Source organism: Streptomyces sp. ActVer, from assembly GCF_027270795.1.
Classification (GTDB): domain Bacteria; phylum Actinomycetota; class Actinomycetes; order Streptomycetales; family Streptomycetaceae; genus Streptomyces; species Streptomyces umbrinus_A.
On sequence record NZ_JAPWHT010000020.1, the window covers coordinates 1 to 49,239 of the forward strand.

Annotated in this window: 43 protein-coding genes; 34 read left to right on the forward strand and 9 right to left on the reverse strand. The window is 69.9% G+C overall.

The features are described 5' to 3' along the window. The coding region (locus O3Q52_RS05550; protein ID WP_269647664.1) for an APC family permease at positions 1-1,264 on the reverse strand (1,264 nt) is incomplete at its 3' end. 115 nt (positions 1,265-1,379) lie between these two features. Between O3Q52_RS05550 and O3Q52_RS05555 the strand changes: the two genes are divergently transcribed. Then, positions 1,380-2,396: a 4-hydroxy-3-methylbut-2-enyl diphosphate reductase gene (locus O3Q52_RS05555; RefSeq protein WP_269647665.1), complete on the forward strand. Its 1,017-nt coding sequence runs from the start codon at positions 1,380-1,382 to the stop codon at positions 2,394-2,396. 29 nt (positions 2,397-2,425) lie between these two features. Continuing rightward, the gene (ppgK, locus tag O3Q52_RS05560) at positions 2,426-3,172 is read left to right on the forward strand and encodes a polyphosphate--glucose phosphotransferase (protein WP_269647666.1); all 747 of its coding nucleotides are present in this window, start codon (positions 2,426-2,428) and stop codon (positions 3,170-3,172) included. 109 nt (positions 3,173-3,281) lie between these two features. Here the strand turns inward: ppgK and O3Q52_RS05565 are convergent, their stop codons facing one another. Continuing rightward, complete coding sequence (locus O3Q52_RS05565) at positions 3,282-3,704, reverse strand: DUF6542 domain-containing protein (protein WP_332112868.1); 423 nt, start codon at positions 3,702-3,704, stop codon at positions 3,282-3,284. Positions 3,705-3,998: 294 nt separating this feature from the next. On the opposite strand from O3Q52_RS05565, the gene ychF reads away from it, so the two are divergent. From ychF to O3Q52_RS05595, 6 genes are all read left to right on the forward strand, one after another. Then, positions 3,999-5,087, forward strand: a complete 1,089-nt coding sequence (gene ychF, locus O3Q52_RS05570; RefSeq protein WP_269647668.1) for a redox-regulated ATPase YchF — start codon at positions 3,999-4,001, stop codon at positions 5,085-5,087. A gap of 448 nt (positions 5,088-5,535) precedes the next feature. Next, entirely contained in the window at positions 5,536-5,856 is a 321-nt protein-coding gene (locus O3Q52_RS05575; protein ID WP_332112869.1) for a hypothetical protein, read from the forward strand. Continuing rightward, on the forward strand, positions 5,853-8,123 hold the full coding sequence (locus O3Q52_RS05580; protein ID WP_269647669.1) for a cation-translocating P-type ATPase: 2,271 nt from the start codon (positions 5,853-5,855) through the stop codon (positions 8,121-8,123). The genes O3Q52_RS05575 and O3Q52_RS05580 overlap by 4 nt, the downstream gene beginning before the upstream one ends. Beyond that, positions 8,120-8,638 carry a copper chaperone PCu(A)C gene (locus tag O3Q52_RS05585; protein WP_269647670.1) on the forward strand — a complete coding sequence of 173 codons (519 nt, stop codon included), beginning with the start codon at positions 8,120-8,122 and terminating at the stop codon, positions 8,636-8,638. Before O3Q52_RS05580 ends, O3Q52_RS05585 begins: the two co-directional genes overlap by 4 nt. 151 nt (positions 8,639-8,789) lie before the next feature. Beyond that, positions 8,790-9,482 (forward strand): hypothetical protein, encoded by a 693-nt coding sequence (locus tag O3Q52_RS05590; protein WP_269647671.1) that lies wholly within the window; start codon positions 8,790-8,792, stop codon positions 9,480-9,482. Positions 9,483-9,766: 284 nt separating this feature from the next. Continuing rightward, positions 9,767-10,393, forward strand: coding sequence for a sigma-70 family RNA polymerase sigma factor (locus O3Q52_RS05595; RefSeq protein ID WP_269647700.1), 627 nt, complete (start codon positions 9,767-9,769; stop codon positions 10,391-10,393). Between the two features lie 78 nt (positions 10,394-10,471). Here the strand turns inward: O3Q52_RS05595 and O3Q52_RS05600 are convergent, their stop codons facing one another. Continuing rightward, complete coding sequence (locus O3Q52_RS05600) at positions 10,472-10,993, reverse strand: copper chaperone PCu(A)C (protein ID WP_269647672.1); 522 nt, start codon at positions 10,991-10,993, stop codon at positions 10,472-10,474. Positions 10,994-11,250: 257 nt separating this feature from the next. Here O3Q52_RS05600 and O3Q52_RS05605 point away from each other — a divergent pair, with 257 nt between their 5' ends. The 13 genes from O3Q52_RS05605 to O3Q52_RS05665 all read left to right on the forward strand — a co-directional run bounded on the left by O3Q52_RS05605 (position 11,251) and on the right by O3Q52_RS05665 (position 26,722). After that, positions 11,251-11,469 (forward strand): hypothetical protein, encoded by a 219-nt coding sequence (locus O3Q52_RS05605; protein WP_269647673.1) that lies wholly within the window; start codon positions 11,251-11,253, stop codon positions 11,467-11,469. A 672-nt stretch (positions 11,470-12,141) separates the two neighbouring features. Then, on the forward strand, positions 12,142-12,894 hold the full coding sequence (locus O3Q52_RS05610) for an aspartyl/asparaginyl beta-hydroxylase domain-containing protein (protein WP_269647674.1): 753 nt from the start codon (positions 12,142-12,144) through the stop codon (positions 12,892-12,894). Between the two features lie 224 nt (positions 12,895-13,118). Then, a complete protein-coding gene (locus O3Q52_RS05615; RefSeq protein WP_269647701.1) occupies positions 13,119-14,531 on the forward strand; it encodes an MFS transporter in 1,413 nt (470 codons plus the stop codon). Between the two features lie 84 nt (positions 14,532-14,615). After that, positions 14,616-15,707, forward strand: coding sequence for a beta-ketoacyl-ACP synthase III (locus O3Q52_RS05620; RefSeq protein ID WP_269647675.1), 1,092 nt, complete (start codon positions 14,616-14,618; stop codon positions 15,705-15,707). After that, positions 15,704-15,943: an acyl carrier protein gene (locus O3Q52_RS05625; RefSeq protein ID WP_269647676.1), complete on the forward strand. Its 240-nt coding sequence runs from the start codon at positions 15,704-15,706 to the stop codon at positions 15,941-15,943. The genes O3Q52_RS05620 and O3Q52_RS05625 overlap by 4 nt, the downstream gene beginning before the upstream one ends. A gap of 62 nt (positions 15,944-16,005) precedes the next feature. Further along, positions 16,006-16,896 carry a TauD/TfdA family dioxygenase gene (locus tag O3Q52_RS05630; protein WP_269647677.1) on the forward strand — a complete coding sequence of 297 codons (891 nt, stop codon included), beginning with the start codon at positions 16,006-16,008 and terminating at the stop codon, positions 16,894-16,896. Then, on the forward strand, positions 16,893-17,390 hold the full coding sequence (locus O3Q52_RS05635) for an FcoT family thioesterase (protein ID WP_269647678.1): 498 nt from the start codon (positions 16,893-16,895) through the stop codon (positions 17,388-17,390). Before O3Q52_RS05630 ends, O3Q52_RS05635 begins: the two co-directional genes overlap by 4 nt. A 23-nt stretch (positions 17,391-17,413) precedes the next feature. After that, positions 17,414-18,973 (forward strand): fatty acid--CoA ligase, encoded by a 1,560-nt coding sequence (locus O3Q52_RS05640; protein ID WP_269647679.1) that lies wholly within the window; start codon positions 17,414-17,416, stop codon positions 18,971-18,973. Positions 18,974-19,041: 68 nt separating this feature from the next. Continuing rightward, positions 19,042-19,299 carry a phosphopantetheine-binding protein gene (locus O3Q52_RS05645; protein ID WP_269647680.1) on the forward strand — a complete coding sequence of 86 codons (258 nt, stop codon included), beginning with the start codon at positions 19,042-19,044 and terminating at the stop codon, positions 19,297-19,299. 7 nt (positions 19,300-19,306) lie between these two features. Next, positions 19,307-23,710, forward strand: coding sequence for an amino acid adenylation domain-containing protein (locus O3Q52_RS05650; RefSeq protein ID WP_269647702.1), 4,404 nt, complete (start codon positions 19,307-19,309; stop codon positions 23,708-23,710). A gap of 90 nt (positions 23,711-23,800) precedes the next feature. Then, on the forward strand, positions 23,801-24,844 hold the full coding sequence (locus O3Q52_RS05655) for an ABC transporter substrate-binding protein (protein WP_269647681.1): 1,044 nt from the start codon (positions 23,801-23,803) through the stop codon (positions 24,842-24,844). A gap of 68 nt (positions 24,845-24,912) precedes the next feature. Then, entirely contained in the window at positions 24,913-25,887 is a 975-nt protein-coding gene (locus O3Q52_RS05660; RefSeq protein ID WP_269647703.1) for an iron ABC transporter permease, read from the forward strand. A 34-nt stretch (positions 25,888-25,921) separates the two neighbouring features. Continuing rightward, positions 25,922-26,722 (forward strand): ABC transporter ATP-binding protein, encoded by an 801-nt coding sequence (locus O3Q52_RS05665; RefSeq protein WP_269647682.1) that lies wholly within the window; start codon positions 25,922-25,924, stop codon positions 26,720-26,722. Positions 26,723-26,751: 29 nt separating this feature from the next. Here the strand turns inward: O3Q52_RS05665 and O3Q52_RS05670 are convergent, their stop codons facing one another. From O3Q52_RS05670 to O3Q52_RS05680, 3 genes are all read right to left on the reverse strand, one after another. After that, positions 26,752-27,351: a DJ-1/PfpI family protein gene (locus O3Q52_RS05670; RefSeq protein WP_269647683.1), complete on the reverse strand. Its 600-nt coding sequence runs from the start codon at positions 27,349-27,351 to the stop codon at positions 26,752-26,754. A 16-nt stretch (positions 27,352-27,367) separates the two neighbouring features. Continuing rightward, entirely contained in the window at positions 27,368-27,586 is a 219-nt protein-coding gene (locus O3Q52_RS05675) for a hypothetical protein (protein WP_269647684.1), read from the reverse strand. 192 nt (positions 27,587-27,778) lie between these two features. Continuing rightward, positions 27,779-28,186 (reverse strand): hypothetical protein, encoded by a 408-nt coding sequence (locus tag O3Q52_RS05680; RefSeq protein WP_269647685.1) that lies wholly within the window; start codon positions 28,184-28,186, stop codon positions 27,779-27,781. Positions 28,187-29,092: 906 nt separating this feature from the next. On the opposite strand from O3Q52_RS05680, the gene O3Q52_RS05685 reads away from it, so the two are divergent. The 6 genes from O3Q52_RS05685 to O3Q52_RS05710 all read left to right on the forward strand — a co-directional run bounded on the left by O3Q52_RS05685 (position 29,093) and on the right by O3Q52_RS05710 (position 35,472). Beyond that, positions 29,093-29,377, forward strand: a complete 285-nt coding sequence (locus O3Q52_RS05685) for a hypothetical protein (RefSeq protein WP_093721254.1) — start codon at positions 29,093-29,095, stop codon at positions 29,375-29,377. Further along, complete coding sequence (locus tag O3Q52_RS05690) at positions 29,359-29,772, forward strand: DNA-binding protein (protein WP_269647686.1); 414 nt, start codon at positions 29,359-29,361, stop codon at positions 29,770-29,772. Before O3Q52_RS05685 ends, O3Q52_RS05690 begins: the two co-directional genes overlap by 19 nt. Positions 29,773-30,059: 287 nt before the next feature. Next, entirely contained in the window at positions 30,060-31,355 is a 1,296-nt protein-coding gene (locus O3Q52_RS05695; RefSeq protein ID WP_269647687.1) for a hypothetical protein, read from the forward strand. Beyond that, on the forward strand, positions 31,342-32,592 hold the full coding sequence (locus O3Q52_RS05700) for a DNA adenine methylase (protein ID WP_269647688.1): 1,251 nt from the start codon (positions 31,342-31,344) through the stop codon (positions 32,590-32,592). The genes O3Q52_RS05695 and O3Q52_RS05700 overlap by 14 nt, the downstream gene beginning before the upstream one ends. A gap of 57 nt (positions 32,593-32,649) precedes the next feature. Next, positions 32,650-34,068 (forward strand): DUF234 domain-containing protein, encoded by a 1,419-nt coding sequence (locus O3Q52_RS05705; protein WP_269647689.1) that lies wholly within the window; start codon positions 32,650-32,652, stop codon positions 34,066-34,068. Between the two features lie 147 nt (positions 34,069-34,215). Then, positions 34,216-35,472, forward strand: a complete 1,257-nt coding sequence (locus O3Q52_RS05710; RefSeq protein ID WP_269647690.1) for a DUF234 domain-containing protein — start codon at positions 34,216-34,218, stop codon at positions 35,470-35,472. A gap of 22 nt (positions 35,473-35,494) precedes the next feature. On the opposite strand, the gene O3Q52_RS05715 is transcribed toward O3Q52_RS05710, so the two are convergent. Both O3Q52_RS05715 and O3Q52_RS05720 read right to left on the reverse strand, forming a co-directional pair. Continuing rightward, positions 35,495-36,784, reverse strand: coding sequence for a serine hydrolase (locus tag O3Q52_RS05715; protein ID WP_269647691.1), 1,290 nt, complete (start codon positions 36,782-36,784; stop codon positions 35,495-35,497). A gap of 214 nt (positions 36,785-36,998) precedes the next feature. Continuing rightward, the gene (locus O3Q52_RS05720) at positions 36,999-39,386 is read right to left on the reverse strand and encodes a hypothetical protein (RefSeq protein ID WP_269647692.1); all 2,388 of its coding nucleotides are present in this window, start codon (positions 39,384-39,386) and stop codon (positions 36,999-37,001) included. Between the two features lie 158 nt (positions 39,387-39,544). On the opposite strand from O3Q52_RS05720, the gene O3Q52_RS05725 reads away from it, so the two are divergent. Further along, positions 39,545-40,153 (forward strand): rhomboid family intramembrane serine protease, encoded by a 609-nt coding sequence (locus tag O3Q52_RS05725; protein ID WP_269647693.1) that lies wholly within the window; start codon positions 39,545-39,547, stop codon positions 40,151-40,153. A gap of 115 nt (positions 40,154-40,268) precedes the next feature. Continuing rightward, entirely contained in the window at positions 40,269-42,488 is a 2,220-nt protein-coding gene (locus tag O3Q52_RS05730; RefSeq protein WP_269647704.1) for a DEAD/DEAH box helicase, read from the forward strand. Positions 42,489-42,657: 169 nt separating this feature from the next. On the opposite strand, the gene O3Q52_RS05735 is transcribed toward O3Q52_RS05730, so the two are convergent. After that, positions 42,658-43,764: a threonine synthase gene (locus O3Q52_RS05735; protein ID WP_269647694.1), complete on the reverse strand. Its 1,107-nt coding sequence runs from the start codon at positions 43,762-43,764 to the stop codon at positions 42,658-42,660. A gap of 226 nt (positions 43,765-43,990) precedes the next feature. Here O3Q52_RS05735 and O3Q52_RS05740 point away from each other — a divergent pair, with 226 nt between their 5' ends. From O3Q52_RS05740 to O3Q52_RS05760, 5 genes are all read left to right on the forward strand, one after another. Further along, positions 43,991-45,604, forward strand: coding sequence for a S8 family peptidase (locus O3Q52_RS05740; RefSeq protein WP_269647695.1), 1,614 nt, complete (start codon positions 43,991-43,993; stop codon positions 45,602-45,604). Positions 45,605-46,095: 491 nt separating this feature from the next. Further along, on the forward strand, positions 46,096-47,361 hold the full coding sequence (locus O3Q52_RS05745) for a DUF4190 domain-containing protein (RefSeq protein ID WP_269647696.1): 1,266 nt from the start codon (positions 46,096-46,098) through the stop codon (positions 47,359-47,361). Positions 47,362-47,508: 147 nt separating this feature from the next. Then, positions 47,509-48,261 carry a GntR family transcriptional regulator gene (locus tag O3Q52_RS05750; protein ID WP_055618616.1) on the forward strand — a complete coding sequence of 251 codons (753 nt, stop codon included), beginning with the start codon at positions 47,509-47,511 and terminating at the stop codon, positions 48,259-48,261. 372 nt (positions 48,262-48,633) lie between these two features. After that, positions 48,634-48,816, forward strand: coding sequence for an SPOR domain-containing protein (locus tag O3Q52_RS05755; protein WP_269647697.1), 183 nt, complete (start codon positions 48,634-48,636; stop codon positions 48,814-48,816). Positions 48,817-48,858: 42 nt separating this feature from the next. Continuing rightward, on the forward strand, positions 48,859-49,239 hold a 381-nt coding region (locus O3Q52_RS05760; protein ID WP_269647698.1), incomplete at its 3' end, for a (deoxy)nucleoside triphosphate pyrophosphohydrolase.

A 49,239-nucleotide genomic window follows, 5' to 3' on the forward strand; every position in this document is an offset into this window, starting at 1 on the left:
CGGCCACAGTGATCCCCGCCCCCACAACAGGCATCAGCACATGCCGCCACCACACCACCGCCCCACCCCGCCGCCGCACGGCGAACCAGCCCACCACACTCGCGTGCAACAGCGTGAACGCGGTCAACGCCCCGATGTCGACCACCGACACCAGATGGTCCATCCCGTCGTCACGCCGAGCGGCCCACACCGCGGCCACCATCGTGATGACGGCCGCGCAGAGCAGAGCCACCCGCGGCACCCCGGAGTCCGTCCGGGACAGAACCCGCGGCAGCCGCCGGTCCCGGGACATCGCGAACAGCAGCCGCCCCGCCGCCGCCTGCCCGGCCAGCGCCGCGAAGGCCGCCCCGATCGCCTTGCTCACCGCCACCAGATCGTGCAGCCACGTCCCGACGGAGACGTCCACGGCGTCGTAGAACGCCGACCCCTGCTTGACCGGATCGGCGGCGAGCTCCGCGGACGACAGCGGTTCGAGCAGGGCGATGAGATACGTCTGCGCGATGAACAGCACACCGGCGAGGGCGAGACAGAACAGCACCGCCCTGGCCACCTTCTCCGAACTCCCGGTCACCTCCTCGGCGAAGGAGGCGATCGCGTCGAAGCCGAGATAGGAGAGCACGGCGACCGACACGGCCCCGACGACGGCGGACAGCGCGAACGCCCCCTGGGAGCCGTCACCCGACAGCGGGGACAGCCACCCCCGCTCGGCCCCGTCGCGCGCGAGGACGACGACCGCCGACACGACGAAGACAAGGAGGACCACGATCTCCATCGCGAGCACCAGGAAACCGACGCGCGCGGCGGCCCGTACGCCCCACAGGTTGAGCAGTGTCGTGACGACGACGGCGAGTGCCGTCCACACCCACCGCGAGATCTCCGGGACCAGGGCGTTCATCGCGATCCCGGAGAAGAGGTACGCCACTGCCGGGATGAGGAGGTAGTCCAGCATCGCCATCCAGCCGGCGACGAACCCCGCCTCTTTTCCGAGTGCCGCGCGCGCGTAGGCGAACACCGAACCCGCCTGGGGGACCACGCGCACCATCTGGGCGTAGCTGAAAGCGGTGAACGCCATCGCGACCGTGGCGACGACGTAGACCAGCGCGACCGCCCCGTGCGACTTGGCGTCGAGGGTCCCGAAGATGCCGACCGGCGCCATGGGGGCGATGAACAGCAGCCCGTAGACGACCAGATCGCGGAAGCCGAGATTGCGCCGCAGACCCTGTTCGTCGTCGGCCGCGCGGGCCGAGGTCTCCGTGCCGGACATCCGTACCTCCCGAGAGTCGCGCCTGGCCCCACCCCTCCCAGCCTCCCCAGCTGCCCGACCAGTCTCCCCATCTCCCCAAGGCGGCGATCTTTGACGCGCCGGGCGCGGCCTTACGATGGGATGCATGACTGCTTCGACTGGCCGCCGTGTCCTCCTCGCCGCCCCTCGTGGCTACTGCGCGGGAGTCGACCGTGCCGTGATCGCCGTCGAGAAGGCCCTGGAGCAGTACGGGGCCCCGATCTATGTCCGCCACGAAATCGTCCACAACAAGTACGTCGTGCAGACCCTGGAGAAGAAGGGTGCGATCTTCGTCGAGCAGACGGCGGAGGTCCCCGAGGGGTCCATCGTCATGTTCTCGGCGCACGGCGTCGCCCCGGTCGTCCACGACGAGGCCGCGGCGGGCAGGCTCGCCACGATCGACGCGACCTGCCCGCTGGTAACCAAGGTCCACAAGGAAGCCGTCCGCTTCGCCAAGGAGGACTACGACATCCTCCTGATCGGGCACGAGGGCCACGAGGAAGTCATCGGCACGTCCGGCGAGGCGCCCGAGCACATCACGCTGGTCGACGGTCCCGAGGACGTGGCCAAGGTCGAGGTGCGAGACCCCTCCAAGGTGGTCTGGCTCTCCCAGACGACGCTCTCGGTCGACGAGACCATGGAGACGGTCGACGCGCTGAAGGACAAGTTCCCGCAGCTCATCTCGCCGCCCAGCGACGACATCTGCTACGCCACGCAGAACCGCCAGATCGCGGTGAAGAAGCTCGCCGAGGACGCTCAGCTGGTGATCGTGGTGGGCTCGAAGAACTCCTCGAACTCGATCCGGATGGTCGAGGTCGCCCTGGACGCGGGCGCCTCCGCCGCACACCTGGTGGACTTCGCCGCCGAGATCGACGAGGCCTGGCTGGAGGGCGTCACCACGGTCGGCCTGACCTCCGGCGCCTCGGTCCCGGACGTACTGGTGGACGGCGTGCTGGAGTGGCTGGCCGAGCGCGGCTACGGGGACGTGGAGACGGTGAAGACGGCCGAGGAGTCCATCACGTTCTCGCTCCCCAAGGAACTGCGCCGTGACCTGCGCGCGGAGGCGGCGGCCCTGGTGGCGGACCGCACCGGTGGCACCCCCTCGGCGGAGTGACTGTCCGTCGTACGACGTAACGTAGAGCCATGCAGATCTTCGGTGTGGACATCGGCGGCTCAGGGATCAAGGGTGCGCCCGTGGACCTGGACCGCGGCGACCTGGCGGAGGAGCGCTACAAAGTGCTCACGCCGCATCCCTCGACGCCCGACGCGGTGGCGGACGGCGTGAAGGAGGTCGTCGGCCACTTCGGCTGGACGGGCCCGGTCGGGATCACCTTCCCGGGGGTGGTCACCGGCGGCGCCACCATCCGTACGGCCGCCAACGTGGACAAGGACTGGATCGACACGGACGCCCGTGCCCTCCTCGGCGACCGGCTGGGCGGACTGCCGGTGACGGTGCTGAACGACGCGGACGCGGCGGGCGTCGCCGAGATGCAGTTCGGCGCGGGCCGCGACCGCCAGGGCACGGTCATCCTGCTCACGTTCGGTACGGGGATCGGCAGCGCCGTCTTCGTGGACGGCGTCCTGGTGCCGAACACGGAGCTGGGTCACCTGGAGCTGAACGGCCACGACGCGGAGAAGCACGCGTCGACCAAGGCCAAGGAGGACCACGACCTCACGTGGGAGCACTGGGCCCGGCGCGTCCAGAAGTACCTCGCCCATGTGGAGATGCTCTTCTCGCCCGAGCTGTTCATCATCGGCGGCGGCGTCAGCCGCAAGTCCCAGAAGTTCCTGCCCCTGATCGAGGGCATCAAGGCGGAGATCGTCCCGGCCCAGCTGCAGAACAACGCGGGGATCGTGGGCGCGGCGATGCGGGCGGCGAAGGCGGGCTAGCGGCGCCGGCGACGCCCGGGCGTCGACAACCCCGGGCGGCACTCGGGCCGAGCCGCCCGGACATGGCTCCGAGGCCCGGGCGGCCATGGGGAGAGCAGGGACGCGAACCTCAGCCGACCCGGCGTCGCTGCGCCGCACGACGGCTCATCATCCGCACCTTGCGCACGGTGACGATGAGCCCGGCGACGAGCGTGCCCCCGTACAGCCATCCCGCGTGCAGTGCGAGAGCGGTGACCAGCCCCATCACCCGCCCGAAGAGTCCCCCACTGCTGTCGGCGATCGGCAGGAGTCCGACGGCGAAGGCGATCGGCACGGCGACGACCGCCGTGACGAGGTCGGCCCGCCGCACCCACACCGCCGTCAACGCGCACACCGGCAGGAACAGCACCCCGTAGACGACGAGCGAGGACCCGAACAGCAGCGCGTCCAGACAGGCCAGCGCGAACATCGACGCGGCACAGAACAGCCCGCTGCCCAGCCCGGTGAGCCGGGGGTTGGGGAACCGGCGTACGGCCTGCACGAGCGGTGACACGGGCGGCGCGCTCCGCGGAACACCGGCCCCGGCCTGCCGGGTCGTACGGGCTCCACCCCGTCCGGCCTGCGGGGGAAGGGGCGCGCCGCGCTGCGGCGGTGACTGAGGGGGACGAGTTCTGTGTTGCTCCACAGGTCCAACTTAGGTCGGGTTATGTGTGGAATAGGCCCTGGGACACGCGCTTTGGCCGACCTTGGCCAAGCGTTCGATACGTCGCCGGTACGGGGCGCGGAACGCCGTAGACTGGTGGATCGTCTGGATCGTCCTCCACCCTTACGTACGGGAAGTCGCAACGTGTCGCTCACGATCGGAATCGTCGGTCTGCCGAATGTCGGCAAGTCGACCCTGTTCAACGCCCTGACCAAGAACGACGTGCTGGCGGCCAACTACCCGTTCGCCACGATCGAGCCGAACGTAGGCGTGGTCGGCGTCCCCGACGCCAGGCTGACCAAGCTGGCAGAGATCTTCAGCTCTCAGAAGATCCTCCCGGCCACGGTCGACTTCGTGGACATCGCGGGCATCGTGCGCGGAGCGAGCGAGGGCGAGGGCCTCGGCAACAAGTTCCTCGCGAACATCCGTGAGTCGGACGCGATCTGCCAGGTCATCCGTGCCTTCAAGGACGAGAACGTCGTGCACGTGGACGGCAAGGTCTCGCCGAAGGACGACATCGAGACGATCAACACCGAGCTGATCCTCGCCGACCTGCAGACCATCGAGAAGGTCCTGCCGCGCCTCCAGAAGGAGTCGCGGATCAAGAAGGACGTCGTGGCGAAGGTGGCGGCGGTCGAGGCGGCCAAGGAGATCCTGGACGGCGGCCAGACCCTCTTCGCCGCGGGCATCAAGCAGGACTCGGACCAGGAGGCGCTCCTCCACGACCTGCACCTGCTCACCGTCAAGCCGTTCCTCTACGTCTTCAACGTCGACGAGGACGAGCTGACCGACGACGCCTTCAAGGCCGAGCAGAGCGCACTGGTCGCCCCCGCCGAGGCGATCTTCCTCAACGCCAAGCTGGAGGCGGACCTCGCCGAGCTGGACGACGAGGAGGCCCTGGAGCTCCTCCAGTCCGTCGGAGTCGAGGAGCCGGGCCTCGCCACGCTGGCCCACGTCGGCTTCAACACCCTCGGCCTGCAGACCTACCTCACCGCCGGCCCCAAGGAATCCCGAGCCTGGACGATCAAGAAGGGCGCCACCGCCCCCGAGGCCGCCGGAGTCATCCACACCGACTTCCAGAAGGGCTTCATCAAGGCGGAGGTCATCTCCTTCGAAGACCTCGTCGAAACAGGCTCAGTGGCCGAGGCCCGAGCCAAGGGCAAGGCCCGCATGGAGGGCAAGGAGTATGTGATGCAGGACGGGGATGTGGTGGAGTTCAGGTTCAATGTGTAGCGGGTGACATACCACCACGTGACTGATCTGGCAAATGTCCAGGTCGGAAGGGGTCCGGCTCTCCAGGGTTGGGCCCCTAGTTTTTTCCCGTGCTGGGATGGTGCTGGGAAAGCTGACCCCTCGTCACCTGTCATCACCCCTGCTCGTCCCTACCGTGCTGGGATCGTGCTGGGATGGGATGAGGGCGCCCGTGCTGGGTCGTGTGCGGTCCAGCTCCTGACGGCGGGAGTGCGCGGGGAATGGTCTCCCAGCCTTCTTCGCGACTCCGAGGTGGAAGCGGATCTGCGCCGGCGCCTCGGGTGCTACGGCCTCATCACTTTCGGGCGCTCCAGGTGCCCTGCCGACGGCAACCCGTTGGCAGGGCAAGCTGTCTGTCTGCCTGATGTGGCGCACGGTACGGATGCCTCACGCGTGACGCGCGCCACAGATCTGCTCCGGAACTCGGGCCGTGCTCAGTCCGACTACTGCTTCGGTACGGCGCGATCCGAGCGACGCCGTACGACGTGACCTGGAGACGCGGTTGATGGACGAGTCCCGGCAATCCTCCTTCCTGGGCGTGAGTGCGGTGCTGCGGAAAGTGGCGCCCCCGCCCGCGCTCTGCGGCTTCCTTCTGTTGCTGGCCCTGATTTTCACGGCGTCCTACGTCGCAGGGACGGCCAGCGGCCCCGTCGCGCCCGGCATGCACGGCACCAGCGACACCCCCGGCGGCGGGAGCGGGGACATGGGAGACATGGACGAGATGGACATGCGCGGGGGAGGCAACGGATGAGCGCCGAGCCGGTGGCTGCCCTGGTGACGACCGATCTGGCCGTCGGGGGCATGACCTGTGCGGCCTGTGTGAACCGGGTCGAGAAGAAGCTCGCCAAGCTGGAAGGAGTCACTGCGACCGTCAATCTGGCCACGGGGCGGGCCCGGGTGAGCCATCCGTCGCAGGTCAGCCCGGAGGAACTGGTCGCGACGGTCGAGAAGGCCGGTTACACGGCCGCCCTGCCCGAGCCGCCGAAGAAGCAGCAGCGTGAGGACGCGGAAGCGGACGAGGACGCGGAGTCCGACGACGCCCGGCAGGAGCGCGACCGTCTGTTGATCACGGCGCTGCTCGCGGTGCCGGTGCTCGTGTTGTCCATGGTGCCCGCGCTCCAGTTCCGCAACTGGCAGTGGCTGTGCTTCGTCCTCACCGCGCCCGTCGCCGTGTGGGGCTCTTGGCCGTTCCACGTGCGGGCGGTGCGCGGGCTGCGGCACTCGACGGCGACCATGGACACGTTGGTGTCCCTGGGCGTGGTGGCTTCCTTCGCGTGGTCGACGTACGCGCTCTTCCTCGGGGGAGCCGGCGATCCCGGGATGCGGATGCCGTTCACGCTCGTACCCACCGCCTCGGAGGGTGTCGCGCACATCTACCTCGAAGCGGCCGTCGGCGTACCACTGTTCGTGCTGACGGGGCGGTTCCTGGAGGCGCGGGCCCGGCGCGGGACCGGGGCGGCGCTGCGGTCGCTGGCCGAACTCGCCGCCAAGGAGGTCTCGGTACGCGAGGACGGCATCGAACGGCTCATCCCCATCGAGGAGTTGAGGGCCGGGCAGGTCTTCCTCGTGCGGCCCGGGGAGCGGGTGGCCACCGACGGCGAGGTGGTGGAGGGGAGTTCCGCGGTCGATCTGTCCCTGGTCACCGGGGAGAGCGAGCCGGTGGAGGTCGGGCCGGGCTCGGCCGTGGTCGGCGGGGCCGTCAACGCCGGCGGGCTGTTGCTCGTACGGGCGATGGCCGTCGGCGCCGACACACAGCTTGCCCGCATCACCCGTCTGGTCACCGACGCGCAGGCAGGCAAGGCGCGCGCCCAGCGGCTGGCCGACTCGGTCGCCGGTGTATTCGTGCCCGTCGTGCTGGCGCTGGCCGTCACCGCACTCGGGTTCTGGCTGGGTGCCGGGGCCGATCCGCAGGCGGCGATCACGGCCTGTGTGGCCGTCCTGGTCGTGGCCTGCCCGTGCGCGCTGGGCCTCGCGACCCCGACCGCGCTCATGGCCGCCACCGGACGGGGTGCCCAACTGGGGGTCCTCGTCACCGGCCCGCAGGCGCTGGAGGGGCTTCAGCACATCGACGCCGTCGTCCTCGACAAGACCGGCACGCTCACCTCGGGGCACATGAGCGTCGCCCGGGTCACCGCCGTACCGGACGGGCTCGGTCGCGAGGCGGTGCTGCGGTTGGCCGGTGCCGTGGAGCAGGGCTCGGAACACCCGCTCGGCCGGGCCGTCTCCGCGTACGCCCGGCGGGAGTCGCCCGAGGAACGGCTGCCGGACGTGAGCGGCTTCAGCGCCCTGCCGGGGCTGGGGGTGCGCGGCCGGGTCGAGGGGCGGCTGGTCGAAGTCCTCGCCCCGGACGAGGAGTTGCCCGCCGCCCTCGCGGACGCCCTGCCGGCGGCCGAAGCAGCCGCCCACACGCCCGTACTGGTCCGCGTGGACGGCACGGCAGAAGCCCTGATCGAGATCGGTGATGTCGTGCGGCCCGGCAGCTACCGGGCTGTCGAGCGGCTGCGGCGCCTCGGCGTGCGCCCCGTGCTGGCCACCGGCGACCGCGAGGCGCCCGCCCGGGCCGTCGCGGACGCACTGGGCATCGACGAGGTGCATGCCCGCCGCACGCCTGAGGACAAGGCCGATCTCGTACTGGACCTGCAGGAGCAGGGGTACCGGGTCGCGGTCGTCGGTGACGGCGTGAACGACGCCGCGGCGCTGGCCGGCGCCGACCTGGGCATCGCCATGGGCACCGGCACCGACGTCGCGATCGGAGCCGCCGATGTCACGCTGGTGCGCGGTGACATCGAGGCCCTGGCGGACGCGATCAAGCTCGCCCGGCGCACGCTGGGCACGATCCGCGCCAACCTCGTCTGGGCCTTCGGCTACAACGCCGTCACCGTGCCGCTCGCGATGGTGGGCCTGCTCAATCCGATGGTCGCCGCGGCGGCCATGTCGGCCAGTTCGGTGCTGGTCGTCGCCAACAGCCTGCGGCTGCGCGCCTGGCAGCCCTCACCCGCCCGGAGCCGCACCCGATGACCGGCGACATCTGGAGACCCGACCGCCGTCGGCTCACCGACACCCTGTCCGCCGCACTCGCGCCCGTTGCCGCGTTCGGCCTCGCCCTCGGCGGTCTGAGCATGTGGACCGCCTATGGCAACGCGGGCAGCCCCGCCCGTGTCGCGGTCAGCGACGGCCGGGTGTTCCTGCCCACTGGCGACACCCCTGAGACAGCGGCCTTCTTCCGGATCACCAACAGCGGGGGCTCGGCGGACCGGCTGCTGAAGGTGACTTCCGCCGAGGCCGGCGGTGTCACCAGACTCAGCCGCCACCGTATGGTCACCGCCAACACGGCATCGGACCAGACGGTGACCTCGGTGTCTGTCCCGGCCGGCGGCAGCCTCGCCATGTCCCCGTCCAGCCTCGACGTGATCGTGCCGGCGAAGACGGAGTGGCAGGCCGGTGACCTCATCACGTTCACGCTGCACTTCGAGCGCAGCGGGGCCGTGGAGTACCCCGCGGTCGTGGTCCGCCCTGGCCAGGACGGAACGTGACTTCTCCACTCCCAGAAGTCGGGCGGGACGCCCGTCGGGTTCCGGCATGCCGGTGTGTCCTGTATCACCGATGCGGGGTTGAGTGGCAGGCCCGGGTGTTGTGCGTACCCACCTGTGACGAGCGGGGCTCGGATGCAAGGATGAGGCCGACATGACTGCTGGGTGGTGTGCGCGCACGATACGGGCCGCGGTGTTCGCGGCCGTCTGTGTGTTGCTCGCCGCCCTCGGCCACGTCCTGATGTCGGGTTCCACCGTGCCCTGGTGGACGATGGCCGCCGGGTTCGTCGCCACGAGCGCCTTCGGCTGGTGTCTGGCGGGCCGTGAACGCGGGCTCACGCTGGTGGTGTCTGCCGTGGCCCTCGCCCAGGGCACGCTCCACTGGACCTTCTCGTTGGCCCCGTCGGGGGCATCGGGGTCCGGCACGGACTCCGTGGCGCAGCACATGAGTGGTGACCCGAGCGGCATGCCCATGGGCTCCACGTCCATGGACGCGATCGACATGGCCTCCATGGACATGGGCCACTCGGCGCCTGCAGGGCAGCTCGGCCCCATGGCTCACGACATGGGCGGCACGTCGTCGTTCGGCATGCTCGCCGCCCACACTCTGGCCGCACTGCTCAGCGGCCTGTGGCTGGCCCACGGCGAGCGGGCCGCCTTCCGAGTCCTGCGGGCCGTCACGGGATGGCTGGCCGCTCCGCTGCGGCTGCCGATCGCCCTGCCCGCCGTGCCGCACCACCGGCCGCGCCCGCGGCCCACACGCGAGCGCTCGGAGCGGGTACCAAGGCTGACGCTCGCTCACACGATCATTTCTCGGGGGCCTCCGGCCGGGACCGCTGTCGCCTGAGACAGCCGGTTCCCCGAGGCCGTCCCCCCATTCCGCATCCCCATGAGCGCTGTGTCATCGGCGCCGGGATCAGGGGCAGGGCTTTCGGGCACGGGTCGTTCACGTCGTACGGCCCCATCCCACTTCCCTCCTGTTCCGGGACTTTCCGCAGCGGCGCACCGCGCGCCTCCGCGCACCCCGCGCGCCCGACCCTGGCGTGCCGCTTCGCGATCGCGCGTGCCGCCGTGCTGGATCCCGGACAACCCGAGAAGGACAAACAGGTGATCACTCCTGTCCCTCCCGCTTTGCGCGAAAAGCGCGAGGCGGGGTACGACGTGACGGACGAGTCCGGCGCGGCATCGCGCGACGAGTCGGCCACCGCCTGGGCGCTGGCCGCCCGCGGTGGCGACCCTGACGCCGTCGACCGGTTCGTACGGGCGCTGCATCCCGACGTCGTCCGCTACATCACTCATCTCTCCTCAGATCGCCAGCTCGCCGACGATCTGGCTCAGGACACGTTTCTGCGGGCGCTCGGCAGTCTGCACCGGTTCGAGGGGCGTTCGTCGGCGCGCACGTGGCTGCTGTCCATCGCGCGTCGCACCGTGGTCGACAGCCTGCGGTACGCCGCCACGCGGCCTCGGTTGGTCGACGGGGACGACTGGACGATACGAGCCGAGCGGGCCCAGCCGAGAGGCCTGCCCGGCTTCGAGGAAGGCGTGGCGTTGCTCGACCTGCTGGACGCCCTGCCTCCCGAGCGCCGCCAGGCGTTCGTCCTCACCCAGTTGGCGGGGCTGCCCTACGAGGAGGCCGCCGAGTTCAGCGGCTGCCCCGTAGGGACGATCCGGTCGCGGGTGGCACGGGCCCGGGCGGCCCTCGTCGAACTCCTTGCCGAGGCCGAGGAACTGCCTGTCCCGGCCGCCGTGGCGGCCTGACGAAGGGAGTGCCGGTGTCCTTCGCGGACGCGGGACACCGGCACCCTCCCGCTCTCCGGCCCACCCTGGTGCCGGGGCTCATCGCACGCCCTCGGTCACGGTCGCCCGGACGACGACCCGCCCGCTCTGTCGGAACCACAGGGTGTACGGCAGTGTCTCCCCGGCCCTGAGCTCGGGTGGATCCAGGATCACGACCCCGAGTCCGCCCGGGGCCATGCGTACCGTGCCGCCTGCCGGAACGTCGACAGCCCATACGGGAGCCGTACGCCCTGTCCCGGTCCGGCGCACCGTACGGCGGAGCACGCTGAGGCCCAGTTCTGTCGAGTCCGCGTACAGCAGTGTGTCCTTCGACGAGCCGGCGTTGCGGACCTCGAAGTAGGCGGCGGTGGAGTCGGAGCCCGGGGCTGCCGCGATGATGCGCGCGTCGACGACCGTGATCCTGGGCGGCGCCTCGCCTGCCGCGCCGGTCGCGGTGTAGGCCACCAGCAGGGCAAGCGCACCACAGGAGGCACCCAAAGGTGCGCCGACAGCCCGCAGGACGTTTCCCAAGGGCGAGTTCCGCTTCCGGCGCATCACACGCATCAGGCTTCTCGGCTCCATGTGTCAGTGGTCGTGGCGCGGGTCCGGCTGGTTCCCGGTACTTGCCGAGCTGACCGGTTCCGGCCGGTGGAGGCGGGGAAGGACCCCTCCGAAGCGGGGAACGGACGCGGTCGCGGAACTGCGCTGACCGTGGCGGGGAGGGCGGCATGCCGGGGCGCGAGCGACAGTCGAAGGCGGGGACACCGCGGAGTTGGCCGTGGGAGCAGCAGGCCGTTCGAGCCGAACGCCGTTGGCCACGGATCGATGGTGCCTGGCCCATGAGCGCAGCCACCCCAGCCGTGTTGGCCGGCGGTTACGCCTGGCTGGGTTCCGTGGTGGGCGGCCTTCCCGGGGCTCTGCTGGGCTGCGTCGCGGGACTGGTCCTGAGCGGGCTGCTCTTTCTTCTGGTGGAGTCGGCCGTCTCGGGTCCGCGGCCGCCGCACCGCAGTGGCCGCGGCGCGGTGGAGGCCCGCTCGCACTTCCGCAGGCGCGGCTGAACAGAACGCCGCGCGAACACGGGAACTCCGCGGTCCGCCGGCGCGACTACTTGTTCGTGGGGCCGAGCGGGGGAGCGGACACGCCAGGAGCGTGCCCGCGCCGCCGACCGCGTGACGCCCGTCCGCGTTACGTCAAGTGCCGTCACAGCAAAGGAAATTGGCCCGAAGACGCGGGAACTCGGGACTGCCGGCGACCGACTACTGGTTCGACAGCGCGGTTCGACACCGACTGACCACCATGTGAGGTCGTCGGCGGGTCGGGGCGCGGAACTTCGGGCGAAGGTGGTTCGGCACACGTGAAGCGAAGACGTCTGTTGCAGTCATCCGCGGCGGCGATCGGTGCCCTCTCGACGACCCCACTCGCGGCCGGCGGCGCCGCCAACGCGGCAGCCCCGGGGCGCGCTCGCGGCGACAGCGGTGAAGCACTGCGAGTCCACATCGTCACCTTCGACGGCGTGGAAGAGCTGGACGTCTTCGGCCCGTTCGAGGTCTTCTCAGTGGCTGCCCGGGCCCATCCGGTGACGGTGAAGCCGGTGACCGGCGGGGAGGCGGCCGAGGTGACCCACAGCTTCGGCACGAAGGTGGCCGCAGAGGCCATGGTCCCCGTACGACGCCGATCTGCTCGTCGCGTCACGAATCCCCTGACCCGGCCGCCGAGTTCCGGAGAACCGTATGACACCAGAGATAGAGAACGCCTTCGCCGCGATCAGAGCCGAGTTCGGTGCGGAATCGATCACTCGGGTCGAGCAGATGCTGGAGCCGGGCGGTGGCGAACGGCATCCACTGCAGAAGGGAGCCAAGTGGATCATGCCGGGGCTCTCTCCCACTCCCTGGCACGACCCGTACTCCTACGCCGAACTCGCCCCCGTCGTCCATGAACTGGAAGCCAGTCATCAGGCGATCAAGAAAGAGCTGAGTGCCGCCTGGGCGGCGCGCCGGGAGGCGTTCTCCGACTACGAGCACTATCTGACCCGTCAGGAGAACTGGCAGGCTCTCTACCTCTTCCGTGAAGGAGGTCTCGTCGAGGAGTCCGCCGCAACGGTTCCGACTGCTTATCAGGTACTGAAAGACGTGGCCGTCGACACGGAGAAGATATGCCCTCTCCTGGAATGTCATTTCTCCACCCTGTTGCCGGGCGCCGTAATCGAACCCCACTGCGACCTGTGGAACTTCAGCATCAACCTGCATCTCGCCGTGGACATCCCGGACGGGTGCAGCATCACGGTCGCCGGAGAGGCGCGCTCCTGGGAAGAGGGAAAGTGCCTGCTCTTCGACTACTCCTTCGAGCATGAGGCACGCAACTCGGGGACCCGGCCGCGGACCTGCCTGCTCATCGACCTCTGGCATCCGGAGACCACCGTTCCGGAACGCCGGTCGCTCGTCGCCCTGATGACTGAGATTCGGCGTCTCATGGGGGAGCGGTGACGCGCAGGAAGTAATTCGTTCAACTCCTGGTTTTCCTCTCCCGGTAGTTTTCGACTGCCGGGTAAAAGGGCTGCCCTGATAGTCCGTGAACATGCAATGCGGTTCGAGAAGTTGGCCATTCACAAGCCGGATCAGGGCTGCTACCGTGACTGAAAATGATCGACCTGCTGGAATTCCCTCCACGGGAATTCCGTGTAATGCGATCCCAAGGGGGGTGATCGATGATGTCCGCGACAGGGCCGGTGAAGACTCCGCTGCGAAAGCCACTTGGACTTCCCTTGTTCGTGCTGGCGTTGGGACAGCTCGTCATCTCGCTCGACTACAACATCGTGTATGTCGCGCTGCCGGACATCGGCGCCGGGCTGGGATTCTCCGACCACGACCTGCAGTGGGTGGTGAGCGCCTACGTCGTGGCCACGGGAGGCTTCCTGCTGCTCGGCGGCCGGGCCGCGGATCTGCTCGGCAAGCGCCGGATGTTCGTAGTCGCGGCGCTGCTGTACGCGGGGTCGTCCCTCGTGGGCGGCCTGTCGGATTCACCGGGCGTCCTGGTGGCCGTCAGGGCGGTACAGGGCGTCGGCGGCTCCCTGCTGTTCCCGGCGACGCTGTCCCTGATCAACACCATGTACGACGAAGGGCCCGACCGGAACCGGGCCCTGGCGGTGTGGGGTGCCGCGGGAGCCGGCGGGCTCTGCTTCGGATCCCTCCTCGGCGGGGTCCTGGTGGAGGCGTTCGGCTGGCAGTCGGTGTTCTTCGTCAACGTGCCCGTGGCGGGAGCCCTCGCGGTGGCCGGGTGGTCGCTCTTCCCCGTGGACGGGCCGCGGGACCGCTCGCGGCACTTCGACGTGGCGGGCGCGCTGACCGCGACGGGCGGGATCACGCTCCTGGTGTTCCTGCTGGTGCAGGCCCCCGCGGAGGGCTGGGGCACGCCCGTGGCCCTCGGGAGCGCGGTGCTGTCCGCCGGGCTGCTGTCGCTCTTCGCCGTCGTGGAGAGGCGATCCCGAGATCCGCTCGTACCGGCAAGGCTGTTCGCCCACCGCGGTCTGCTCGCGGCCATGGGGGTGACCGCCCTGTTCAGCGCCACGTTCAGCTCCGTGCCGTACTTCCTGACCCTCTACTTCCAGACCGTCCGCGGCTACAGCGCCGTCGCGACCGGGCTCGCGTTCCTCGTGCCCGCCGTGGTGGTGGCCGTCGGTACGCAGGTCGGCGAACGGGCCGTGTCCGCCTTCGGCATGCGCCGCATGCTGGTGGGCGGCATGGCGCTGGGCGCCGCCGGAGCAGCGGCCCTCGGCCTGGCACTCACCTCGGACGGCTCGTATCCCGCGCTGCTGCCGGGGATCGTGCTGATGGGCCTCGGCCAGGGGGCCGCGTGGACGGGCATGTGGATCGCCGCGTCCGCCGGAGTGGCCCCCGGGGACCAGGGCATCGCCTCGGGACTGGCGTCGACCACCCTGCAGGTCGGCGGCGCGGTGGGCCTCGCCGTACTGGTCGCCCTCGCCGGCGGCGTCGGGCAGAGCGCCTCGGGCCCCGGGCTCCTCGGCGGCATCCGTACCGCCGTCTTCGTGATCGCGGGCGGCATCGGGTGCGGCGCACTCGCACTGCTCGTCCGGCGCAGGACGACCGGGACCGGCGGTCCCTAGGCCCTCCCTTCGCGCCTTCCCTGTCTCACCTCCCTTCCCGTGTCCGGGCTGCCCGGCCGTCCTCCGTCATGCCAGGAGAACCCCATGTCCCCTACCGCCGCCGGTCCTTCCGCCGCTCCGGCCGCCGTCCTGTGCGGGCTGGCCGGATGGGTGCCGTCCCGCGTGGTGACCAACGAGCACCTCGCGCGACGGCTCGACACCGACGACGCGTGGATCCGCACCCGGACCGGGATCCGCCGACGGCATGTCGTCGATCCCGGACAGGCGACGTCCGACCTGGCCGTCGAAGCCGGCCGCCGGGCCCTCGCCTCCGCCGCGACGGACCGGGTCGACGCCGTGGTCGTCGCCACCACGACCCCCGACCGCACCTGCCCGGCCACCGCGCCCGCGGTCGCCGCGCGACTCGGGCTGGCGGGAGTTGCCGCCTTCGACATCAGCGCCGTCTGCACCGGGTTCGTCTACGGGCTCGCCTCGGCCGCCGGTCTCATCGCGGCCGGCGTGACCGAACGGGTGCTGCTCATCGGGGCGGACACCTACTCCACGATCGTGGACCCGCTGGACCGGGCCAACGCGATCATCTTCGGCGACGGCGCCGGAGCCGTTGTCCTGCGCGCCGGGCATCCCGACGAGCCGGGCGCGGTCGGCCACTTCGACCTCGGCAGCGACGGCGCCCAGGAGGACCTGATCATGGTCGCGGCCGGCGGCTCCCGTCAGCGCTCCCTACCGGGCGAACGCAGCCGCCAGGACTGGCACTTCGCCATGCGGGGCAAGGAGGTCTACCGCCACGCGGTGACGCGTATGGCCGAGTCCGCGCGCGCCACGCTGTCCCGGGCCGGCTGGAAGATCGACGACGTCGACCACTTCGTACCCCACCAGGCCAACCTGCGGATCCTGCACTCGGTGGCCGACGACCTCGGTCTCCCCCGGGAGCGCTGCGTGACCCATGTCGAGTCCGTCGGCAACACCGGCGCCGCGTCCATCCCGCTCGCCCTCGCCGACGCGGTCGCCGGTCAAGCGGTCCGCCCGGGCGACCGGCTTCTGCTCACCGCCTTCGGAGGCGGCCTCACGTGGGGCTCCTGCCTCCTGACCTGGCCCGCGCTGCCCGCGCCGGCCCATCCGTACGACCCCTGCGACCCCCACGACCCCTGCGGCCAAGGAGAACGGACGACGTCATGAGCACCACCTACGAACAGTTGGCCGACATCCTCGCGAGGCTGCATGACGCTCCCGCGGACCGGATCCGTCCCGAGGCAACCCTCGGTGAACTGGACGTCGACTCGCTGACGACGGTCGAGATCAGCATCCGCATCGAGCGCGACCTCGGTGTGAAGGTCGGCGACGACGAACTCCAGCCCGACCTCACGCTCGGCGACATCGCCGGACTCGTCGACGCCCGACAAGCGGCGGTCTGACTCCTCTTCTCCACTCTCTGTTCCATTCCTCGAGTTCTCCACTCATCGAAAGGCAGCAGCCCATGCAGATCAAGGAACAGCCCGGCACCGCGATCGGCGCGGCGGTCGAGGGATTCGACCACGCCACCGCCTCGGACGCCGACATCGACGCCCTCAAGAGCACCGTCTACACGAAGAAGATCGCCGTGCTGAAGGGCCAGGATCTCTCTCCCCAGGAGTTCCTTGCACTCGGCAAGCGGCTGGGCCGACCGGAGACCTACTACGAACCGATGTACCAGCACCCGGAGGTTTCCGAGATATTCGTCTCCTCCAATGTGCCGGAGAACGGAAAGCAGATAGGTGTCCCGAAGACCGGTAAGTTCTGGCACGCCGACTACCAGTTCATGCCGGACCCGTTCGGAATCACCCTGATCTACCCCCAGGTCATTCCGGAGAAGAACCGGGGCACATATTTCATCGACATGGGCCGGGCGTACGACAGGCTGCCCGAGGATCTCAAGAAGGAAATCGGCGGGACGTACTGCCGGCACTCCGTCCGCAAGTACTTCAAGATCCGGCCCCACGATGTCTACCGCCCCATCTCCGAGATCATCGAGGAGGTCGAGCGGAAGACCCCGGCTGTCGTCCAGCCGACCACGTTCACGCACCCCATGACCGGCGAGACGGTCCTCTACATCAGTGAGGGCTTCACCGTCGGCATCGAGGACCAGAACGGCGAACCGCTCGACGACGAGCTGCTCAAGCGGCTGTTCGACGCCACCGGCCAGCTCGACGAGTCCTTCGAGCACGACAACATCCACCTGCAGAGCTTCGAGCAGGGTGACCTGCTGGTCTGGGACAACCGCAGCCTCATCCACCGCGCCCGGCACACGACCACGCCGGAGCCGACCGTCTCCTACCGCGTCACCGTGCACGACGAACGCAGGCTGCACGACGGGATCAGGGCGGCATGACGGACGAAGCCCTGCTGACGCAAGTGCTGATGCCGTACAAGGACCACTGCAAGTACCTGCGTTCGGCCGTTGTGACGGAAACCGACGGACACGCCTCCGCCCGCTGCGAGTTCGAGATCCCCGAGTCGTGCTACATCGATGACACCGGACATCTGAATTCCGTCGAGGTGAACATCTGCTACAACCAGATGATGTATTACCTCGTTGCCAAGTCCGTGAAAGAAGGGCTGGGGACGGGGTTCGAATCCTGGACGCTGGAAGACTTCTGGAAGCACCAGCTCCCGGACATTCTCATCGCTCGCTTCTCATCGCATTTCCGACGCCCGGTCAATCCCCGTGTGTTCTCCGGAGAGATGGAGTTCCGGTCCGTCACCCGGCGTGCTCCGGCCGGCGGGAGCACGTTCCTGCACGCCGATACGGCCTTCCGTTACTGGGACGCCGGCTCGGGCCGCTGCGACGGCGAGGCGACCCTGGCGTTCGTCAACGTCCCCTGACACGAGACTGGAGATCCACGACCATGGACCGGCTCCACCACCCGCAGCTCCAGACACTCGTCCAGACCGCGAGCTTCCACGCGGAGCACCAGCCCACCACCCCCGCGATTCTCTGCGAGGGCCGCACGCTGACGTACGGGCAACTGCACCGCGAGAGCAACCGCATCGCACACGCCCTTGAGGCCGCCGGACTCGCGCCGGGCGACCGGGTCGCGTACCTCGGCAAGGAGTCCGAGCACTACTACGAGATCCTCTTCGGCTGTGCCAAGAGCGGCACCGTCCTGGTGCCCGTCAACTGGCGGCTCACCGCGCCCGAGGTCAGCCACATCCTGCAGGACTCCGGCACCCGACTGCTCTTCCTGGAGGACGAGTTCGGGCCGATCGTCGAGAAGATGCCGACCGCGCCCCCCGAAACGAACGTCGCGCTCGGCGAGTCCTTCGCCGCCTGGAAGGCATCGCACCCGGGAACCGACCCGAAGCCGTACGACGTCACCCCCGACACCCCGGTCGCGCAGCTCTACACCAGTGGCACCACCGGACTGCCCAAGGGCGTCGTGCTCGCCCACCGCAGCTTCTTCGCGATCCGTGACGCCCTGGCGAGCGAGGGTCTCGACTGGATCGACTGGCGGGTCGGGGACATCGCACTGATCGGCATCCCCGGGTTCCACATCGGTGGCCTGTGGTGGGCCACGCAGAACTTCAACGCCGGAACCACCGTCGTCGCGATGCGCGCCTTCGCCGCCCGCCAGGCCGTCGACCTGATCCGCGATCTCGGCATCACGACCGCCTGCGTCGTGCCTGCCATGCTCCGCATGATGCTGACCGAACCCGGCGTCGGCGCCAAGGACTTCACCACTCTGCGCAAGACGGTCTACGGCGGCTCCCCGATATCGGAGGCACTGCTGGAGGAGAGCCTCGCCGTCCTCGACTGCGAGTTCGCCCAGATCTACGGCCTCACCGAGACCGGCAACACCGCGGTCTGCCTGCCGCCTGCCGCACACGTCCCCGGCGGTTCCCTGATGCAGGCGGCGGGCCACCCCTATCCGGGCGTACGCAGCAAGGTGATCGACGGCGAGGGACGCGAACTGCCGCCGGGCGCGGTCGGCGAGGTCTGCCTGGCCACGCCCGCCCGCATGGTCGAGTACTGGGGACTGCCCGACAGGACCGCCGAGACCCTCGTCGACGGCTGGATCCACACAGGGGACGCCGGTTTCGTCGACGAGGACGGCTACGTCTTCATCCGCGACCGCATCAAGGACGCGATCCTCGTCGCCGGCGAGAACGTCTACCCGGCCGAGATCGAGAACGTCCTGGAGGGCCACCCCGGAGTCGCCGAGGCCGTCGTCGTCGGCGCCCCCGACGAGCGTTGGGGCGAGTACGTGCACGCCTTCGTCGTCCCCGCACCCGAGCAGCGGCCCAGCCCCCGGGACCTGCACACCTTCCTCGTCCCACAGCTCGCCGGCTTCAAGCTGCCCGCCCGCTACGAGTTCATCGACAGCGTCCCGCGCAACCCCAGCGGCAAGATCCTGCGCCGCGAACTGCGCGACCGCTTCTGGGGCGACTCCGCACGCAAGGTCAACTGACCGCCGCCGACGAGCTACCGAGAGCCGACGCGACACCGAGAGCCGACGAGCTACCGAGAGAGAACGACATGCCTGCTCCCCTCACGCTGGACGGCTTCCGCGCGGACCTGGCGGAGTTCCTGTACCAGCAGCCCGACGAAGTCGACCTCGAAGAGAACCCCCTCTACGCGGGGCTGGACTCCCTGCGCATCGTCACCCTCATCGAACGGTGGCGGGAGACCGGCCTGGACGTGTCCTTCATCGAGCTCGCCGAGTGCACCTCGTTCGACCAGTGGTGGCAGCTGCTCTCCGCACGTCAGGGGGGAGCGGACCATGTCACCGCATGACGACGCCATGAACGACACAGGAGACATAGCCGACCGGCGACGGTTGCTGGCCGCCCAGGAAGGCATCTGGACCGGCCAGCAGCTCGACCCGGACAGCCCCGCCTACAACACGGCCGAGTACGTGCACATCGACGGACCGGTGGACTCGGCCGTCTTCGACACGGCCCTGCACCGTGTGGTCGCGGAAACGGAAGCCCTCAACGTCGCCTTCGTCGTCGACGAGCAGGGGCGGCCCTGGCAGACGGATGCCCCTGCCGGGGCCTGGCACCTGCACACGGCAGACCTCACCTCCGAGCCCGACCCGCACGCGGCGGCCCTGGCCTGGATGGACCGGGACATGGCCCGCCCTGTCGACCTCGCGCACGGGCACGTCTTCGGCCATGCCCTGCTGCGGATCGCACCGGAGCAGTACCTCTGGTACCACCGTGTGCACCACATCGCCCTCGACGGCTTCGGCCTGGCGCTGGTCGCCCGCCGCGTCGCCGAGGTCTACACGGCCCTGACGGCGGGCGCGCCGGTGGCGGACAGCGGCTTCGGCACCCTGGCCTCGGTGCGGGACGAGGAACGCGCCTACCGGGAGTCGGCCCGTTTCGCCAAGGACCGCGACCACTGGGCGGACCGGTTCGCGGACCGGCCGCCCGTGGCGACACCCGCCGGCCGTACGGCCCTGCCCGCGCGCACCTTCCACCGACGGGTGGTGGACCTCGGATCGGCACAGACGGAGACCCTGCGTGCCGTCGCCCGCGACCTCAGGATCACCTGGTCGGAGGTCCTGCTGGCGGTGACCGCGGCCCAGCTGCACCACGCGACCGGAGCTCCGGAGATCGTCCTGAGCCTGCCGGCGATGGGGCGCCTCGGCTCGGTGTCGCTGCGGGTTCCCTGCATGGTGCGCAACATCCTGCCCCTGCGCGTGACGGTCACCGCGTCGGACAGCCTGCGCGACCTCGCGGCCAGGATCTCCCGCGAGCTGCGCGCCTGCCTGCCGCACCAGCGCTACCGCTACGAACAACTGCGGCGCGACCTCAGACTCGTCGGAGGCCAGCGCCGGCTGTCCGGGCCGGGCGTCAACATCATGCCCTTCGAGTACGACCTGCGGTTCGCCGGACACCGCAGTACGGTCCACAACGTCTCCGCGGGCCCTGTCGACGACCTGTCCGTCAACGTCTACGACCGCTCCGAGGGCGCGGGCCTGCGCATCGCCGTGGACGCCAACCCCGACCTCTACGACGAGGCGGACGTCACCGCACTCCAGGAGGGACTGCTCGCCCTGCTCGGGGAGGCCGTCGCCGCCCCCGACCGGGCGCTCGGTGAGCTGCGGGCGCGCGAGGCCGTCCCCGTCCTGGACGGGGGACCGCTGCCCGGCCCCGTGCGCCCGGTCCTCGGCCTGATCGCCGACCACGCCGCCCGGCGCGGCGGATCCGTCGCCGTCGAGCACGACGGACGCAGCATCACGTACGCGCAGCTCTTCGGCTCGGCACGTGACCTCGCCCGCCGGCTGGCGGCCCGTCGGATCGGCCGTGGCGACCTGGTGGCCGTCGCCCTGCCCCGAGGCATCGACGCGATCACCGCCATCCTCGGCGTCCTGCTCTCCGGTGCCGCCTACTGCCCACTTGACCCGACCGCGCCCCGGGCCCGCAGGGCGGAGCTATTGGAAGATGCCCGCCCCGCACTCGTCCTGACGACCAGTGCCCACGCCGACGACTTCGGGGACCGGTCCGTTCTGCGACTCGACCGGCCGGAACCCACGTCCGAGGCGGCGCGGCCGACGCCACCGACACCGGCACCGGACGACCTCGCCTACGTCATCCACACCTCGGGCTCCACGGGGCGCCCCAAGGGCGTCGAGATCGGCCACCGCGCCCTCGCGCACTTCGTCGCCGGGGCCACACACCGCTACGGCCTCCACCACGGGGACCGTGTCATGCAGTTCGCCGCCCTGCACTTCGACACCAGCGTCGAGGAAATCCTCCTCACCCTGTGCGCGGGCGCCACGCTCGTCGTCCGTACCGACGACATGACCGACTCGGTCCCCTGGTTCCTGGACGCCTGCGCACGGCTGCGGATCAGCTTCCTCGACCTGCCCACGGCCTACTGGCACGAACTGTCCTACGCGATCTCGACCGCCGCCGCCGCCCTGCCCGCCGAGGTGCGCACCGTCGTCATCGGCGGCGAGGCGGCCCTCCCCGAGCGGGTCGACCGCTGGCGCAAGGCAGTCGGCACATCCGTCCGGCTGCTGAACACCTACGGCCCGACCGAGGCCACCGTGGTCGCCACCGTCGCCGACCTCCACGACCCCTCCCTCGCCCCGGGAGACGTCCCCATCGGACTGCCCCTTCCCGGCACCCGCGCCGCGGTCGTGGACGGCGAACTCCACCTCCTGGGCGACAACCTGGCCGTCGGCTACCGGGGAGACCGCTCACCGGACGCCGCCCGCTTCGCCCCGCTCGACGTGTTGCCCGAAGCGCCCCGCGCCTACCGCACCGGCGACCTCGTACGGATCGGCGACGACGGGCAGCTGCGCTACCTGGGCCGGTCGGACACCGAGTTCAAGATCAGCGGACATCGCGTGCACCCCGCCGAGGTCGAGAGCGCCCTCCTGGCCCACCCCGGAGTCCGCGACGCCGCCGTCGTGGGACAGGTGCTGGCGGACGGGACGCGACGCCTGGTCGCGCACGTCGTCCCGGACGGGCCCGCCCCGGCCGTGGCCCTGATCAGGGACCACCTCCGGGCGGCACTGCCTGCCGCGATGATCCCGTCGGCCGTCGAGTTCCTGGACCGCCTGCCCCGGACGAGCGCAGGAAAGATCGACAGGAACGCGCTGGCCGTGATGGCCCCCGACATACACGTGCGGGTCCCCGGCGCACAGGTGCCGGACCCCGACGCACAGGTGCCGGATCCCGGTGCCGAGACAGCGGCGCACGACAACACGCTGGAGCGTGCCATCGCCGCCGTCTGGCAACAGGTGCTCGCCGTGGCAGCCGTCTCCGCGCGGGACGACGTGTTCGACCTGGGGGCCCAGTCGCTCCAGGTCATCCAGGTGGCCAACCGCCTGGGCGTCGAACTGCGCCGCGACGTGAAGGTCGCCTGGCTCTTCCAGCACCCGACGCCCGCCGACCTTGCGAGGTTCCTGGAACAGCAGGGGCAGGGGCAGGCTCAGGCCCAAGTCCAGGCGGGACCGGCCGGTCCCGGCCTTCCGCCGGCCCTGCTTGCCGACGCCGTCCTCGATCCCGACATCCACCCCGGCAGCGGTCCTCCCTGGGCGGCCGACACAGCGGAAAGGGTCCTGCTGACGGGCGCCACCGGGTTCGTGGGCGTGCACCTGCTGGCCGAACTCCTCACGAGCACCGACGCGGAGGTCGTCTGCACCGTCAGGGCCCAGAGCGCCGCAGAGGCTGCTGCCCGCATCCAACAGTCCCTGGAAATTCACCGGATCCACCTCTCGGACGTGGCGCGAAAACGCATCACGGCGGTTCCCGCGGACCTCGCCCGCCCCCGCCTCGGCCTGGATGAGGCGCTCTTCGCCGAACTCGCGCGCACCTGCGGCGCGATCGTCCACAACGGCGCGACCGTCAGCATCATGCGGGAGTACGCCACCCTCCGTGCCGCCAACACCGAGTCCACCAGGGACCTCTTGCGCATGGCGGCCGTGCGCCCGACCCCTCTGCACTTCGTCTCGACCCTCTCGGTCGCCCCACCGATCGGCCTTGCTCCTGAGGTGCCGGAAGCTTTCCTCCCGCCCCACACCGGACTGCGGTACGGCTACCAGCAGTCGAAGTGGGCCGCCGAGCGCCTGCTGGAACAGGCTGCCGAGCGGGGCCTGCCGGTCACTGTGCACCGCCTCGGACGAATCGTCGGCCCGCACGCCACCGGCTACGTGAACGAGCGGGACTTCCTCTGGAGCGTGCTGCGCGCGGGTGTGCCCGCGGGCATCGTCCCCGACCTGTTCGAGGAGGAGACCTGGACACCGGTCGACCACGTCGCCCAGGCCCTCGTCCACCTCTGCCTGGGACAACGCCCGCCGACCGCAACAGTCTTCAACCACGCCACCACGCCGGTGCGGCTCAGCGACGTCTACGACTGGCTGGAGGAGTACGGCTACCCGCTGCGCCGCATGCCGCTGGCCCAGTGGCGTGCCGAGCTGCCGCGCTCGCCAAGCACCTCCGGAGCGGCGGCGACCACCCTCGCCTTCTTCGACTCCTGGGACACGGACACCGACGAGACGACCGGGCCCGAACTACGCCTGGGGCGCGTCCGCACCGACAACGTCGTGACCGGACTGCACGGCAGCGGCATCACCTGCCCGCCCGTCGACCGGGACCTCGTCTTCCGCTACCTGGACCACTGCGTCGCCACTGGAACGCTGCCCGCCCCGGCGGGAAAACAGGGCCATCTGGCAATGCCCGCAAAGTAGTTGGATCTCGCCGGGAACTTCCGGGCCCCACCCCCCGACTACTGCAGCAGAACCCGTCGCCTCATGAGCACCCCGCAGCAAGGAGCCAGCATGTCGAAGAAACGGCCGGTCGCCATAGCCCTGGCCGGCGCCCTCTGTCTGGTCACCGCGGCATGCGCCGACTCCTCGACCGACAAGGCCGGCGACACCGGCGACAACGCGTCAGCGGCAGCAGCGAAGTCCGGCTACCCGGTGACCCTCGACAACTGCGGAGTGCCGGAGAAGTTCGCCAAGGCGCCCAGTCGCGTGGTCACCATGAACGGCGCTTCGGTCGCCGAGGTCTCCACGTTGCTCGCCCTGGGCCTCGGCGACCGCATCGTCGCCAACCAGCAGAGCTACGGGATGTCGGAGGTCACCGGCCGCGCCAAGGCCATCAAGGCCCTGCCCAACGGCGACGTCAAGCTCAACGACGCCTACGACATCCCGCGCGAGGCGATGATCGGGCTGCGCCCCGACCTGGTGCTGTCCACGACCTCCTACGGCTTCGACGAGAAGAACGGCTTCGCCACCCGCGAGCAGCTCAAGGACGTGGGTGCGGGCACCTATGTCTCCCCGCAGGGCTGCGACCAGGACACCTCCAAGATGACCATCGCCGACAGCTACACGCTGCTGCGCGACATGGGCAAGGTCTTCAACGTCAGCGACCGCGCCGAGAAGCTGATCACCGCCTCGGAGAAGAACATCGCCGACGTCTCCGCCAAGGTGAAGGGCGAGAAGCAGCCGAAGGTCATGGTCCTGTTCTCCAACATGGCCATGGGAGGCAACGACTTCAGCTCGGTCGTCGCCAAGGGCATCTACAACGACATCCTCGCCAAGGCCGGCGGCAGCAACGCCTTCGAGTCGGCCTCCAAGACCTCCTTCGCCGACCTGAGCAAGGAGAAGGTGGCCGCCACCGACGTCGACGCGCTGGTCGTCATCGGTTACAACGACCCGAACCCGGCGGCCTACGCCAAGAAACTGCTGAAGGAGTTCCCCCAGTGGCCGGCCGCGAAGAACAACAAGTACGTGGCCGTGTCGGACTCGATGTACCTCGGCCCGAGCAACGACCTGGCCGTCGAGAAGATCGCCAAGATGCTGCACCCCGACAAGTTCTGAACCAGATCCCCGGCCGCCTGCGGGTGCCGCTCGCAGTCCTCGGGCTGCTGGTCGTCCTCGTGGCCGTCATGGTGGTGGCGGTGAGCATCGGCGCGGTCAACATCCCGGTGGCCGACGTGTGGAGAATCCTCCTGCACCACCTCACCGGCCGGGGAGCGACCGAGGACCCGGCGCTGGACCAGATCGTGTGGACCTTCCGGGCACCCCGCGTCGCCCTGGCCGCCCTGGTGGGCGCGGGACTGGCCGTTGCCGGGGCGGTGCTCCAGACCCTGGTCTCCAACCCGCTCGCCGACCCGATCGTCCTCGGCTTCTCCTACGGCGCCTCGCTGGGCGCCGTGCTCGTCATCACACTCGGTGGTGCCGCGCTCGGCGGTCTGGCAGGTCTCGGTGTGTCCGGCGCGGCGTTCGTCGGTGCCCTCGCGGCCGGGGCCCTGGTCTTCGCGCTGGGCCAGAGACGGGGCCGGCTGGCCCCGACCCGGCTGGTGCTGGCCGGCGTCGCGGTCGGCTACGTCCTGCTGTCGATGACCAGCTTCGTTCAGCTGCTGGCGACGCCCACCGAACTGCGGACCGTCATGTTCTGGATGCTCGGCAGCGTCGCCGGTGCCCAGTGGGACCAACTGCCCACCGTCACCGTGGTGGTCCTGGCGAGCACCGTCGTGCTGACCCTGTTCGGACGGCGGCTCAACGCCCTGCTGGCCGGCGACGAGTCCGCCACCGCGCTCGGTGTGGACGTCAACCGGCTGCGGGCCGTCCTGCTGGTCATCAGCGCGCTGCTCACCGGCACCGTCATCTCCGTCGCAGGCGGCGTCGGCTTCGTCGGCCTGATGATCCCCCACCTGGTCCGCCTCACCACCGGCGCCGACCACCGCAGACTGCTGCCCCTGACCGCGCTCCTGGGCGCCATCTACCTCGTCCTCGTCGACCTGCTCTCCCGAACCGTCAACCGCCCCAACGAACTGCCGCTGGGCATCCTCACCGCCCTGCTCGGCGCCCCCTTCTTCCTGTGGCTGCTACGCCGCAACAAGGGCCTGGACACCGTATGAAGCCGCTGAAGCCGCGACGAGGGCCGGACACCGTATGAAACTGACCGTCGACCAGCTCCACGTCACCCTGGACCACACGCCGATCCTCCGCGCTGTGAACCTGGAGGCCACCAAGGGGGACATCGTCGGGCTCGTGGGCCCCAACGGCAGCGGCAAGTCCACCCTGCTCCGCACGGTCTACCGCTCTCTGCGCCCGGCCGGCGGCGTGGTCAGGGTGGGAGACGACGACGTGTGGGAGCTGTCCCCGCGCACCGCCGCCCGCCGCACCGCGGCCGTCCTCCAGGACGCCGGCACCACCACCGGCCTGACCGTGACCGAGATCGTCGCTCTGGGACGCACGCCCCACCACGGGCTGATGGGCCGGGACGGCGCCGAGGACCACCAGGCCGTGGCGGAAGCAGTCGACCGCTGCGGCGTCGCACCTTTCACGGACCGGGATTACGCCACCCTGTCCGGCGGCGAACGCCAACGCGTCCTGCTGGCCCGCGCCCTCGCCCAGCGGCCGCAGCTCCTGGTCCTGGACGAAGTCACCAACCACCTGGACATCCGTGCCCGGTTCGAGCTCCTGGACCTGATCCGCAGCACCGGGATCACCACCCTGGCGGTCCTGCACGACCTCGACCTCGCCGCCCGGCTCTGCGACCACCTCGTCGTGCTCCACGAGGGCGCGGTGGTCGCGGCAGGACCCGTACTGGAGGTCCTGACACCGGACCTCCTGCACGATGTCTTCGGCGTACGGGGCGGTACGGAGCGGCATGCCGACGGCATCGTCCGCATCACATACGCGGCCCAGCCACTCGCTGCCGACCGGGAGGCCGAGCCCGCCGACCGGTGACACACCATCACCAGCCGGGTGGCTCGGGCTCAGCGGGTTCCGGGCGCTTCGTACTGGATTCCCTGCCGGGTCTGCTCGCTCGCCTCGATCCCGTCGAGTCGGCAGACCAGGTGCAGCGCCATGTCGATCCCGGCCGACACACCGGCGGAGGTGACGATGTCGCCGTCGTCGACGTACCGCTCCTCGGCGCGTACATCGATTGAGCCGTCGATCTTCGCGAGCTTGTCGAGGTAGCCCCGGTGGGTGGTGGCCGCTCGGCCCGCCAGCAGTCCGGCCGCCGCGAGGACCAGCGACCCTGTGCACACGCTCGCCAGGACGGTTCCCTGCCGGTGCAGTTCCCGCAGGCGGGACAGGTGCGATTCGTCCTTCACCAGGGCGCGGGTGCCGTCCCCTCCGGGATGGATCAGCAGATCGAGCGGCGGTGCCGAGGTCAGGTCATGGTCCGCGACGAGGCCGAGTCCCTTGGCGCACCGCACCACTCCCTTCCGGGGCCCGACGGTCAGGAGCCGGACCGGACGGGACGCGATGTGGGCGGCCCAGAACCCCAGAACCTCCCAGGGACCGGCGACGTCGAGTTCCTCGGCGTCCTCGAAGAGGAGGACGCCGAGTGTCAGGGTGTCGTCGTTCACGGGCGCCGTACCGGCCTCAGACCGCTGCGACGGTCAGCCGGTCCAGGGCGCCGGCCTTGGCCTGGGCGACGAGGTCTGCGAACTGCTCCTCGCTCATCTGCACCTGCTGCCCGAAGTCGTCGGTGATGCGCACCCGCTTGTCCTCGGGCGCACCAGGCTCCAGGAAGAGCTGGGGACAACCGCAGTCGCACTCCCCGCAGAAGGTCGCGATCGGTTCCGGGCTCACGTCAGCCATCTGTGCCACCTCGTCACTTCCGCCGCGCCGGACGGTCCGGTACGTCAACGATGCCCGGGGCTGGACTATCGTGAAACTGGCCCAACACATGAGAAGAACCATGCCAGTTGGCGGGAACTGGCCGCGACTGCCGGACGACTCATGGAGTGGGCGGGGTACGCGATGGAACACCCCCTGCAGGCCGACCGGGAGTCATGACCGTACGGCGGCGAGTATCTCCCTGCAGGCGTCGGCGGCACGTTCGGTCGCGTTCGCGCAGATGCGGCAGTGCTCGTGGTGGTCAGCGTGCTGTGAGCACATGTCGTGGCTGCGACGGCAGGCGACCAGACACGCCTCGACCTGTGCGGTCAGGAGCGCGGCGTCGTGGCTGCTGCCGCGGGTGAGCACCCGACGGGTCGCCATGGTGACGCCGGCGCAGTCCAGGTCCTGGCTGATCGCGGCGCGCAGTTCGTCGGCGTCCTTCTCGGCGAGCATGCCCGCCGCGCATGCGGTGGTGGCCTCCTCGCAGTCGCCGAGCACGTCCACGGCCCGGGCGAGGACTTCGTCGCCGAGGGGGCTTGCGGTGGTGACGCTGCCGAGGAGTTCCCGTGTCTGGAGCATGGCGTCCCCCATGGAACGGTGCGGTGGGCCGGTGCCCCGACGACGCTAGTACCGCTTCCGTGGTGCCGGAAGATGCACGACCGGGGCCGGTGCTGTTGGACCGCGGCGGTGAGAACTCCCGCATGACGGGCGAGTTCATTCGCAAGGGCCTGGGCAGGGTCCTCGCCTTCGTCGCGCACCGCCGAGCCCGGCACCTCTCCCGAAGACCGACTCAAGCTCCTCGCCAGTTGGGCAGCTACACAGCCGTCGGCCACAGAGCCCACCCGACACGAGAGTCACTGAGATTGGTCGGCGATGGCTCCCGTCGGGCTGCTGCGGACGTGTTCCCGATGATCGCCGCGACGGCCTCCCGCTGGGCGAGGCGCTCGTCGTGGAGGTCAGCTCGCCGTACCTCACGGGGCCCTTGCCCGGGTGGACGATGGGCAGCAGCAAACTCTGTCCTTGACGACGGTGTCCGCACCTCCGGGGTAGCCTCGTGCGAGCATTTGAATTTTTCGGCCCCAGTCCCGCGCTACGGTGCTGGGATGTGGGCGCATTTCCGCAGGTGAGCGGCTTGTGGTGGAGTTCAGGTTCAACGTGTAGCGGCAGGCCTATCACCACGTCGCTGATCTGGCGAACATGCAGGTCAGAGAGGGTCCGACTCTTCGGGGTCGGGCCCTTGGTTTTTTCCCGTGCTGGGATGGCTGACCCCTCGTCACCTGTCGTCATCCCTGGTCATCCGTACCGTGCTGGGATCGTGTTGGGATGGGATGAGAAGCCCGTGCTGGGTCTTGGGCAGATCTGTTCGGTGCGCAGGGTGCGCAGGGTGGGCGGGAGAGGTTTCATCCACACGTCTTCTTCACGAGCCTGGGATGCCACGAGGATTCGGGCGTGGCACTTTTCCTACTCGTTTGACACACTCGGGGTATGGGTGAGACGACGTACAGCATCGGGGAAGGCCCGGCGACGCGGGTGAGCCTGTCGCTGCCGGAGGGGACCGCGGAGGCAATCCGGGCGCGGGTGGGCAAGCGGGAGTTCTCCGCGTTCATCGCCGAGGCGGTCGAGCGTGAGCTGCGCGGGCAGGTTCTGGACGAGTACCTTGCGGACTACGAGAGCCGCAAGGGGCCGGTCTCCGAGCCGGCCCGTCAGCGGGCGCGGCAGGTCTTCGACGAGGTGTTCGCCGAGGAGGCCGAGTGGCCCGCCGCAGGCTGAGTCGCGAGGGGACGCTGGTCCTCGACAGCGAGGGACTCTCGAAGCTGCTCGGCGACGACGAGCAGGTGGTGGCTCTGATCGCTGAGGCGCGCTCGCGCGGCATGGAGGTTGCGATCAGTGCGCTCACCATTATCGAGGCCGTCCATGCCCGTACGAACAAGTCCCGCCTGAACTGGGTGCTGTCCGGGCTGCGGGTCGTCCCGGTGGGCGACGAGGAGGCGAGGGCGGCCTCGAAGTTGCTGATGAATGCCGGGTTGCACGGGCATAAATACGCGATCGATGCGGCGGTCGCCGAGGCCGCGCTGCGACAGCACCGACCCGTGGTCATGCTGACTTCTGATATCGACGACATGGCCAAGCTCTGCGGCGAGCGGGTCCGGCTTGTGGCGGTGTGATTTCCCCTGGTTCGCTTTCTGCTTTTCGGCGGTTGGTCAGTGAGTGGCGGTGGAGCTACAAGTATTCGGCCGATCACCGGTTTCGGTAACCGGCGATCCGCCGCTATGTTGCCGCTCTTCCGCCGACGGCTCTGCGAGCCGCAGCCGACCGTGCCGTCTTTCATGTACCGGCAGAGCACATCCGCGACGTCGATTGGCTCGCCTCGCGTGTCGTCCCGCGCAAGCACATCGCACGTTCTGAAGGAGCGGAGCACCTGTCCTCGGTCATCGCCATCGACGGCTCGCAGATGGCCGTCCCGGTGCGCGACGGACTGCCCTCGGTGAGGTACGGATACATACAAGCGGCAGCCGCTTACGTTGATCTCGATGCTGTCGAAGCTCAGCGCCGTGAACGCTTTGTCGATCCTGTGGCGCTGCACGAGGCAGTGAATACCGCTCTGGTCTCCCTCGACCTGCCGACTGCCGGCGCGTACACCCGCGAGGGAATCTCGATCCAGCAGTCCTGGCGCGAGGCAGTCGACCGGCTCTTCGCTGCGAAGCGTGTCGAGGTCAACCGACTCGACCAGAGCCTGCTCGACCTCCTCTTTCTGCTCCATGGAACCCCGGCGCATCCAGCATCGTCAGTCCCGGTCAACTGCCCCCGCAGCAGCTGCCCTTCGCGCAGGATCTCTGTGGGCCGCCGCGGCACCGCCTGCCCTGAGTGCGGCATGCGCCTCTACCCGACCGACGTCCTCCGCCTGCACGACGAGGTGCTCGAAGAAGGAAACAACCAGGCTGCCCTCGGCCGCCTGATGCAGACCGTGGAACTCCTCGTCCTGGTCGGCCTGTCGACCTTGCCGTGGGACCAGGCACGCGCCGATCTCCTGCCCACTACCCTGTTCATCCTCGATGGTCCGCTCGCCATGTACGGGCCGTCCGCGAAGCTGCGCGCCCGCGCACTGGCGTATTTCCAGGCGATGACTGCCACGTCGCCGCACGGAGGCCCGTACGTCTGCGGCGTCGAGAAGACCGGTCCCATGGCTGACTACGCCCGTGCCCTGGCCCGCCACGATGTGCTCACGCCAGGGGATCTGCTGACCGTGGACGAGAAGGTCATCTCGGTTGTGACCCAGGCGGACAACCCTCGCGCCTATGGCGCCGAAACCTACTGGGGGCGCAAGTTCATCTACCGGAGTGTGGACGGACGCGCCTCGTCGTCACTCTGCCGCCGCCCGAGGGCGAACCGTACGACGACCATGGTGGACAGCCTCTGCCGGTTTCCTATCCCACCTTGCCTGTCGTTCTCGACGTCATCGACCGCACCGGCTCGTCCCTGTTCCGGGACGGCCTTGTTCCCGTTGCCCTGGCCCACGGCACCGCGGCCTATCCGATCGGGGTCGGCACCGATGTGCTTCGCCTGGTCGCACGTCGCAAGCTCGGCATCAACGTCTCGGCCACAGCTGAGCGCGTGCGACCTCGAACCCACGAATCATGATGCCCTCGCCGTCGCACGATCAGCGGCTGACTCCGGCGCTGATGCGACCGGCCGCCATGACCGCAGAGGCCGCCCCCGCTCCGCCCCGACGTCTCGTGGAGATCACTGAAGCCCCCACGCACCCCTTGGCTGCTGCCCGCTACCAGTCCCCGCTGCGCTATCCAGGTGCGAAATCCGGGCTGGGACGCCACATCAAGGCCCTCGTCGACGAGGCGAGTAACAGCCTGGGACGTCCAGAGCTACTGGTCGAGCCCTTCGCCGGCGGAGCCTCCACCGCGCTGCGTCTGGTCGGCGCCGGCAGCGTCACCCGTGTCCTGCTCGCCGATGCCGACCCCCTGGTCGCAGCGTTCTGGCAGACGGCCGCCGCCGACACCGAATGGCTCATCGACCGGATGTACGGCGAGCCGGTGACTCTGGATCGCTGGGAGTACTGGCGTCAACAGCCCACCGCGCAATTGACACGCGAGGAAGCGGCAGTGAAGTGTCTTTTCCTCAACCGGACAACCTTCTCAGGCATTCCGCACGGCCGTGCCGGCCCCATCGGCGTTCGGACGCAGAGCGGCCGCTACCGCATCGACTGCCGCTTAAACAAGGAGAGCCTTGCCCAGCGGCTTCGGTATGTCGGCCGACTCTACGATGACGGTCACATCGCCGATGTCTGGTGCAAAGACTGGTCCGCCACGCTGCAGGACGTCGCCGAGTGGTACCCGATGCTGCTGCCTGACCGCGTTGTTGCCTGCCTTGACCCGCCGTACCTGGCCAAGCCTCCACGCCTGTACGCCCTGTCTTTCGACCCGGCCGGAGGCTACGCCGCAAGCTCCGAGGGGATCGTGGGGCAGGCCTGGGAGGAGGGCCTGGCTCACTACCGCCTTGCGCGTCACCTGCGCACTGCCTGCCGATTCCGCTGGATCCTCTCGTACGACCACGATCCAGAGCTCACCGCCAACTGGCTGCTGTACAAGGCTGATCGGATGACACCAAGCCCCGAGGGCAGGCGGCTGCTGGGGATCCGCGCCTGGTACATAAGCAAGCGGCTCGTGACCCTCCAGTACACGGCCTCTGGCTCGGGCAAACGACGGTTGAGCGAAGAGCTTCTGCTCACCACGCTGCCATCACGTCGCGTCCCCACTGACGATGTGCCGCCCGCTGGTTTCCCGGAAGGTAGCGGAAGGGCTGGGAAGTGTCTGATCTTGCATGCCGAGCTTCCCCTGGCCGGTGAGCGTCCTGGTACCTCGCGGGCGTTGTCCCCGCAGGATGGCGCCGGGATGCCGGACGGCCGCTCGGCGGCTGTACGGGCCTGCGTCCCGCTTGGCGGGTGGTTGAGTCGTTACCTTGCGTGGCAATGATGCTAACATTGACGTTACTAACGTTATTGTTAGTCTCGTGTGCGGAGGTCGGCAGGCGTGGTGGAGTTTGTGGGGCGTCGGCAGGAGCTGGCGACGCTGGAGCGAGAGCTGCAGAAGGTGGCGGCAGGGGCCGGCGGGGAGCGGCCCGGTCGGTGCGTGATGTTGCGTGGGCGGCGGCGGGTGGGCAAGTCGCGACTGGTCGAGCGGTTTGCGGAGCGCTCCGGAGCGCCCTTCTTGTTCTATGCGGCGACCGGTGCATCCCCCAGGGATGATCTGGCACGGCTGGCCCGGGACGCCCGGGCATCGACGCTTCCGCTGGCGGGGCTGGTGGCTGCCGCGCGGCCGGAGAGCTGGGACGCCGCGTTCGATGTGCTGGCCGCGGCGCTGCCTGCCGACCGGGTGAGCGTGCTGGTCATCGATGAGGTGCCGTGCTTGATGGATGCCGATGGCGCCTTTGAGGGGATGCTGCAACGGGCCTGGGATCGGGTGCTGGAGACCAAGCCGGTGCTGCTGGTCCTCATTGGTTCCGATCTGTCGATGATGGAGGCCCTGAACAGCTACGGACGCCCGTTCCATCAGCGCGGCCGGGAGATGGTGCTCGGGCCGCTGAACCCCGCCGAGGTGGGGCACATGCTCGGGTTGGAACCGGCGGAAGCCTTCGACGCCGCGCTGGTCACCGGCGGGCTGCCGCTGATCTGTGCGGAGTGGCCGCGAGGCGCAGGGTTGTGGGACTTCCTCGGCGAGGCGCTGAGTGATCCGGTCTCGGCCCTGCTGGTGTCGGCCGAGCGCTCGCTGGCTGCCGAATTCCCTCCGCAGGCTCAGGCGCGTACGGTGCTGGCGGCCATCGGCAGCGGTGAGCGGACCTTCACCAGCATCGCCCGGGCAGCCGGCGGGATCGGGGCCACGCCACTGCAACGAGCTCTGGAGCTGCTTGCAGGCAAACGGATCGTCGCTGGGGAGCTGCCTGTATCGCTGCGTCCGTCGAAGGATCGCCGCTACCGAGTGACAGATCCCTACCTGCGGTTTTGGCTGCACCTGCTCGGCCCGTCCATGGAGGAGATCGAGCGTGGGCGGGGCGACCTGACCTTGGCGCGCATTCGGGAGAACTGGACCAGCTGGCGCGGCCGAGCCGTCGAGCCCCTTGTCCGCGAGGCCCTGGCGCGGATATTGCCCGATGAGACGCTGCCTGCGGCCCCTGCAGTGGGTGGCTACTGGACCCGTACCAACGACGTCGAGATCGATGTCGTCGGGGCGGATCGCGCACCCATTGCCAAGGAACTGCTCTTCGTCGGCTCCATCAAGTGGCTGGAGCAGTCGCCCTTCGACCGGCACGACTTGGCCGCCCTCCATCGACACCGGGCCGCGCTCACCGACGAACCCGTTCCGGTCGTGGCGGTCTCGCGCAGCGGCGTCGACTGCCCGGGCCTCGATGCCACCTACGGCCCCGGCGATTTGCTGACCGCCTGGCCGCTGTGAGTGGTGGCGTTCCACTTCAACAAGTGAGCGGTTGAGGCGGCTCCACGTTGAGGGCCCGGCGAACTCCCAGCTCAGACGGGGCCCGGCTCTTGTGATCGGTCGGCGGCGCCGTATGTGGTGTTTCAGGCGACCCGGGGGCGTAACCCTGTGACGGAGCGTGCGGACTTCGCCGCGACCCTCGCGCAGTCGTTGCTGCCGGGGGCGGAGCTGGTCGCCGGGCTTCAGGCGCAGGACTGGAACCAGGCCCTGCGTTCGCTGGCGGTCGCGGTGCCCGACGACTCGCCCAGCATCGCGGTGATCGACGAGGTGCCCTGGCTGGTCGAGCAGGATCAGGAGTTCGAGGGTGCGCTTCAGACCGTCTGGGACCGGCACCTGTCCGCCAAGCCCGTGCTTCTGGTGCTGGTCGGCAGCGACACGTCGGTGATGGAGGCGTTGCAGTCGTACGGGCGACCGTTCTTCGGGCGGGCGGCGAGGATGACCGTCCAGCCGCTGAACCTCGCCGATGTGCGGGCCATGACCGAGCTCGACGCGGCCGGGGCCGTCGACGCCCAGTTGATCACCGGCGGGTTCCCCGAGATCGTGCAGTCGTGGCGGCCGGGTATGGGACGTACGGACTTTCTGCGGGCCTCGGTCGCCAATCCGCTCTCGCCCCTGCTGGTGGCCGGCGAGCTGTCCCTGCTGGGTGAGTTTCCCGAGGCCTCGCACTCGCGGGCCGTACTGGAAGCGGTCGGCAGCGGTGAGCGTACGTTCAGCGCCATCGCGGCCCAGGCCGGCGGCGCCGGCGCACTGCCGTCCGGCACGCTCTCCCCGCTGCTGGCCACGCTGCAGGCCGAGCGGGCCCTGGCCGCCGACCTCCCCCTGTCCGCCAAGTCGGACAGCAAGAACAAGCGCTACCGGATCGCCGACCCGTATCTACGGTTCTGGCCGGCCTTCCTGGCACGCGCGATCCCGCTCATCGAGCGCGGCCGAGGCGACCTGGCGCTCGAACGCATCGAGCGGTCCTGGACCACTTGGCGCGGGCGGGCGGTCGAGCCGCTCGTCCGCGAGTCCCTGCTGCGTCTGATGCCCAACGACGAGTGGCCCGGGACCGAGGCCATCGGCGGTTGGTGGAACCGCCAGAACAACCCCGAGATCGATCTCGTCGGGGCGGACCGCGCGCCGGTGGCCCGGCAGGTGCACTTCGTCGGGTCGGTGAAGTGGCTGGAGACGCAGCCCTTCGGCCGCCATGACTACGACCCCTGGTACGCGACATGCTCGCCGTCCCCGGAACCACGACGGACACCCCACTGGTCGCGGTCTCCCGCTGTGGGGTGTCCGATGGCCTGCCGCTCACCGCGCACTGGGGGCCCGAGGACCTCGTACGGGCGTGGAGTACGGGTGTGCAGTAATGACGTGCAGTGCTGACGTGCCGTACTGACGTGGAGTGCTAGCGCGGCGGGACCGGGCGGTCGTAGATGTTCTTCGGGGTCACGATTTCGGTGATCTTCTGGGCGAGGACCGAGGACGGCTCCTTGCCCTCGTAGGAGATGTCCGTGTTGAGGAGGACCACCAGGGTGGCCTTCTTCGACGGCAGGTAGACGGTCACGCTCTCGTATCCGGGGATGGAGCCGTTGTGGCCGATCCAGCCGTCGGACTCGAAGATGCCGAGGCCGTAGTTCGTGCCGGGGAAACCGGTCGGCAGGGTCTTGAGCCGCTCCTTCTGGGTCTGCGGGCTGAGCAGCGTCCCGGTGGCGACGATCTTGGCCCAGCGGCGCAGGTCGTGCAGGTTCGAGATCATCGCCCCGGCCGCCCAGCCCCAGCTGGGGTTCCAGTCCGTGGAGTCCTCGACCTCGCCGCTCAGCGTCTGGTTGGTGTAGCCGCGCGGGTGCGGCTCGGGGAACTCGGCGTCCAGGGGGAACAGCGTGTCGCGCAGTCGGGCCGGGCGGAGCACCCGCTTGTCGATGAAGTCGACGAGGTTGTGACCGCTGACCTTCTCGATCACCAGGCCGAGGAGGACGAGGTTGCTGTTGGAGTACTGGAACTGCTTCCCCGGCTTGAAGGTGTTCTTGTGCTTGAAGCCGTACGCGAGCACCTCCCGCGGGGTGAACGAGCGGCCCGGGTCGCTCAGCAGATCGCGCTCGAAATCCGCGTCGGCGCTGTACGGGAACAGGCCGCTGCGCATCTCGGCGAGATGACGCAGCGTGATCCGCTTCCCGCCCGGCACTCCATGGATGTACTTGGAGATCGGGTCGTCCAGGCGGATCCGTCCGTCGTCGACGAGCTGGAGCAGCGCGGTGACCGTGAAGGTCTTGGTCTCGCTGCCGATCCGCATGTACGGGTCGGTGGTCATCGGCCGGCCGGTGGCGGTGTCGGCGACCCCGGTCGCGCGTACGTAGCTTCCCTTGCCCGGCATCCACAGTCCGACGATGACACCGGGGATGTCGGCCTTCCGGCGGACGTCCGCGATGGCCTTGTCCAGCCGGGCGGTCAGCTTGGGACCGAGACCGTTCGACGGGCACTCGTCCTTGTCGTGCCGGTCGCCGCCGCGCCCGTTGACACCGTGCGGGCCGGCGCCGTGCGGGGCGCCGCAGTGCCGGTTGCCGTCGTACGGGCCGCCGCCGTGCCGGTCGACGCCCGCAGCGTTGACCGCCGTGGCCGGAATCGCTGTCATCGGCGCCAGCACCGACGCCACGAGGAGCGCCGCGGTGAACAGCCGGCGGGAGGGGGTACGTCGCATGTGGGGGCGTCTCTTCCAGGTCAGTGGCTCGGACGGCAACGTCACCATCCGGACCCCTGGCGGAGGTCCCCGGTCCGGTAATCGTTCCGGCGAGTCCACTCGTTCGGCGCCACCCGGGATTCCGGGGCGGCGGCCTCGGCACGGGGCCCCGCGGGCCTCAAACGGGGCCGGTCCGGTCAGGGGGCGGCCCCCTTCGCGCCGGCGCGGGTGCCGGTCAGGGTGAGGGCGCGGGTGAGGGCGTGGGCCGGCGTGGAGCAGGTGGCGTCGGGGGAGTGGACGGGGGAGGGGCCGGCTCGGCGAGGGTGTCGAGGATGGCTCTGCGGACCGCCGCGATCCTGGGGTCCCGGCGGTATCCGTTGTGCCGCTCCAGGGGCCAGAAGACGGGCTGGGCGCGGGTGCGGGCATGCGACCGCCCGGTGTCGGGGTCCATCGGCGCCACCCCGTCCTTCCACTCCCGGTCCACGCCGCCGACATGGGTCGGGCCGGCCAGTACGTCGGTCTCGCGGTGGATGTTGACCCATGTCCTGAGCAGGCGAGTCCTGTCCGGGGCGCCGTCGTCCTCGCCGTCGCCGTCGTCCTCGTTGTGGACCAGGGCGTCGAGGGACTCGGCCGTGACATAGCCGGGGTAGTGGCGTGCGAACACGGCGCCGATCGGGCTTCCCGTGGTCAACAGGCCGATCCGTGGACGCAGTTCGGGCGGAATCTGCCACAGCGCGGCCACGGCGATCACCGACCCCATGGACTGCGCGTGCAGCAGTATCCGCGTACGGCTGTCGGAGTCGAGCAGATGCTCGATGCGGTGCACGAGTTCGGGCACGGTCCGTACGGTCCAGGCCGCCGGGGCGAAAGGGTGCGCGGCGCGCGGCCAGAACACGCCGAAGGCCCAGGCGATGCCCGTGTTCCTGCGCATCTCGGGGCGGAGCGCGACGGCCCGTACGGCGAGCACGGCGACCGCCACGAGGGCGATCAGGGCGAGGGCGCCGAGGGTGGTGAGCTGCTTGACCGTGTCGTTCGTGGTCCGGCGGACGCTCGTCGTCAGGGAACCGTCGCCCACCCAGTTCGCCAGGTACAGGGTGAGGACCAGGGCCACGATGAGGGAGGCCAGCGCGGCGAGGCCCTGGTCGTACCAGTTCAGGCCGTCCTCTCCCACGTTCCGGGCCCAGTTGATCTCGCTGCGGTGCCTCCTGTCCTCCTTCTCCTCCGCCGGATGTGCCGCGGCCGCCGGCCTGCGCTTCCACAGTTTCCACAGGGCGTTGGCCCCGGCCGCGAGCCCGCCCAGCACCACCACCAGCGGGAAGGCCGCGGCGATCACCCGCACCGCCCTCGGGAGTTCGGTGGCGTACGGATCGCCGTCCGGGGTGAGCCAGCCCTGTACCCACAGGGAGAACGCCGCCGTATAGAGCCACCCGATGAAGCACGCCATCACCGCGACCACGGGCCCCAACAGCCCGTACAGGGACGTCCGTCCGGCACGGTCGCGGTCCCTGAGGCACATCACCAGACAGGCGACGACCATCAACAGCACGCCGACGCCCTGGGCGATCACGACGTCGTTGGCCTCCTCGCCCATTCCCGGCAGCATCCGGGAACTTCCGCGCGCCGCGCGCCAGTTCCGCTCGGGGAGCGCGCAGTAGAGCATGGCGGAGACCGTCACGCCGAGACACACGCCGAGGGTGGTGCGCCGGTGATTGGGCAGCCACCGCCTCGACCAGGCCACACTTCTGAACCAGGGCCCGTCGGCGACCATCAGCGCCGCCAGCACCAGAATCAGCACGAACAGCACCAGCCCGACGACCGTGCCGTCCCGGCGCAGGTCGTACTGGAGCCCCGGCACGATCACCAGCATCGCGACAGTGAGCAGTCCCGCACACCGATGCTGTGAAGTGAGGCCCTCGGCCCGCCAGTTGTACTCCCAGAAGCCGCGCACCTCCAGCGGCCGCCGCACCTTGCCGGTCTCCCGGGCCTGCCGCTTGTCCTCCCGGTCCAGGCGCCGGTACTCCTCGCCCTCCACGGTCTTCAGGACCGGCCGGTACTCCTTCTTGGCGTCCCGCGCGCTGAACGCCATCACCGCTCCGACGAGCAGCGGCACCACGGCCGCGAGCGTCAGCCCGATTCCCGTGCCCACGTCCCGTGCCGCCCCGACCAACGGGTTCTCCGCACCGCAGGCGGAGTGCGCGGGCGCCCCGCACTGCCACACGACCTGGTCCATGGCGGCCTGCCCGAACACGCCCACCAGCATCACCGTCAGCGACAGTCCGAGCAGCCGGGCCCCGAAGTCGTACAGCCAGCCCGACACCCTGCTGTGCCGCGGCAGCCGGGGCTGCATCCACGTCACCAGGTTGATCAGCAGAAAGGGCAGCAGGAGCAGCCACATCGCCCGGCCCGCGCCGCCGATCGTGAGCCGGTTCCAGTCGTACACCTGCCGTTCGACGAGGGGCCTGGCGTCGTCCTCCTCCACCGCTCCGTACCAGCCGGCGGCCTCGTCCCCGCTGATCCGGTGGACGACCGGTGGCTCCAGCGCCTCCGTGCGGTCCACCGGACCGATACCGGGCACGACCAGCTCGACCAGGCGCGTCTCCCGGGCCTGTGATCCGTTGTCCATGGCAGATCACAGTGAGGGCCATGGGCGCCCGCTCACAATGCGTAAAAAGTACGAGACCGAGAGTGGTCACCGTGATTCCGCTTCGCCCGGCCATGGGTGGGAACCGGGCGGAGCCTTCCGTGCGTTGAGGAGTACACGAGGAAAGCCAGGAGGTTCTCATGGCGTACGGGCCGTACGGCGTGGCAGTTCCCGCTCCGGCATCGCGCGGTGAGCGGGTCAAGAACGCGGCCCTGCTGGTGGGCGGCTGGGTCGCCCTGCTCTGGGTGCTCGAAGCCGTCGACGTGGCGACCGGCCACGCCCTGGACACGTTCGGCATCACGCCGCGCGAGTTCGGCGAGCTGCGGGACATCGTGCCCGCCGCCTTCGTGCACTTCGGCTGGGACCATCTCGCCGCGAACAGTGTGCCGTTGCTGCTCCTCGGCTTCCTGGCCGCGCTGTCCGGGATCCGCCGCTTCCTCGCCGTCGTCACCGTGACGATCCTCGTCAGCGGCCTGGGCGTCTGGCTCACCGCGTCCGAACACTCCATAACCGCGGGCGCGTCGGGCGTCGTCTTCGGTCTCTTCGGCTATCTGCTGGTCCGCGGCTTCGTGGACCGCCGGATCGGTGACGTGGTCACAGGGCTCGTCGTCGGCGCGGTCTACGGCTCGATCCTGTGGGGCGTACTGCCGACGACGGCCGGAGTCAGCTGGCAGGGGCATCTCTTCGGCCTCATCGGCGGGGTGGCCTCGGCGTTCGTGTTCCGCCGTCCTCGCGAGGCCCGCGCATAGCCGAGGTGCCTCGGCGGACCGGGCGGGTGATCGGCCCGCCCGTCGTCCGGCCCGGCTGTCGGTCCCCCGTGGAAGGATGTCCGCTCATCGCGGCGTACGGCACACGAGGGGCGTCATGGCGGAGGGTGAGGGGGCGGTCGACAGCCCCGTACCGGTGGGGCGGAAGACCCGTACGGTCGTCGGGCGGGGCGAGCGGCTGCGCGGGCTCGCGCGAGGAGTGCTCGACGATCACGCCCGGGCCGTCGGTCAGGTGCGTACGGCCCTCGCGCCGGTCCTCGCCGAGCTGGTCGCCCAGGAGCTTGAGGGCATCCCGGTCTCGCGCCTGAAGGACGTCACCGAGGGGCGGCTCAGGCTCGGGGCCCTTGAGGCGGCGGGGCTCGGATCGGTGCGCGCCGTGTTCGACGCGAGCCGGTACGAGCTGCGGCAGATACCGGGCGTCGGAGCCCAGACCGCCGACCAGGCGCTCGCCGCCGCCCGGCAGATCGCCCGCGCGGTCGAGGAGACCGTGTCCGTACGGATCGACGTCGACCACCCCGAACCGCGGACCACCGCCCTCGTCATCGCGCTGCGCCGGCTCGTCGAGGCCGGACCCGAACTGCGCCGGGCCGTGGACGCCGCCACGGAGCTCGACCGCAGGTTCAGGACGCTTCTGGAGGCGGCCCGTCCGGCCACCGGGCGGCTGCGGATGGCCCTCACGGGCAGGGCCAGGCGTGAGAGCGCCCTCGCCGCCGTCGCGGAACTCCGTGCGCTGACGGGCGACGCCGTTGCCAAGGGCGTACCGATGCTGCTCACGCAGGCATCCACCGACCTGCTGCGGGAGTCCGCGTCCGACGCCGAGGCGTGGGTGGACTTCGAGCTGCGGTCCCCGGAGTACTACAGCCAGCTCGCCGAGATCGCCGGGAGCGCGCCCGACGTCGAGGCCGCCGAGGGGTTCCTGCCCGCCGAGGTCGCGGACCGGGTGCACGCGCAGGGGCTCGACGACACGCACCGGCGGGTCTCGCTCCGCGGGTACCAGTCCTTCGGTGCGCGGTTCGCGCTCGCCCAGCGCCGGGTGGTCCTCGGCGACGAGATGGGGCTCGGCAAGACCGTCCAGGCCATCGCCGTGCTCGCGCATCTCGCAGCCGACGGTCACAAGCACTTCCTGGTGGTGTGCCCGGCGAGCGTACTGATCAACTGGACGCGCGAGATCCGCTCCCGCAGCACCCTGCGCGCGGTGCCCGTGCACGGACCCGACCGGCAGGACGCGTACGCCGAGTGGCGCGAGCGAGGCGGCGTCGCGGTCACCACCTTCGACGTGCTGCACAGCCTGCCGGACCCGGACCCGGCGAAGGGCGCGCGGGGTGCGAGGGGCCAGGCCGGGATCGCCGCCGCCCCCGTCGCGCTCGTCGTCGACGAGGCCCACTACGTCAAGAACCCCGACGCCCGTCGCTCCCGGGCCGTCGCGCGCTGGACCGACCGGTGCGAGCGCGTCCTGTTCCTCACGGGTACGCCGATGGAGAACCGCGTCGAGGAGTTCCGCACCCTCGTCCGCTACCTCCAGCCCGAGCTGGTGCCGAAGATCCAGGGCAGCGACGCCGTCGCGGGACCGCACACGTTCCGCAGATCCGTCGCCCCCGCCTATCTGCGGCGCAACCAGCAGGACGTGCTCACCGAGCTGCCCGCGCTCGTCCAGGTCGACGAGTGGGAGGAGTTCAGCGCCGCCGACCAGGACGCCTACCGCGAGGCGGTCGCCGCCGGGAACTTCATGGCGATGCGCAGAGCCGCGTACGCGGACGCCGAGAAGTCGGCGAAGCTCCAGCGGCTGCGCGAGCTCGTCGCGGAGGCTGCCGTGAACGACCTGAAGGTGGTCGTCTTCTCCTACTTCCGGGACGTCCTCGCCACCGTCCAACAGGCCGTCGGCGAAGGGGTGTTGGGGCCGCTGGCCGGTGGGGTGCCCGCCACCCGGCGACAGCAGCTCGTCGACGAGTTCACGTCCGCGCCCGGGCACGCCGTGCTGCTCTGTCAGATCGAGGCCGGCGGTGTCGGACTCAACCTCCAGGCGGCGTCCGTCGTGATCCTCTGCGAGCCGCAGGTCAAGCCGACCCTGGAGCACCAGGCCGTCGCCCGCGCCCACCGCATGGGTCAGGTCCGCTCCGTCCAGGTGCACCGGCTGCTCGCCACGGACAGCGTGGACGACCGGCTGTTGCGGATCCTGGAGAGCAAGTCCCGTCTCTTCGACGCGTATGCCCGGCGCAGCGATGTCGCCGAGGCGACGCCGGATGCGGTTGATGTGTCGGACGGGACGACTGCTCGGCGGATTGTGGAGGAGGAGCAGGAGCGGTTGGCTGCGGGGTGATCCAGGGGGCCGGAGGTTGATCTTCGTGTGCGGGTGAGTGGGGGCTGAGCGCGCAGTTCCCCGCGCCCCTAAAAGATGAAAGACGGGGGCGCAGCCCCGTTTTTCAGGGGCGCGGGGAACTGCGCGACCAGCCCCCACTCACTCGCACTGGAGTCACGACCCGAAGCCCCTACGAATGTGCGAGGCCCGTTTTCAAGCCGGCGCCGCACAGCGGGACGACAGCCGTACGGGCGCCCAGCGCCCCATCCCGTACAGCCGCCCAGCACGCCACCCCCGTCGACTCCACGTACAGGCCCTGGGAGGCCAGGTCTCTCTGGGCGTGGCGGAGTTGGTCCTCCGTGACGGTGAGGAAGGTGCCGCCGGACTCCCGGACCGCGCGCAGGATCTGCCGGGCCCGGGGCGGCCGGGGGATGGCGATGCCCTCGGCGAACGTGGGGGCCGCCGGGGTGACCCCGACCAGGTCGTCGGCGCCCTCGTGCCAGGCGTGGGCGAGCGGGGCGACGGCGGCGGACTGGACCGCGTACAGGGCGGGCCGGCGGTCGATCATTCCCGCCGCGTGCAGCTCGGCGATCGCGAGGGACGCGCCGAGCAGGAGCGTGCCGTTGCCGACGGGGACGACGATCACGTCGGGGAGCCGCCCGCCGAGGTCCTCCCACAGCTCGTGGACGTACGTCTTCGTGCCGTGCAGGAAGTACGGGTTGAAGACATGCGAGGCGTAGAACGTGCCGTCCTCGTCCGCCGCCTCCCGGGCCGCCCGCGCGGCCGCCTCCCGGTCGCCCGGGACGACTTCGAGGCGGGCCCCGTGCGCCCCGATCTGCTCCAGCTTCTTCGCGGAGGTGCCGTCGGGTACGTAGACCGTGCAGGGCAGTTGGGCCCTGGCGCAGTAAGCGGCGACCGCCGTGCCCGCGTTGCCGCTGCTGTCCGCGACGACCCGGCCCGGCCGCAGCCGCAGGGCCAGTTCGGCGAGCAGGACGGCCCCGCGGTCCTTGAAGGAGAGCGTCGGCATCAGGAAGTCCAGCTTGGCCGAGACGCCGTCCTTGAGCGGGACCAGCGGGGTGCGGCCCTCGCCGAGCGACACCGACGGGGACGACAGGGGCAGGCACTCCGCGTACCGCCAGAGTGAATTCACCCTGCCCGCCAGGGACTTGAGAGAGGCGGGCGTGGGCGCGAAGTCCAGGTCGAGCGGGCCGCGGCAGACCGGACAGCACCACGCGAGCGAACCCATGGGGACGCGCGTGCCGTCCACCGGGCAGAAACAATCCGGCAAGGGAGTCATGTCGGCAGGTTAGATGCACCGATTGGTGACGGAGTGTCATGACTGGCATATGGCACCTGCGTTACGTCTGTGCAGGACTCTTGTGCAATTCCTGTGGAAGCCGCAATCTTTCGGCTGAGCGCAGGGCGAACCGGCCAGTTCGTTGACATGACCCTGACGTCTTCCTGTGCGTACGACCGCACCACCCCCCACCACCAGCGCACCACCGATTGAGGAGGATCCTCAGATGGCAGTGATGCGTCATGCCCGGCGAAGACTCGCCGGTATCGCCGGATTCACCGGTATCAGCCGACTCACCGGTATCGCGGGCATCGGTACGGCGGCCCTCGTCGCCGGTCTCGTCTCCGCCCTCCCGGCGCAGGCCGCCGCGGGCCCCGAAGGCCGGATCCAGTACGCCGGCGCGCCCGACACGATCGCGAACAGCTACATCGTGATGCTCCACGCGGACGCCGCGAAGTCCGGCTCGGCGGAGGGCAGGGCCCTCGCGAAGGAGTACGGCGCCACGATCGAGCGTACGTACAAGAAGGCGCTGAACGGTTACGCCGTCGAGGCCACCGAGGCCGAGGCGAAGAGGTTCGCCGCCGACCCGGCCGTCGCCTCCGTCGTCCAGAACCGCGTGTTCTCCATCGAGACGACCCAGCCCAACCCGCCCTCCTGGGGTCTGGACCGCATCGACCAGACGGCCCTCCCGCTCAACCAGAGCTACACCTACGACGACACCGCCGGCGAGGGCGTCACCGCCTACGTCATCGACACCGGTGTCCGCATCACACACGCCGAATTCGGCGGCCGGGCCTCCTACGGCTACGACGCCGTCGACAACGACAACACCGCCCAGGACGGCCACGGCCACGGCACGCACGTCGCGGGCACGATCGCCGGGGCGTCGTACGGCGTCGCCAAGAAGGCGAAGATCGTCGGTGTCCGGGTCCTCAACAACGCGGGCTCGGGGACCACCGCCCAGGTCGTCGCGGGCATCGACTGGGTGACGACCAACGCCGTCAAGCCGGCCGTCGCCAACATGAGCCTCGGCGGGACCGTCGACACGGCGATCGACACCGCCGTACGCAACTCCATCGCCTCCGGTGTCGCCTACGCCGTAGCGGCCGGCAACGAGACGACGAACGCCTCGACCCGCTCACCCGCCCGCGTCACCGAGGCCATCACCGTCGGCGCCACCACCAGCACCGACGCCAAGGCCAGCTACTCCAACTACGGCACGGTCCTCGACCTCTTCGCCCCCGGCTCCTCCATCACCTCCGCCTGGGGCACGGGCGACACCGCGACCAACACCATCTCCGGTACGTCGATGGCGACCCCGCATGTCGCCGGGGCCGCCGCGCTCTATCTGGCCGACAACCCGACCGCGACGCCGGCCGCCGTCCAGACCGCGCTGGTCAACTCCGCCACCACCGGGGTCGTCACCAGCCCTGGTACGGGCTCGCCCAACCGTCTGCTGAAGGTCGGTGGCGGCGGTACGACTCCGCCGCCCACGGGTGATCTCTTCGAGAACACCGCGGACTACGCGATCGCCGACAACTCCACCGCGAACTCGCCTGTCACGGTGAGCGGCGTCACCGGCAACGCGCCCGCCGCGTTGAGCGTGCCCGTGAACATCGTCCACACCTACATCGGTGACCTTCAGGTCCAGTTGATCGCTCCCGACGGGACGGCCTACACGCTGAAGGCGTACGGGACCGGTGGCTCCACGGACAACATCAACACCACGTACACGGTGAACGCCTCGTCCGAGGTCGCCAACGGGACGTGGACGCTGCGGGTGAGTGACAACGCTTCCCTCGACACCGGGTACATCAACTCCTGGGGGCTGCAGTTCTGATCCGACCGACGGTTACGTGGCGTCGGCGGTAGCGGTTCGTAGGTAGTCCTTCTCCTCGCCCTCGTGGCACGGCTTCGGGTCCTCGACCTGGGCTGCCGCGGGGGCGAGGTGCGTTGGGTTTCGCCCCCGCCGCCCCTACCCGTCCCGTCCCTTGGGGCTGCCGCCCCCAGACCCCCGCATCGGCCTGAACGGCCTCGTCCTCAAACGCCGGACGGGCTGAAATCAGCCTCTCCGGCGTTTGAGGAGCGGGGGTTCGGGGGCTGGCCCCCGAAAGGGACGGTGGGGGTCCCCCCGCTCGAGCGAAGCCGAGAGTGGGGGAGGGTAGGGGCGGCGGGGGCGAAGAAATAGAGCCGCCGACCGAATCGTCGGGATCGTTCCCTGTGTTCCGTCGCTGTCCGGGCCGCGCTTACGATGCGCCCTGTCGTACGTCAGTTCCGCACCACCCGGACACGTCACCCGGACACAGCACTCGGACGAGGAGCACGGTACTAGTGGAGATACCCCCGCCCTCCGGGCCCCAGCACCCGCAGGGGCAGCCTCAGGGGCAACCCCAGGGGCCGTACCCGCCGCCGGGCCAGCCGCAGGGCCCGTACGGCGCGTACCCGGGCGGGCCGCAAGGTCCGGGTCCGGGACCGGGTCCGTACGGCTACCAGCCCTGGGGGCAGGGCTACTCCCCGTACAACAGCCCGGCCCCGGTCAACGGCCTGGCCATCGCCGCACTCGTGCTCGGCATCCTGTGCTTCCTCCCCCTGGTCGGCCTGATCCTCGGATTCTTCGCGCTTGCGCAGATCAGGAGGAAGGGCGAGCGCGGCAAGGGCATGGCGATCGCCGGGATGATCCTGTCGGGCATCGGCGCCGCGATCCTCGCGCTCGCGCTCGCCACCGGCGGAGCGGCCGAGTTCTGGGACGGCTTCCAGGAGGGGGCGCGCGAGGCGAGCGAGAACGGCGCCACCTTCTCCGTGGACGAGGGCGAGTGCTTCGATACGCCGGGCGGCTCGCTGGAAGGCATGGCGTACGACGTCGACACGGTGTCCTGCGACGAGGAGCACGACGGCGAGGTCTTCGCGAACTTCAGGATGGCGAGCGGCAGTTACCCCGGCGACAGCGAGATCACCGAGGCGGCCGACGAGAAGTGCTACACGCTCCAGTACGCCTACGCCATGGACACCTGGGCCATCCCGGACAACGTCGACATCTACTACTTCACACCGACCCGGGACAGCTGGAGCCTCGGTGACCGCGAGATCAGCTGCCTGTTCGGCAACGTGGACGAGAAGGGCAGCCTGACCGGCTCGCTGCGCCAGGACGAGACGACCCTCGACGCCGACCAGCTCACCTATCTGAAGGCGGCCCAGGTCCTCAACGAGGCCATGGACTCGGCGCCCGAGGAGGAGTACGTCGAGGACGACCTGCCCGGCCACAGGGAGTGGGCGACCAGGGTCTCGGCCGCCATCACCGAACAGCTCGGAATGCTGCGCGGCCACGACTGGCCCGCCGACGCGAAGGAGCCGGTCGCCGCGCTGGTCAAGGACCTGGACAAGGCGCAGGGGGAGTGGACGGCAGCGGCGAAGGCCGCCGACGCGGACGTCTTCTACGAGCACTACGACAAGGCGCTGGAACTCACCGACGCCAAGACGACGGTCACCACGCGCAAGGCTCTGGGCCTCGCCTCGACGCCGCCGGAGGCGTACGAGGACGACGGCGGTGAGGGCGCCGGTACGGGAGGCGGCTCAGGAGGCACCGGCGCAGAGGTGTGACGGCGGCCGTAGTGGGGAGAAAGTGCCTGCGTAAAGCCTTGAGCGGCCGCAAGTCATCACATCGAGTGATTCTCTGGCCTTCGCTTGCCTGGCACAACCCACGGTTGCCACCCTGTAGCTGTCTGTACAACCTGACGGGAGTGGCCAGTGACATTCGGTGAGCAGCCGGCGTATCTGCGCGTCGCAGGTGATCTTCGCAAGAAGATCGTCGACGGATCGCTGCCACCGCACACACGGCTCCCGTCACAGGCAAGAATCCGCGAGGAGTACGGCGTCTCGGACACGGTCGCGCTCGAGGCCCGCAAGGTCCTGATGGCCGAGGGTCTGGTCGAGGGCCGCTCCGGGTCCGGGACGTATGTGCGCGAACGTCCGGTGCCGCGCCGCGTCGCCCGCTCCGGGTACCGGCCGGACAGCGGGGCGACGCCGTTCCGCCAGGAGCAGGCCGACGTCTCCGCGCGCGGTACGTGGGAGTCGCACAGCGCTCAGGCCGAGGCGAGCGGTGCCATCGCCGAGCGGCTCGGCCTCCAGGCCGGCGACCGCGTGATGTGCACGAAGTACGTCTTCCGGGACGCGGGCGAGGCGATGATGCTCTCCACCTCCTGGGAGCCCCTCGCCGTCACGGGCCGCACACCGGTGATGCTTCCCGAGGAAGGTCCCCTGGGCGGCATGGGTGTCGTCGAGCGCATGGCCGCCATCGACGTGATCGTGGACAACGTCACGGAGGAGGTGGGCGCCCGTCCCGGCCTCGCAGAGGAGCTGTCGGCGCTGGGGGGCGTGCCCGGGCATGTGGTGGTCGTCATCCAGCGGACGTACTACGCGTCGGGGCGGCCGGTTGAGACGGCGGACGTGGTGGTGCCGGCGGACCGGTACCGGATCGCCTATCACCTGCCGGTGAAATAGCCGTAGCCGCCGTCCATGACTTGGGTCGGTTGCCGGCAACCGACCCAAGTCATGGGGTTGGCAACCGGCAACCGGCAACCGGCTGCCGGTTGGCGGGCGGTGCGGTGGAATCCGGTCGTTCTCCCGGGGGGTGATAGGAGCGGTCTCTGCGCTGTCGGTGGGAGCCCGAGGGGGATGAGGGGGCGTGTCCGTGAGGATGCGCCCCCTCGGTGCTGGCCGATTGCGTACCTCTCGGGCATCCCGCGCATACCTCTTTGTGAAAAGCCGTATTCGCTGCGTGAAGGTTAGGCGTAGGCTCGGGCATATGCGGATTGCGGTTTCCTTATGTGGCGGGGCAGGACGCGAGCCGGGGGCGGGGAGCGGAGGGGCGCGATGAACGACGGCACCATCACACTTCCCTGGCTCGTCATACGACAGGACGACAACGGCAATCGCTACCGCGTCGGCAGGTATGCGACGAGGGCCGAGGCCCAGAAGATCGCGGACAGCCTCGACGGCCGTGGGCACAAGCAGCTCTACTGGGTCGAGCGGATCGGGCAGAACGGCTCGAAGTGACGCGTGTGGGTGCGCCCGTGGGGCTCCCGTAGGCTCCGGCGCATGACCGAACGGATCGTGGTGGTGGGAGCCGCCGTGCTGAGTGACGGGTGTCTCCTTGCCGCGCGTCGCAGTGCGCCTGCGGAGTTGGCCGGGCGGTGGGAGTTGCCCGGGGGGAAGGTGGAGACCGGGGAGACTTCCGAGGCGGCGCTCGTGCGGGAGCTTCGGGAGGAGCTCGGGGTCGAGGCGGAGGTGCTTGCGCGGGTTCCGGGCGAGTGGCCTCTGAGGTCGCCGTACGCCCTCCAGGTGTGGACCGTTCGTCTTCTCCCCGGCTCGCTCGCGCCCAAGCCGCTCCAGGACCACGACGAGCTTCGCTGGTTGACCCCTGACGAGCTCTGGGACGTGGAGTGGCTGGAGCAGGATGTGGCGGCCGTGATGGAGGTC

Coding starts and splice junctions, on each gene's coding strand:
- O3Q52_RS05600 (WP_269647672.1), bottom strand. CDS start 10,993: ATGGAGCCGAGAAGCCTGATGCGTGTGATGCGCCGGAAGCGGAACTCG.
- O3Q52_RS05655 (WP_269647681.1), top strand. CDS start 23,801: ATGTCGAAGAAACGGCCGGTCGCCATAGCCCTGGCCGGCGCCCTCTGT.
- O3Q52_RS05585 (WP_269647670.1), top strand. CDS start 8,120: ATGACCGGCGACATCTGGAGACCCGACCGCCGTCGGCTCACCGACACC.
- O3Q52_RS05720 (WP_269647692.1), bottom strand. CDS start 39,386: ATGGACAACGGATCACAGGCCCGGGAGACGCGCCTGGTCGAGCTGGTC.
- O3Q52_RS05650 (WP_269647702.1), top strand. CDS start 19,307: ATGAACGACACAGGAGACATAGCCGACCGGCGACGGTTGCTGGCCGCC.
- O3Q52_RS05580 (WP_269647669.1), top strand. CDS start 5,853: ATGAGCGCCGAGCCGGTGGCTGCCCTGGTGACGACCGATCTGGCCGTC.
- O3Q52_RS05645 (WP_269647680.1), top strand. CDS start 19,042: ATGCCTGCTCCCCTCACGCTGGACGGCTTCCGCGCGGACCTGGCGGAG.
- O3Q52_RS05590 (WP_269647671.1), top strand. CDS start 8,790: ATGACTGCTGGGTGGTGTGCGCGCACGATACGGGCCGCGGTGTTCGCG.
- O3Q52_RS05675 (WP_269647684.1), bottom strand. CDS start 27,586: ATGGCTGACGTGAGCCCGGAACCGATCGCGACCTTCTGCGGGGAGTGC.
- O3Q52_RS05715 (WP_269647691.1), bottom strand. CDS start 36,784: ATGCGACGTACCCCCTCCCGCCGGCTGTTCACCGCGGCGCTCCTCGTG.
- O3Q52_RS05695 (WP_269647687.1), top strand. CDS start 30,060: ATGGCCGTCCCGGTGCGCGACGGACTGCCCTCGGTGAGGTACGGATAC.
- O3Q52_RS05635 (WP_269647678.1), top strand. CDS start 16,893: ATGACGGACGAAGCCCTGCTGACGCAAGTGCTGATGCCGTACAAGGAC.
- O3Q52_RS05740 (WP_269647695.1), top strand. CDS start 43,991: ATGGCAGTGATGCGTCATGCCCGGCGAAGACTCGCCGGTATCGCCGGA.
- O3Q52_RS05660 (WP_269647703.1), top strand. CDS start 24,913: ATGGTGGTGGCGGTGAGCATCGGCGCGGTCAACATCCCGGTGGCCGAC.
- O3Q52_RS05640 (WP_269647679.1), top strand. CDS start 17,414: ATGGACCGGCTCCACCACCCGCAGCTCCAGACACTCGTCCAGACCGCG.
- O3Q52_RS05665 (WP_269647682.1), top strand. CDS start 25,922: ATGAAACTGACCGTCGACCAGCTCCACGTCACCCTGGACCACACGCCG.
- O3Q52_RS05755 (WP_269647697.1), top strand. CDS start 48,634: ATGAACGACGGCACCATCACACTTCCCTGGCTCGTCATACGACAGGAC.
- O3Q52_RS05555 (WP_269647665.1), top strand. CDS start 1,380: ATGGGATGCATGACTGCTTCGACTGGCCGCCGTGTCCTCCTCGCCGCC.
- O3Q52_RS05625 (WP_269647676.1), top strand. CDS start 15,704: ATGAGCACCACCTACGAACAGTTGGCCGACATCCTCGCGAGGCTGCAT.
- O3Q52_RS05735 (WP_269647694.1), bottom strand. CDS start 43,764: ATGACTCCCTTGCCGGATTGTTTCTGCCCGGTGGACGGCACGCGCGTC.
- O3Q52_RS05620 (WP_269647675.1), top strand. CDS start 14,616: ATGTCCCCTACCGCCGCCGGTCCTTCCGCCGCTCCGGCCGCCGTCCTG.
- O3Q52_RS05685 (WP_093721254.1), top strand. CDS start 29,093: ATGGGTGAGACGACGTACAGCATCGGGGAAGGCCCGGCGACGCGGGTG.
- O3Q52_RS05610 (WP_269647674.1), top strand. CDS start 12,142: ATGACACCAGAGATAGAGAACGCCTTCGCCGCGATCAGAGCCGAGTTC.
- O3Q52_RS05615 (WP_269647701.1), top strand. CDS start 13,119: ATGTCCGCGACAGGGCCGGTGAAGACTCCGCTGCGAAAGCCACTTGGA.
- O3Q52_RS05630 (WP_269647677.1), top strand. CDS start 16,006: ATGCAGATCAAGGAACAGCCCGGCACCGCGATCGGCGCGGCGGTCGAG.
- O3Q52_RS05730 (WP_269647704.1), top strand. CDS start 40,269: ATGGCGGAGGGTGAGGGGGCGGTCGACAGCCCCGTACCGGTGGGGCGG.
- O3Q52_RS05725 (WP_269647693.1), top strand. CDS start 39,545: ATGGCGTACGGGCCGTACGGCGTGGCAGTTCCCGCTCCGGCATCGCGC.
- O3Q52_RS05680 (WP_269647685.1), bottom strand. CDS start 28,186: ATGCTCCAGACACGGGAACTCCTCGGCAGCGTCACCACCGCAAGCCCC.
- O3Q52_RS05605 (WP_269647673.1), top strand. CDS start 11,251: ATGAGCGCAGCCACCCCAGCCGTGTTGGCCGGCGGTTACGCCTGGCTG.
- ppgK (WP_269647666.1), top strand. CDS start 2,426: ATGCAGATCTTCGGTGTGGACATCGGCGGCTCAGGGATCAAGGGTGCG.